The organism is Acidobacteriota bacterium (assembly GCA_040754075.1).
Lineage (GTDB): Bacteria > Acidobacteriota > Blastocatellia > UBA7656 > UBA7656 > JBFMDH01.
Genome location: JBFMDH010000008.1, coordinates 1 through 57,671 on the forward strand (window position 1 = coordinate 1; position 57,671 = coordinate 57,671).

Here is a 57,671-nt window from a genome sequence, read left to right on the forward strand (position 1 = left end):
TGGTCTTGCCCGGTCTGCTCCCGCCGTTTACGCAGACCAAAGCTTGGGCTTCAACCACACGCTTGATGGCTGACCCCTTGCTTCCGAAAATCAGCAAAGCGACGATGGTGAAAAAATTATTGACCGTCGAAGGGGAAAATTTTGTTGAAGGGACAAGTTTGTTGGTCAATGGCGTGAAGGTGAAAAGTTACCTTGATGAGATGACGCCGACGACGAAGTTAAAAGTCAACAAAGCGAACAAGCGATTACCGATAGATGAAATCGTTAAGTTGCAAGCGCGCAATCCTGATGGCCAAGTGTCAGGGGAATTCGCCTTTTTCACCGGTTTGACTTTCAGCACCCAGAACACGATTAATGGGCTTTCGGCTTATGTGCAAGCAGGAAGAAAATTTTTGCTTCGGTTTCAGGATGAAGGTATTTACTGGGGAATCTACTTGGGACCAGGATACCACTACCCTTTAGTCGAATTTTTGACCGAGGTAGATAATGTTATCCCCTCTTCTCAAGGGCTTTACCTTGCAAGGCAACCGGGATACGCGCCGTTCTGGATGGAAGCCTCTCCGGTTGGGCAAGCACATTACCTATACCTTGTAAATCTTAATGTTGTTGAATAGGCATTAGGTAGAAAAACGATTTCACACGATAAACTCAAATTTTCAAAAGCAACTTAGCTTCACTCCCAAGTCATTAAGCATACCTCAATTTAATTACGATTGAGCACGGCTGAATTTTGTACTAACCCAAGCTGTACCTTGCAGAGGTTGAACAATGAAAAAAAGATTATCTCCTGCTCTGATGTTGCTTCCGGTTTTGTTGTTAATCGTTTTCAGCAACTTACTACACCCAACTTCAAAAAGAACCTTGTCAGTACCAGGCAACGAAGCTTTCGATTCGGCTGAGGAAGCGACGCAATAACGAGGTCAAGTGTTAAGGCAAAATTAAATTCAATCACTTCCACATTGAACCGTTGAAATTTCAGGACAAGTGCAACCAGGCTGATTGAAGATAATTTTGCCTTAGCGGTTAATTATCGGTCTGAAAATTAAAGGTCAACGTACCGCTCACTTTAACCGGTTCGCCTCGAAGCGTCGCCGGATTGAAGCGCCATTGACGCGCTGCATCAACCGCCGCATCTCTTAACATTGGATGACCGGATGTGGCTCGCGCGCTGATGACCTCGCCCTGTTCATCAATGGTGACTTCAACCGAAACCGTGCCGGTTATTTTCGCAGACTTCGCGGTTTCCGGGTACACAGGATTGACGCGATGAATGACCGCGCCTTGCAAGACGCCGCCGGATTTGCGAACCCCATCGGGCGGCGCAGGCGGCAGCGGCGGCAGCGTTGGTTCGGGCGGCGCTTCGGTTGTTGGTGGCGCAGGGGGCGCGGGTTTAGCAAGCGGTGCAGGTGGCGGTGGTGGCGGAGGCGGAGGCGGTGGAACTTTGCCCCATACCTCACCATCACTAAATATCACGCCGACAACGCTCGCCGTAATATCCGTCGGCTCTGCTGTCAGATTGACGAACCGACCGGGACTAAAGGTGTAAGCGCCGTAAGGGTCAACCATCTGCTTGCGACTCTCGAAATACATTCGCTCTTCGTCGTCTTTGGTTTTGAGGACAACCGCGATGCCTCGGATGGCGCGATTGCTGTTGCTGAGTAACTTGAGACTGAATCGCACGGCATAGGTGGTATCGGATTGCACCCAGTTGCCATTCTGTTTGGTGTAGACTCCGAAATTACGAACTGCCTTGATGGATGCCTGCGTGATGGCAAGCGGCGTATCGTTTTTATTGGCAAATTGCAGATTCATTTCCGGCGCTTTATCGAGTTCAGCCATTAAATCTTTAACCCGTTGCGCATTGTCATTTTGTGATAAAGTCTCGATGCCACCTGCGATACCGCCTACGACAGCGCCGCTGACGCCGCCTTCAACGCCACCCGCAACGCCACCACTGATGCCGCCTTCAACCCCACCCGGAATGCCGCCGCTGACCCCATTTTTAATTTGCGATGCGGAATGATCGCGGCTGAAAACGCCTGCGGCGATGGAAAAAATCACCAGCGTAGTTGCCACCATGCCGACGATGGCGCGATGTGACAACGCCAATTTGGTTTTTACTTCGTGTGCCATAATTTTTTCTATTCTCCTTTTGAGGTCTGAACCCGAAGCTGCCGAAACCCCGGCAACTCGCAGCCCCAGACAAAATTGCAAAACTTTGAGTAAACTGGCGGCATAAATGCCATGTGCGCCGCCAAGTTCAATCACCGTTTCATCACAGGCGCTCTCACGTTCGGCAAGCAAACGCTTGTCGATGTACCAGACAAGTGGGTGGAACCAGAACAGACAACCGATAAACATTTGCAGGTTGCTCAATAGGTTGTCGTGACGCGATAAATGAACCAGTTCATGCATCATCACCGCATCCAACTCTTCCTGATTCAAGGTCTCCGATAAGGTTTCAGGTAAAACGATGGTTGGACGAAAGACGCCCCAGATGCCCGGCTCAAAAACCTTTGCTGAAATGATTAAGCGAATTTCGCGGTTAATCAGCAACCAGGATTTGACGCGCTTGAGCGAATCCCATTCCCGTCCCTCGGTTTGCGGATTTCCGACTTTTACAGCGCGCGAAAAATTTCTCCGTTGCCCGACCCAATACCCTGTCAAAGCGAGAAACCCCATCAACCAGAGGATTGAAAGGAGACAGTAAACCTCTCCATGACCCGTGGCGGCAGATGCGGAATCGACGACTTCATAAACACCATAGGTGACGGGCGCTGCCACCTGCGAAATTAAACTGGGTTCGGTTGATGGATTGGCGAAAAAATCGGGCAAGCCGAGGCGCTGTAGTAGCGAAAATAAAAATGCCGCAGGAAGCGCGAATTTTGCCAGACTCAAAATCAATATCGCGTAACGGGCGCGCGCCGGACTCCCTTTCAACAGGTAGATTGCCGCGCAAGCAAGTAGAGCGAAAAGCGTCGATTGCCATAAATGATTGGCAATTAGCGACCAAAATGAAACGGACGATTCGGCGAGCCATTGGTGAAAGGTCATCGCTCACAAACTCCTTTCGACAAGATTACGACCGGCGATGTTTGGAATCTTTAGGCGCTTTGGATTTTTCAACTGCTTCGCGAGGTTTCTCGGCAATGAGATTTTCAATTTCGCGAATATCTTCGAGGCTGAGTTTTCCTGCCTCTGCCAGGTGCGCCATCAAGGGGCGCGCTGACCCCCCGAAAAAATCAAGCAGGTCATTGACCAGTCTTTGATAAGCCGATTGTTTGGAAACCACCGGTTCAAAAATGTGGGCGTTGCCGATTTTCTTGACCCGACGCACCGCGCCTTTTTCTTCCAGGCGGTAGATAATCGTCTGCACCGTGGTATAGGCAGGACGCTTCTTGGGCGGCAATAACTCTTGAATTTCGCGAACCGAGCCGCTGCCGAGTTCCCAGAGCGCATCCATGATTTCAATCTCAAATTTCGATAGCTTAATGGGCTTTTCTCTTGCCAACGATGTTCTCCCTAAATGAATTTACTACGGCTGAGGTTGAATCTACTACAAATGTCGTAAATTGGTCAACGAAATTTTTAACAAGCGGGAATTTTGCTGATTGGTTGACAGCCGCCCTGTGGTTCCGTAACATCTTTACTTCGACAAACGGGGCTGTAGCTCAGTTGGCAGAGCGCGTGGCTCGCATTCACGAGGCCAGGGGTTCGAATCCCCTCAGCTCCATTGTAATTTTCAGTTTGCGAGAGGTCATCCGGTCTCTCGCTTTTTTATTTTTCCTGACCACTGGGAAGCGGATAGGTCACCTTATTAATTTTTCCCCATAAGTAATCATAAACGACTTCTTCCATTCGCTCTTTTAACTCGAAATTAAATGTTTTGGTCTGTCCGGCAAAATGTCGTTCAAAGCTTGAAAGTGAGAAGCGGTAAGCTCCAGAGCGGCTGATGCTTTGAATATCACCCCACTGCCAGTAGCGTGACTTTTCCGCCTTATCGGTTGATTGATAGACCACCTGATCCGAATAAATCTTCAAGAAACCTTCACAGCCGCCAAAGGTATGCAGGTGTTTTACAGCAAGTTCATACTTCGGCGGTTCAGCAGTTTCTGGAATGACACTGGTTGCAACAGGATAATCGGTCTTCTTTACAAAGAGTGTGCTGATTTCCGGTGTGATTTGTCCGTCAAGGAGTTTGAATTTGAAAATCCGATCACGTCCGAGCAGGCGTTTTTGGTCTTCATAACTGGTAATCTCCAATTTTGTGGGCGAGACCACTTTAATCTGACGAATCGCCTGGTATTGCCAGACGCGAGCGTCTTCTTTATGTGGCGTTTGGTATTCGATCTTATCCGCCGTGATCAGAAGTTTGCCCCGACAATCCCACAGGGTGTGTTCGTGCTCAACGGAAAACTCAAAACTTTGCGCCTGCGCGATCATTGGCACCGACAAGATGAATAAGATCATTGCAAACAAAACTCTTTTCATATTTCCTCCCGTGTGAGTAACCGGCCAGTTGTGATTTTCGGTTGCTCATTTTTCGGTGGCTCGTAATGCCGCCGAATAACTTTAAAAACCTCAAGCGCCACAAGCGGGATTGCGCCAATGGCTAATAAAACGAAGCATTCTGTCCATGACACCTCAGTGTTTTTGAAAAACCGGCAAAGGGTTTGGTTATGGTGCGTCGCGAGTTGAAAAGCAATCGCTAAACCAGCTACCCAGGCAAGTTTTAGATTCGAGAAGATGCCGACCATCCAGAGAGATTTCGTTTCGCTGCGGCAGCCAAAAGATCGTAGAATCTCAGCATAAACCAAGGTCGCAAAAGTGTGCGTTCTGGCCATCTCTAAATTCTCATAGGTTAATCCATATAGGTACACGGCAAACGTTACACCCGCCGTAAGCATTCCAGTGACGGTCATAGTTATAAAAAAGTTTCGATCCGTAAACGATTCGCTGCTCCGGCGAGGGGGGCGTTGCATGACTTCGGGGTCAATCGGGTCCATAGCCAGAGCCAGTGCAGGCAGCCCATCGGTCACCATATTGATCCATAAAAGGTGAATTGGCAGCAGGGGTATTGGCAAGCCTATTAACACGCTGACGGTCATTAAAAGCAGTTCGCCGAAGTTTCCAGCGAGCAAGTATTGAAGCGTCTTCTTAATATTATCGTAAACGCCTCGTCCCTCTTCGACAGCAGCGGCGATAGAGGCGAAGTTGTCATCGGTGATGATCATATCCGACGACTCTTTGGTCACCTCTGTACCGGTCTTGCCCATTGCAATACCGATGTCTGCCCCTTTGATTGCTGGCGCATCATTGACGCCGTCGCCGGTCATGGCAATGACTGCCCCTTGTGCCCGCCATGCCCGAACAATTTGCAGTTTGTGGGCGGCGCTCACACGGGCATAAACTAGGGTTTGAGAAACCCGCTCCTGTAATTCAATGTCTGATAGTTGATCGAGATCGCTGCCGTTGAGCGCCTGGTCATCATCCTTTGCAATACCCAATTCACGCGCCACTGCCAACGCCGTGCGGGGATGATCACCGGTAATCATTACGACGCGGATACCGGCGCTGCGGCAACGCTTCACGGCATCTTTAACTTCCGCGCGCGGTGGGTCATACATTCCTGCAAGCCCTACGAAGATGAGTTCGCGCTCGATGTCATCGGCTTCTGCTTGATAGATCTCGGCTGAATCAACAATCCGATAAGCCGCAGCCAGAACCCTGAGCGCGCCTTGAGCCATCGCAGCGATCTGAGCCATTACGAATTGACGGTCTATCTCGCTAATCGGTCGAAGACCGTCAGCGCCAAGAATATGTGTGCAGCGCTCCAATAAAATATCGGGCGCGCCTTTGACCATTGCCTGCATACTTCCATCTGCCATTCTGCGCACCACGGACATGCATTTCCGGTCGGCATCAAAAGGAAATTCCCGAACTTTCGGATGGCGATTTTGAATATCACTTTGAAGCACGCCAATCTTCATCCCGGTTGTCAAAAGGGCACCTTCCGTTGGATCACCAATGACGCTCCATCTCTCTCCCTCTTGTAAAAGATGGGCATCATTGCAACCTACCAAAATCATAAACAACTGATGAGCGATGTCGGATTGTTTCTCATTTAAACCAATGCCATCGGCTAAAACCTCGCCTGATGGCGTGTAGCCTTCTCCAGTTACGGAAAATCGTCGTTCGGCAACAAGCAATTCGCGCACGGTCATTTCGCCAACCGTGAGCGTACCGGTCTTATCCGTGCAGATGACATTCGTAGAACCCAGCGTTTCGACAGCGGGAAGTTTACGAATCAGGGCACGCCGTCGCGCCATTCGTTGAACTCCGAGCGCCAGCGCCACCGTGACGATAGCCGGCAATCCTTCGGGCACGGCAGCAACGGCGAGGCTTACTGAAGTAAGAAACAAGTCAAACAACGGTATGCCTCGCAAAAACCCTAAAATGAAAATTCCCCCAACGATAACCAGCGATGCCCATACCAGCATTCGCCCGACCCGTTCGAGCCGTTTCTTCAAGGGTGTACCTTCGTCAAGCGCAGCTTCTTCTAATAACCTGGCAATCCGGCCAAACTCGGTCTCCATTCCTGTAGCAATCACAATAGCTACCCCAGTGCCTGCGGCAATGCTGGTTCCCATATAAACCATGTTCATGCGGTTTCCGATGGGTAAATCTTTCTGATTGAGGGTGACAGCCCCTTTGTTGACGGTCTCCGATTCGCCGGTTAAAGCGGCTTCCATGCTTTTGAGCGATGCGGCATGCAGTAAACGACCATCCGCCGGAACCAAGTCACCGGCTTCGAGTTCGATGATGTCGCCGGGAACAATTTCAATGGCAGGAAGCACGACAACGCGCCCGTCGCGTCGAACTTTAGCGCGTGGCGCAGTCAGTTTTTTCAGGGCGACCAAGGCGCGTTCGGCGTTATATTCCTGATAGAAACCAATGAGCGCGTTGAGAATGACAATCGCTAGAATCGCCAGACAATCAATCCATTCACCGAGCAACCCTGAGATAACCCCCGCGCCGATTAATAGCCAGATGACCAGACTGTTGAACTGATTGACTAGGATGGCAAGCGGGTGAATCGCCGCCGCTTCACGCAAGGCATTTGCCCCATACTGATCAAACCGACGCGCCGCTTCCTCAGTTGAAAGACCTTCGACAGTTGCCTGCATCCCTTCAAGCGATTTTTCTGATGACAAGGTGTGCCAGGCAAACGATAATTCGTTGCTCAACCCAGTTTGCTCCAACTTATCCTTCACTTTTATCATTTGCAACTTCCTTCAGGGCAGCGTGAGGCAACACCTTGCGGATGACATGGACAGACATAACTGTCAGACTGGTAACGCCGCAATAAAAGTTCAATCAAATGATCCGGGTTGGCATCATAGATAACTTCCGCACCGGTCTTTTTGCCTAAAGCCGCTTCTAATGCCGGCAACGTACTGGTAATGCCCCCCGTGCCGCTCAGTACACCAATTAACTTGCCCTCTTCATAGGCTATTGAAAATTCCCCGAGCGTGCCTGACCTTCCTCCGACTACGAGCACGATGTCGCAACTGCGGATATTGATTAACTCGCGACCCATCAGACCCAACCCGGTAAAAATCAAAACATCATACTCTTGATACGGAGAGTCGAAGGTTTCAATATGTTCTTTAAGACTAACTGCGGGAGAAATGCCAACCACATGACCGCCGACTTCCTTTGCTCCAAGCACTGCTTCGTGCGGTAAACCGGGGCAGGCTCCGGTTAATAAACAGCAACCACTCTCTGCTATAGCGCGTCCAAGCTTTCGACACCGTTCCAAACAGGAGGGAGCGAAGTCACCACCCGCTGATCCCATTACACCAAATCTGATCTGCGCTCCGCTGAATCGATCACGCGCCATCAGGCTTCTGGTTTTACTTGCTTCTACTGTTTGAAATTGCATGATTGCCTCTTTTCTTAAACCGCCACTGCTCACTTCAATGCTTGAGACCGGGTGAGGTGGTTATAGAGCCAGGCGGTAGCACCCGCGACACTAGCGGTTCCAAGTGTCCAGCCCGCCAAGCCGCCGAAGAAGTTGCCCCAAGTTAGTGACCGTACAATGCCACTTAAATCTGCGTGAATAAGATGCCCGGCTATCGCGGTCGTCTCTTTCGGCGCGATGGCGACAAAGAAAGCACATACAACAAACAGAGTTGCCGCAATCAGTGCCGAGGCAATAGCAAAAGCGCGTATATCAAGTTTCATCATGATTCTCCTTTCATCGTTGTTTTACATCGAGTCTTGCTGGCTCACGTATGGAAGCGGTCAGCGTGCGCCGACTATGAAAAAAACACGCCTCACAACCTTCCACCAGTTATTGTTATTCCATTCCGGCTGAAGTCCGGAGTGATTTTCCTGCCTGTAACTGTGACCAGGCGCTCATCACCGCTGGAACATAGTTACGCGTTTCCAAGGGCAATAAACCACGCCGTGACATCTCATCAAAATCTCGTATGCCGGTTTTGTTGATGATGCGTTGCACGCGGTTTTCCCCGGCGTTGTATGCCGCAATCGCTAATTTCCAATCCCCGAATTGACGATAAAGGTCGCGCAGGTAACGCGCCGCGGCGCGAGTAGAATGCTCCACATGAGTGCGATGATCATTAGCGGGTTCAACCGTTAAGCCATAGCGCGCTGCGGTTGCGGGCATAAACTGCCACATTCCCCGTGCCCCTTTCGGAGACAGCGCCAGCGGATTAAATCGGCTTTCCACGAAAGCCACTGATAACAGCCCGACCGGCAGGCGCTCTTCCTCAAGAATTGGAGCGAGCGTTCTGTAGTATTGGTTGAGTCTACTTTTCGCCGTCGCTTTCAGCGCATAGAAGAAAGTCTTTTCAGGCTTTATCAATATCGGCGAAGGGTTGGCTTGCGGAGCAAGCGCCTTCAATTCATGATCAACACGCTTATGCAGTTCACCTAACAAGCCGCCACGTTCGCTTTGGTCTTCCATTGCGGCGATTTTCTGCGCCTCTTTCAATATTTCCGTGGCTCGTCCGATCTCGCCGACTTTTTTAGCCTGAGAACTCGCATCGATTAACCGCGAAGCCGCAATCACTTTTTCCGCAGCCTGATGGCGAGCGCTAACGCTCGATTCAATGCTCTTCATGGCTCGCAAAACCGGATCATCCGTAACCGCCGTCGATTGGCCGTTGGCGATTTCCGCTCCGGTCAAGATGAGGACAATCAAGATTGTCAGTGTAAAAGCTCGAACCCAGGTTTTGCGGTGATTCGCGTTCATAACCTCTCCTATTCTTGATAAGCCAGCGCCACCGACGTCGTTGAAGCCCTTTTGACTTCGGTATGCCATTTCCAGATTTCATAAATCGCCGGATAAACCACCAACTCCATAATGAATGAGGTAAACATTCCCGCGACCAAGGGTGCCGCGATACGCTTCATCACATCCGCGCCGGTGCCTACGGCGAGCATCACCGGCACCAAGCCGATGAAATCAACCATCACGGTCATGAATTTTGGTCGCAACCGTTTCACTGCGCCGTTCAGGATCGCTTCGTGCAACTGCTCCCTGTTCTTCATCAATCCTTTCGAGCGCATTTCGTCATAAGAGAGATCAAGATAGAGCAGCATGAAGACACCGGTTTCTGCATCAACACCTAGTAGCGCAATCAACCCAACCCATACAGCAATGCTCAGGTTGTAGCCGAGTAGGTAAAGCAACCAGATTGCGCCGATTGCCGAGAAGGGAACCGCGAGGAAGACAATGAAGGTTTTCACATAGGAGCGGGTGTTGAAATAAAGCAGCAGGAAGATGATGAAGATGGTAATTGGCACGACAACCATTAAGCGTTGTCTGACGCGCTCCATATTTTCATATTGACCGCTCCAGGTCAGCGTGTAACCCGGCGGCAGTTGCAACTTCTCGCGGAGCACTTGCTTGGCATTGGCGACATAACTGCCGACATCGGTTCCCGAAACATCAACATAAACATAGCCACTCAACCGACCGTTTTCGTCACGGATCATACCCGGACCCGATTGCACCTTGATGTCGGCGATTTGCGAGATGGGAATCTGCTGCCCGTCCATCGTCGGAACCAGCGTCCGGTTCAACCGTTCAATGGTGCTGCGATAGTCGCGCATATAGCGAACGTTGACCGGGTAGCGTTCGCGCCCTTCAACCGTCGTTGTGACATTCTCACCGCCGATGGCCGACATCACTACCATATTGGCTTGGTCAATGGTGAGACCGTAACGCGCAAGCTCTTCGCGCTTGAGGTCGAAATCAAGAAAGTAACCGCCCGCCGTGCGTTCAGCGAAGACGCTTGCCGTTCCGGGAACCTCTTTGAGCGCCATCTCGAGGTGTTGACCCAACTCTTGAATCCTGTTCAAATCAGCGCCGAGAATCTTGATGCCGACAGGGGTTCGGACGCCGGTTGTGAGCATATCCACACGGGCTTTTATCGGCATCGTCCAGGCATTCACGACGCCGGGAATTTGCATTGCTTCGTTGAGTCCGCCGGGGCCATGAATCAACTCTTCTGTGCTCTTATGGTCAGGCCAACCTTGCCGCAAAATCCCCTGCACCCAGTTGGGTGCCCAACTGGAATACCATCGCGGAGTCTTGGGCCATTCGGACTGTGGTTTCAAGACGATGACGGTTTCCATCATCGAAAAAGGTGCAGGATCGGTGGCGGTTTCTGCGCGACCGGCTTTGCCGAAGACGCGCTCGACCTCTGGGAATGATTTGATGATCTTGTCTTGCACTTGCAGCAGCCTCTGCGATTCTGTAACTGATATTCCGGGCATCGTCGTCGGCATATAGAGCAACGCGCCTTCATCAAGCGGCGGCATAAACTCCGAACCGAGGCGGTTGTAAACCGGTATAGTCAGCAGAACGAGCAGCAGCGCGGAAAAAATCGTCGCCCAGCGGTGCCGCAATACCCATTTCACAACCGGATTATAAATTCCCATTAGCAAGCGGCTGATCGGGTGCTTCTCTTCGCTATAAATCTTGCCAACGAGAAAGAAGTTGACCACTCCCGATAAAAAGCGCGGTCGGAAGGTGAACCGTTTGGCGCGCATCAGAAACACCACCAGCGCCGGCACGAAGGTGATAGACAAAAATGCCGCTGAGGTCATCGCCAGAGTTTTGGTATAAGCGAGCGGTTTAAAGAGACGACCTTCCTGGGCTTCGAGGGCGAAGATGGGCAGGAAAGCAATAGCGATGACCAGCAGCGAATAGAAACTCGGTGCGCCTACCTCTTTGGCTGCGGTTATCAGGATGGATTTGAAATCGGCATTGCGCCCTTCCGCTTCCCAATGTTCAAGCTTCTTATGTGTCTGTTCAACCACCACGATAGAAGCATCAACCATTGCGCCGATGGCGATAGCGATTCCGGCAAGCGACATGATGTTGGCAGTGATATTCATGCCAAACATCGGAATGAAAGAAGTGATGACGGCAACCACGATGGTGACAATCGGCACGAGGGCACTCGAAAAATGCCAGAGGAAAATCAGGATGATGACACTGACAACGATTAACTCCTCCGTAAGCGATTCCTTCAACGTTTCAATTGTCCGTTCGATCAACTCGCCGCGATCATAGGTTGTGACAATCTTCACGCCTTCCGGCAAGGTCGGTTCCAGTTCGGCGATTTTTGCCCGCACCCGCTCAATAACCTTGAGCGCATTTTCCCCTGATCGCATAATGACGATGGCGCCAACCGCTTCGCCCGTCCCATCCAGTTCACTGATGCCACGCCTTAAATCTGGACCCAAAACAACTCGTCCGAGGTTCTTGACCAGTATGGGTGTCCCCGTTTTCAGATTGTTAGCGACAACGATCTTTTCAATGTCCGTGACCGAGCGAATATAGCCGCGACCACGCACCATGTACTCGGCTCCCGAAAATTCAACCAACCTGCCGCCAACGTCGTTATTGCCGCCCTTGATCGCTTCGACGACTTTATCTATCGGAATTTTGTAAGCCAGCAGTGCATTTGGGTCGAGGTTTACCTGATACTGGCGGACAAAGCCGCCAATCGGCGCGACCTCTGCGACACCAGGGATGGATTGCAATTCGTACCGCAGATGCCAGTCCTGAAGCGAACGCAATTCGGCAAGATTGCGTTTTCCGCTTTGATCGACTAGCGCATATTGGTAAACCCAGCCGACTGCCGTTTCATCCTTGGCTAATTCGACATTTACCCCTTGAGGCAGACGCGGCAGGATGTTGCTCAAATACTCAAGCGTTCGCGAACGTGCCCAATAGATGTCTGTGCCTTCTTCAAAGATGATATAGACGTAAGAGTAGCCGAAATCGGAGAACCCGCGAATGTCTTTCACCTTGGGCACACCCAACATGGAAGAGATAATCGGGTAGGTGACCTGATCTTCCATAATGTCTGGGCTGCGATCCCATTTGGCATAGATAATGACCTGAGTATCGGAAAGGTCTGGGATAGCATCGAGCGTGATGTTTTTCATCGACCAGATGCCGCTCAGGGTTGCCATGCCAATAAACAGGAAGACAATGAATTTATTGTTGGCGCAAAAATCTATAATTCGATTAATCATCGCTGCTCCTTATTGGCTCATTTTTCGCCGTCATATTTCGGGACTAAATCCATGCCGCAGTCGGGCGCTTTACCGGGCTTAGCGGATTTGTAATCCGGGTGCATCGGGTCGTACCAGTAAAGGACTTTGCGCGCAGGTTTCGCTTGATGTTGCGAGTGAGCGTTGCTCTGCGCTTGCGGCGGGGCGGAACCGCCATTCGGCTGATGCTGCGAATGATCTTCAGGTTTCTGCACCTTCGGTTGGTGCTGCGAGTGATCTGCTTGCTTCTGCGTCTTCGGTTGATGTTGCGAGTGATTTTCAGGTTTTATTGGCGGCAAAGATTGCCCCCCTTGCTGATGCTGTGAGTGATCTGCTGCTGCAGGTTTTTGGGTGTCCGCTGGCGAGCCGCCATGATTCATTCCAGGCATTCCCATTCCTGCGGCAGCCGACTTCAATTTACTTTCGGAATCAATCAGGAAGTTAGCCGAGGTGACAATGCGCTCGCCCGCCTTCAGTCCACTCAATACGATGAAGTGTCCATCTACATTCTCACCCAATTGAACTTTGCGAGGTTCGAGGTAGCCGCCTTCGTATCCCACAAAAACCATCTGTTCAGAACCCGAATCCATGACGGCTTCCTGCGGCACGACAATTTGTTTGCCGTAATCAATCTGGATTTCAACATTGGCGTACATCTCCGGTTTTAAGAGCATTTGTGGGTTCGCTACATCAATGCGAATTTTCAAGGTTCGTGTTTCGTTATCCATTTGCGGATAGATGTATGCCACGTTGCCTTTAAAGGTTTGGTTAGGGAAATAAGAGAGCGTGAAAGTTGCGGTTTGACCGATGCGAATGTCTGGCGCTTCATTCTGATAAATTTCAGCAACCAGCCAGACGGTTGACAGATCGACAATGGAATAGAGTTCGACATCCGGCGTGACGCGCTGTTTTGCATAGGCGTTGCGCGCAAGCACAAAGCCATCTGCCGGAGCGTAGAGCGCCATCGCCTTGGTTGGCGTGCCGCGTTTCTCAAGCTCTTGAATCTGCTCTTCCGAGATGTCCCAAAGTTGCAGCCGTCGGCGGGTCGCTTCATAGAGAGAGTCCGAGCCGGAAACCGCTTCGGCAAACGGACTTTCACTCAGTTCGATGCGACCCTTCCGGGCAATCAGATATTCTTGCTGTGTGGAAACCAGTTCAGGACTGTAGATGCTGAGAAGCGGCTGTCCTTGTTTGACCTCTTTGCCGACAAAATCCACAAAAACATTCTCAATCCAGCCTTCGACTTTCGGGTGAACGCGGACAATCTTCGTCTCATCGTAGTCTACTTTGCCAACCGCCTTCAGCACTCTGGAGACCCTTTTGTAAGTTACTTCGCCATAGGTGACGCCGATTAACTGCTGCTTTTCTGGACTAATTCTAAATGTCCCATCGGGCAAACTGGATTCATCCATCCCGTCTTCATAAACCGGCACCAAATCCATTCCACAATCAGGGGCTTTGCCGGGTTTATCAGATGTGTAAGCCGGATGCATCGGGTCTTGCCAGTAGAGCACCTTACGCTCAGGTTTCGGGACACTCGCAGACCCCGCCGAGGCAGCAAAAAACTTTGACAGCCGGTCTCTCTGCAAATAACCAACTGTGACAAGAGCGAGTATCAAAAGGATGAAGATAACCCGCGAAACCGCTTTTCTCTTTGACGAAGGATGGCTTGGCTGGACGGCATCCGAGGTCTGCAATTCCGGAGTACCTTCCGGTTTGGGCGACTCTTCCGGCTTACTAATTTCTGGCTCCGGTTCGCCTATCAGCAAATCAGGCTTTTCGGAGATTGGTGATTTTCCATCTTCATTGTCAGTTGGCAATTCGACCGGCAAGGTGACCTGAGAATCCCTGATTTCGTCTGTTGTTTGAATTGAGGTTTTCATATCTTCTCCCTTCTTTTATTCGTCAGTCATACGTCCTTTCAAAGGATGTGCTTGACCCTCTCACCGGCTATTTGAATCTCACCGATGGATTTCATATTCGCTGCGTTTGTGCGTAGTGTGAGTTTGGTGTTACTCACCGCTTTATTGACTGGCTCAACCTTGCAGGTCTGGCGAGCGACCTCCTTACCAACAGGCGTATTGCCCATTCGATAGCCTGCGGACATTTCCATTTCATTAAATACAAGGACGTGCTCACTGCCTTGCTCGACATGTTGCACCTGGTACATTCCTGGCTTGAGGACTACATCACCAACAAAGGTCTTTTCTGTCAGATGAAATACTCCCTTTTTGCCGGTTGAGGTCTCTTTAGTGGCAGCCTTTTCATGGTGACTTTTGTGCTCGTCCTGATTTTCAGAAGCCTCATAGCCGCGAGCGAGAATTGGCAGGCTCAAAATGCCAATGAGCAATGCCAGTACAATTATCGAAGTAGTGGCTTTTGCGATTGAATTGATTGTGATTGGGTTATCTGTAGTTTTCATAAGGTCTCCTTTTCTAACTTTTTCATTTTGATAACCTTCCGAATAGCTGTTCGGTGAGGTATGGGTTATTGATCAAGAACCTCACGGTCTGAGCGTGCGCCCTACAAGAGGCTCTAATGCGGCAACCGCCTTTTCGGTGTTGCTGACTTGTTCGTAATAACTCAACTCATAATTGAGTAGCGTCGTCAGGTTATCGAGCAGAGTGAGAAAATCGACGCTGCCCACTTCGTATCCGGCGATGGCTGATTCCAGTGACAGTGAGGACTGCGGAATGACGGTGGTTCCGTAAAGACTCACAAGTTTTTCGGCTGTCTTTGCAGCGAGATATTTTTCCTGAACTTTGTACGCCAGCAAGGTAATCATGCTCTGTAATCGTTTCTCTTCAGTCGCTTTTGCTGAGGCGGCTTCAGTAACTGCCGGTCGCTGCCTCTGGCCTGGAAAGACCGGTAGTTTTACGCCGACCATTACACCGTACATATCGGGCATTGCCGGGCGATTCTGGTAATTGAAGGAGATGGTGACATCGGGGTAGAACTCTTTGTTGGCTAATTCAATGGCGAATTGTTCGCGACTGATCTTGCTTTTTTGCGCTCTAAGCAATGGGTAGTTGGCAAGCGCCAACTCCTTAACCTCGCCTAAGGTAAAAGGGACTGGTTGCGCTTTAATCTCCTCGGTTCTCCCGATAAATGATTGCACATCGTGATAGAGCAAACTGTTCATTCGCCCGGTGGCAATCTGGCGGCGCTGCTCTAAAATGGTTTGTTGCTCAATAAGTTTTGAAATCTCAACCTGAGCTTTTAAGACATCCTGCTGGATACCTTTTCCTACTGCATAGCGTGCCTCGGCAATTTTTGCGAATTTCCCAAGCAGAGCTTTATTTCCGGTTACGACCTCAATCGCTTTATCCAGATAAAACAACTCGAAATAGACATCTTTGATTTCGGCGACGACATTGAGTCGCGTCTGTTCATAAGACCACCATTCGGCTTCAGCATTCATTGAAGCCATCTTGCCTTTGAGTTCGCGTTTACCCCACAGTGGAAATTCTTGACTGAGGCTGATGGCGCGACCGCTCGACGGGTCATCTTTTTGAATGTCGAACGGCGGGATGGGCGTGATGTTGCCCATATAACCAAAACTCAACATCGGTTCAGGCAATGCCTTGGCTTGAGGAATCCGCGCCCGCATCATATCAATGCTGCGCTCCATTGACTTAATCTCAGGATTGTTAGACAACCCTTGCTCAATTAATTGGCGAAGTGAAATGCGTTCTGGTTGCTCCTGAATCTGAAGTGCCTTGGTATCCTTTCCGCTGACCGCTGGTGAGGCGTCTTTCGCGGATTCTTGTGCCAGGACGCTTACACTGGTTAAAGCAAGAGCGCAGACCCAGGCAGTCATCGCATGAAACAATTTCGATTTCATCGAAAAACCTCGTTGACTGGCGTCTTATCAAGACACATGGCGGCTCTAGTCGCCTGTCTCAATAAGAGAAACAATCGAAATTTATAAAAATAAACAGTGCTATAGAGATGACGCGGCTGGCTTTTTTAGATTAGGAAAATCGATAGAACGAGGTAGACCGGTCTGGTACGTGGGTAATAATTTGCTGCGATGGGTAGAGTCGAACCTTGATAGCTGGAACTGATTTCAGCAGGTGGAGTTGCAACATCATCCTCAGTTTGAAGAGGAACTCTCAGGCTTATGGGCTGTGTTTTGGGCTTCTCAACTTGGCAACAGACACGTGGGATTGAGAATGGTTCGTCAACCTGAATCAAACGAGATATTTTAGCAGTCTCATTGAGAGAAACGGCATTCGGTTGATGCGAAGACGTTTTTGAAATAGCTTTACAGTGAGCATTTTTCATTGCCCCCATTCGGTCATGGGCTTTACTGAAATCTGTCGATTTTTCAGGCGGACAGCAACGACAATTTCCTTTTTTGACTGTGGAATTCAAGAAACTGTCACAAAGATAAAAAGCCGACGCAGAAGTCTGTTGGATTAGAAGCGCAGTAATAACAAAGAGCAAGCGCAATGCTGTTCGCTTATTTCTCCCGTTAATTTTGAATTCTTTCTTTGCCATTAATCTTGCTACTTTCCTGATGCCAGCGTGCAATAGCTTTTGACTTACTATCTGCTCCAAAAGTGAACTAGCAATCTTTGTGCCACCTATAAATCTAATAAATTCGTATGGTTGCTTCTTAATGCGAAAGTTTTTGAGAAATAATTCCCAAAGATTGGCGAAAATTTCGCTTTGAGAAATATTCAGTTTGGACGGAAATCAATTTTAGAGCTAAAACCAAGCCTCTATGGGTTAAGCGCGACATTATTCTCAAGACAGCGGACTCTGCGATTGCTATTACCTACATTCACCGGAAAACCGCGCGCTTCTTTTTCAGCCACTGCTTGCTTTCGACCTCTCTGAAAGTCCATAGCGATTCCGCTTCTTATTGGCGTGATTCGTTTGCGGGGTTCAATACGGCGCGCACCATCTGCGCGAGTTCGGTTGAGGTAAACGGCTTATGCAGGAAAGCCACGCCTTCTTTCAGCACGCCGTGATGGACAATCGAATCCGCTGTATAACCAGAAAGAAATAACACCTTGATGTTCGGTCTCTCTAATTTCAGTTTTTCGGATAACTCTTTACCGCCCAATTGCGGCATGACTACATCGGTTAAAATCAAGTCTATGGTTTCGGGAGTTTGTCTTGCGGTAATCAAGGCGTCATCGCCGTTTGCGGCTTCGATTACTTTATAGCCGAGTCCCCGCAAAACCCGCGAAGTATACTCGCGCACTTGCAACTCGTCTTCGGCTAAGAGTATCGTCTCGGTGCCTAAAGGCAATATATCGGCAGCCACCGACCGTTCAGACGAGGAGTCGGTGGGTTCGACTTGCGGCAAATATACCTTGAAGGTTGTGCCACGCTCCGGTTCACTATAAACCCAAATGTGTCCGCCACTTTGTTTGACGATTCCATAGACCGTTGCCAACCCCAACCCGGTTCCTTTGCCTTTCTCTTTAGTGGTAAAAAACGGTTCAAAGACATGGGCAAGCGTTTTGGTATCCATGCCGCACCCGGAATCGCTGACCACTAACATGACATAATGTCCGGCGCGCACCTCGACATGTTGCGCGGCATAGTTCTCATCCAAATAAGTATTGGCGGTTTCAATCGAGAGGCTGCCGCCATTGGGCATCGCATCACGGGCATTAACCGCCAGATTCATCAAGACCTGTTCAATCTGTCCGGGGTCTGCTTTGACGGGGTTCAATCCCGGGTCTAAGGTCGTTCTGAATCGGATGTCTTCGCCAATCAGCCGACTGAGCATTTTGCTGGTGTTTGCCACGATGGTGTTGAGGTCTAACACTTTGGGTTGCAGCACCTGTTTTCGACTGAAGGCAAGCAATTGCGAAGTGAGAGCCGCCGCCCGTTTACCGGATTTGTAAATTTCATCAATCTCCTGATGCATGGAATTGGTCGGGTCAAGCCGCGCCTTGATGAGATGGCAATATCCCAGAATAACCGTCAGCAGATTGTTAAAGTCATGCGCAACCCCGCCCGCTAAACGTCCCACCGCTTCCATCTTCTGCGCTTGAAGCAACTGTTCCTCAGTTCGCCGCAAGATTTCATCTGCCTGTTTGCGCTCCGTCATATCGCGCAATACCAGCACCGCGCCATCCCGCTTCCCGGCTTGCCCACGGATGGGAGATTTGCTGTAGCTGATAAATTTTTCGGTGCCATCTTTGGAAACCAGAGTCCCTGTATATTCGGTCGGCAAATGAGCACTCTCTGCGTCGTTCAAATCTGACACCCGGGGTTCAACGGCTCCGTTGACATCCCCTTCAACCGTTTGAAAGACCTCAGCCAGCGGCATATCAGCGGCTTGCGCCAATGTCCAACCGGTAAGCGTTTCCGCCGATGGGTTCATGAAATTGATTCGTCCATTCAGGTCGGTGGCAATGACTGCATCGCCTATACTGGAAAGGGTCACTTGCAACCATTCCCGTTGCTTGCGTAAACGACGATCACTTTCCCGTCGCCCGTTGACCAGCACCACTAAAAGACCGAGTAACACCAGTACATTAAACTGCGCAAAAAAATATTTTGCCGTAAGCACTCTCTCCGGTTGTGTCCGCCAAGTTGATAGCACGGAAACCAACTCAAACAACACTAACAGCAGCAACCCCGGTCCTTTCCCGAAAAACCAACTGATCCCGATTAACGCGAGAATCACCATAAAACTCAAATCAATCCCGATGGAAAGACGACGAAGGAGAAACGCAAGGAGAAGAATCAACGCAAACGCGGCAAGTCCGCAGCCGTAGCGCACGATTAGTGATTTGGTGGTTTTTTGCATCGCCGGTTCCTCGCAGATTAGACCAAACAGATGGTTTGGTAGGTTAAGACTGAGGAACGAAATCAGAGAGATAAGCACAACACTTATCTTGAATTCTCTGTAAGTTACCTTTATCTGCCAGGTCGAGTATATTACAAAATATATTTAATGCGCGACTCTTTCGTTGCTTAAATTGTGCCCAGACCGTCAACGTCCGCCAGGGGTTGTCCCATTCGGTAATGGCGACCGCCCCATAGCCCCCGGTACATAAATCGGCGAGATTATAAAAAACACCCGACCATTTTTCAGAACCGGTAAATGCGCCACTGCGTCTTCGCCTCCAATCAATAATGATGCTTTCAGGCTACACAAGGCTTATGCCGGGAAGCCGGGTTTCGAGATGATTCCAGATGCCGGTTGGCAACTGATGGATAATTCCTTTAATGCGACTTGAAACCGTGATATAAATTCACCCGAAATCAAGAAGCACAGGGGCAAATGGTCAACGTTGACCACAGGCTTTATCAACTTTGGTCATCGTAAAATCAATTGCTCGTCTGTCGCTCCCCCATAGACTTTGAGCCGGAATGTTGTTGGGCTTAGAGTCTCGCAAACACCTCAGCAAGCGTTTCCGGGCGACTGACCTCAACCAGGATGGTGAGGTTTTGTAAGATGACCTGCGCCCGAAGTCATCTACGATATTCCGTGCTAGATTCTTGATGATTGGCGAATGCCGAACGCGGTGAGTCACTAAAATTAAATCTGCAATCACGTTAATCAATAAGCCTTGCTGAAACGAATTGGATGGTTATTTGATGCCTTTTAGGAAGGGCAATTCACCTTGGAGAGTGAAGAGGTTTCTATGAAAAAGAGGGTGCGAACAGTGGCGCTACGCTATGGCTTGCCGGTGCTTTCATTCCTGGCAATTCTTCTGATTGCAGTAGCCATCAGGCGCTATTTTTCCATAACCTTAGACCCCACAACTTTGCTTATCGTTTTGTTGATTGCCAGCGCCTGGTATGGTGGCAGGGGTCCTGGGTTGCTCGTTGCCCTGGAATACGAAATTGCCGTGCTATATTACACCTGGCATCAACAAACCGCGCCAAGATATTTTTTTCTCATGTTGAACCGCCTGATTCTCTTCATCAGTCTGGTGCTGTTTGTCAGTTCTCGCCGCAAGGCTCAACACCGGGTTGAGGCAGAGCGTGAGCGGCTTCGCGTGTCACTTGCAAGTATCGGGGATGCGGTGATCGCTACAGACATCAACGGACTGATTGATTTCATTAATCCGACGGCGGAAACCTTGACGGGCTGGACGAAAGACCAGGCGGTCGGCAAATCCATTACCACGGTCTTCAATATCGTAAATGAATTCACTCGCCAGTTGGTCGAGAATCCGGTTGCAAAGGTGTTGCGTGAAAAGACCATCGTCGGGCTTGCCAACCACACCATCTTAATCGCAAAAGGCGGCAGAGAAATTCCGATTGACGACAGCGGCGCGCCGATTCGCTTATCCGATGGCAAGGTTGTCGGGGTCATCCTGGTGTTTCGCGATGTGTCGGAGCGTAAACGCGCCGAACAAACCAAAGCGGCATTAGCCGCTATCGTTGAATCATCTGACGACGCCATCTTCAGCAAGGATTTGCAGGGAGTTATTCTCAGTTGGAATCAAGGTGCCGAACGCCTCTATGGCTACACCTCTGACGAAGTGATTGGCAAATCGGTGGCTTTATTGATGCCGCCCGACCGCAACGACGATTTCCCAAATATCCTGGCAGCCTTGCAGCGCGGCGAAATCATTTCGCATTACGAAACCGAGCGTAGGCGCAAAGATGGTACAGTATTCGAGATTTCTTTGACGGTATCCCCGATTCGCAACGCCATCGGTGAGATGATTGGCGCATCGACAATTGCCCACGACATCACTGAGCACAAGCGCCTGGAGAAAGAGGGAGAAGTGTTGTTGTTGCGTGAGCAAACGGCGCGTCAGGAAGCCGAACGCCGCTGGCACGACAGCATTACGCTGACCGAGATGAGCCGCGAATTGGTCGCCCACCTCGATACCGCTCAGGTAACCGCTACGCTTTGCCGGACAGTGCGTAAATTATTGGGTTGTGATGGAGCAGCTTTTATATTGTATGAAGGGGAGAGCGTTTTTTATGCCGACGAAGATGCCCGGATGCCGCTTTGGAAAGGACGTCGGTTTTCTTCCACAAACTGTATTTCGGGGTGGTCGATTATTCACCGAATGCCGGTAGCGATTGCAGACATTTATACCGATTCCCGAATCCCGATTGATGAGTATAAAAAAACATTCGTGAAAAGTTTGGCGATGATGCCGGTCGGTCCCAGAGAGCCGGTCGCGGCAATCGGCGCTTACTGGGCACATCAACACCAGGCGAGCGATTATGAACTTGATTTATTGCGCGCTGTGGCATCGGCAGCCGACCTCGCGCTGGCGAGAGCAAAAGCTTATGAAGAAATGAGCGCCGCCCGCGCCCGCGCAGAAGAAGCCAACCGCTTGAAAGATGAGTTTCTGGCGACCTTATCCCATGAACTCCGAACCCCGCTCAACGCCATGATGGGATGGTCGCGTCTCATCCAGGGCGCGAATATAGATGACAAAACCAGGAAGCGCGGGATAGAGATTATTGAGCGGAGCGCCGCCGCACAGGAGCAACTTATTGAAGATTTATTGGATGTCTCGCGCATTATTGCCGGGAAACTGACGCTCAATATGGAATCGCTGAAACTGGATACCTGCATTGAACCGGCAATTGATTCAGTGCGACCGGCAGCAACCGCTAAAGATATTCAACTGCATGTCAACCTTGACCATTCTGTGAACCTCATTCGAGGTGATGCTGCGCGCCTTCAGCAAGTGGTCTGGAATTTACTGACCAATGCCATAAAATTTACTCCACGCGGCGGCAAGGTCTATCTATCATTGGTTCGCAATGCTCAAGACGTGCAACTTAGGGTGCGCGACACCGGGCAGGGCATCAAGCCGGAATTTCTGCCTTATATTTTTGATCGTTTCCGCCAACAGGAGAGCATCTACACTCGCCAGCAAGGTGGTCTCGGTCTGGGGCTAGCTCTGGTCAAACACCTGGTTGAATTACATGGCGGAACCATTGAAGCGCATAGCACAGGGGAAAACCAGGGGGCGACCTTTATCATTACTCTACCTTTAGTTGAGGAGACGCAAAATATGCCAACCGTTGAAAACGACCATGCGTCAACATCATTGGATTCACATGCGCTTCCATCGGTACGGGTGCTGGTCGTTGAAGATGACCCGGACTCTTTAGAGTTGGTGCGTTTTGTGCTGGAAATGCAAGGAGCCGAAGTGAAGTGCGCCAGTCGCGTTTCGGAAGCCATCGGCTTATTAAACCAATGGACGCCGCAAGTGGTGGTCTCTGATATTGGTTTGCCGGATGAAGATGGCTATTCATTAATCCGTCAGCTAAAGCTAATCGAAGAGGAAAAGAAAAGCGCCATCCCGGCATTGGCACTCACCGGTTTCGCCGGTCGAACAGAAGGGTTGCGCGCAGTGGAAGCGGGCTTTCAATTCTTTCTCACTAAACCGATGGAAGCCGAAAAATTGATCGACGCCGTAGCGAAGTTGGTCAAGCCGGAACTGACAATGAAGGTCACGGAATGAACTGAAAAGTTAGTTGATAGAAAAACCAGTTTTCAATCTTTGCAAGCCGCGCTGGTCAACTTGCCGAACATTCATCCGCCAGGTGGTTTGAAAAGCGCAGCATCGCGCCAACCTGAAGGATAAATGATTGATTCAATCAAGGGATTCAATTGGCAAATCGCTTCCGGTTTTACCGCTTCGCCATCAATCAGCAAATTCACCGCATCCTGAGTGAAACTAACAACCGGCCAGGGAAAGATGCCAAACGCCTCTCGCACAACCGGAAGGCGTTGCGGGTCATAGCCCAACAACTGCGCGCCGACGAAATCCATCGCCGCGCCATTGCTGCTCGCAAAAATCATTGCAAGCGGTAACGATTTCGGCGCAAGCGGGCCATCACCTTGACCTGCAACAATCGCATCGGCAATGTGCAACACCTTGCGCATCGGTTCATCTGCAAGTCTGCCACTCACATCGCCGTATAACAGAATGCGATTGAGGTCTAGACAGGTTCGCCATATCGTATCATTGCCCGACCACGAACCTTCGACGCCGATTTTATCTCCGGTCAGTTGTAAAACCCGCGTCAAATTTTTTGCAACCCCATTCCAGATTTTCGTCGTCGCTTCCGACGCTGCCATATTTTGCCGGTCGAGCGTATATTCGAGCAGCCGCTTGGTCACGTCCGCGCCCGGATAACAATCGCCTGAATTTTGCGAACCGCCAACCCGATGATGGGGCAGATACTCTTTATTGCCATTGATGCCAATCAGATTTTTCAACGCACAGGTAATCCCGGCTTTTTTGTGGGTTTTCAATTTCGGAAGATTAATGACCACATCGGCTTCCATCACATCTCTGGCGACCAGATATTGATGACGCCCCGGCGCATGCGTCTTTGCCATCAATCGCGGGTCATAGCAGGTTACGCGAAAATGATTGTCGGGATTGCTCACCGGTTCAAGCAGACTTTCGCTGCCGAGGTCGAATAACACGAATTCATCCACAGCAATTTTATTTTCATCGGCAAAGCGCACACCATCCTGCATAACACAGGTGGTGCGCCGAAAATCCTTGATGCCTTTAAAGCGTGGCTCAACTTTTATCAACTCGTCAGCCCATTGGTTCAGCCCTGTGACCCGCAAAAGCTCAGCAAAATCGCACCGTTGAACCGGCGCATCACCGACGAGAATTTCTGCGGCTTGGGTTTGCCGGACGATTTCAACTACCACGCGAATGAGCGAGGGATGAGTAATCATCGGCTCCATGCCATCCGCGCCTTCGTTTTCGTGCAACACGAAATTGGGTTTGATTAACACCCGCGCGCCCTCTGGAATTACTTGCCCCAGTAAATTGCGCGAATCAGTTGACCATCCAAGCGCCTTGCAGATTTGGCTTAACGCGAGGTCTAAATCGTCATCCGTTTCACAGACGGTTTTATACGCCGCCGAAGGCAAGCGACTGAGGGCAATGCGCGGGTCAGTCAATGATGAGTTTGCACATTGATTCATGAGGCAATCTGCTCCAAAGGTTTAACGTGGCTGATGACCGGACGAAATTTATTGGCTTTGGTGCGTTCGATGTGATCGACCACGACAATATCAATCGGTAATCCTTCAAGATTTAAACCAAGCGTAGATTGAATACGGCTTGAAATAGCTTCATTAAATTCGCGTTTCGGAACGATGCTGAGGTGAATGGAATAGTCGGCTTGTTGCACCAGTTGATATTCCTGAACCGCCGCGTCTTTCATCATATGAGGAATTTGCGAACCGGAAATCCAACGCCCGCTGCGAAGCCAGATGCGGTCGGTCTCTCGCCCGATGATTTCATTTAAAGTGAAACTCGGATTTCCCGGCGCACTCGCAACCGGGAAGTGCCCCAGGTCGCCGATGCGATAGCGAATCATCGGCATACCGTCAGCGTGCAGTTTGGTAATCAGAATCGAACTCACCGTTTCAGTTGATTCCGGCTCAATTAACAGATTTGCCCAGTCAAGCGCGAAACTTGTGGATTGTTGAGGATTGAGCTGATATCCGATATAGCCTACATCGCGGCTGCCATAACGTTCGTGAACCGGGCGACGAAAGACGGATTCAATGATGGCGCGATGATGCGGCAATAATTTTTCCGCGCCGGTTACAAATCCGATTTCAGGATAGTTGGGCTTGAGGTGGTGTTCAGCAACCCACTCGGCTAGTGCGCCAAGCGGCGCTGCATAAGCGATGATCAGTTCCGGTTGCCAGCGTTGAAATTCAAGGTGATATTTTTCCAGGGTGTCTTGTGCCAAGCGAAAACAATCGAACCAGCGTTGATGATTGAGAAACGCAATGAACCGGTCACGCAGGCTATCGCGTTTTACAGGGTCGAGGTGATGTCCCCAGAGTAGCGCCGTGCGGGTTCCCGCCGGTGCGCCAATTTGTTCCTGAAAACGCTCGCCGGCGCTTTCTCGCCATCCTTGCTCTTCCGCTCCCAGCCATATCTCAACCGGCTTTCCGGTTGAACCGCCGGTGGAATCGTGCAGAAGTTTTTCTTTCGGTATGGCTTTCGACAAGATGGTTTTTCCGGCTTGAAAGAGGTCATCTTTCTCAAGCGCGGGAAGCCTTGCGAAATCTGCAAAACTGAAATCCGTGAACGGGTCGAATCCGATATGGTCGAAGCGTTCACGATAAAAATCGGTTTCCCGGTAAGCCCGGCGCAGCGAAAAATGCAAACGACGCAAAATCCATTCACGCTTTTGCTCGGTGCTCCAATGCGTTGTGGTTCGGCGAAACTCCATGCCTGCGTAAAAGGCAAGCATCACCGGACGCCTCGCAGACTTTCTGAAATTTCGCGCCCGTTGCAAGGGAAAATAGAGGCGTCGAGAGATAAACCGATGGGTTGACCTTGCCATACTTCTCATAAGCTTTAACTGCCTTGAATTTGCTCAATAGTTAGCCAATGGACTGGCTCCGGTAATTATTGATTGACCTGCAATGCGGCTTTCAATTGATTCATATCGCAACCAACATCTTTGCCATCGGTGCCGCGACCTTTAAGCGGACTTAACGGGACAAGCTCATAGTTGCCATTGGCTGCGTCAACGAAGCCGATTTCATCCATCGTTTGAAAAAAGAAATTCAACTCAGGATACAGCGATGAATTTCCACCAATAAACGCATTGCCTTTAAATTTCTTCCCCGGTAGATATTTATTCAAGGTGCTTTTGCCCGTGCCTGTGCCATCACCGATAATGCCATACTCATTATGTTGAAAGATGTTGTTCAAAAATTTAACCCCATCGCTTGGCTGCCCATAGGCGTTGATGGTATTGCCGCTTTGCAAAACCGTGTTGTGCATGACGGTAATGCTGACGACATCGGTGATGATGAGAAAGACGCCGTTGCCGCCGCCCCATTGTTTGCCATTTATATCTTCAAACAGGTTGTTCACAATCTTGATATTTCTGGCTTTTTCACTGGGCTTGAGATAATCCTGACCGAGAATGTTGATTGCGCCAGCCGTGTGACGAACAATGTTACTGGTAAACGTGACATCTTCAACGATAGACCAGGGAGCGGTGCCATCCTGATTGCGAACCGTGAACAAAATGGCAACCCCGCTTTGCGCATCAACCCAGTTATTCTCGAAAAGATTGCCCTCAATCAACACCCGCCGGGCATTCTTCAATTCAAATATATTTTTCACAGACCAGCGGGTTGCCTGAGTTGGCGGGGTTGCGCGTGTGCCTTCGATTGTGCCGGTATCGATAAACGGACAAATGCCATCGGTTGTCGAACAGGTCAAAGCATCCATTTCAAAATAGACCCAGTTTCTTTCCGTTACTGTCGGGTCATCGGTAGTTCGATAAATGCGATAAGCCGTCGCCCGCTCGACCGGTTGCCACGATAACTGAATCAAATTGTCACCGGTTTGCGGCGTCACGCTGATTTCATCTGAGGCAGCAGACGTAGCGGTTGCACTATAGCCTGCACGGGTGCGCGCCGTGACCCGGTAGTAATAAGTCGTATAGCCGTTCAAGGCTCCGCTTGAAGGCAGACTTTGCGCTGTAAGATGGACTGGTTTGGCGAGAATGCCTGCTTTCCAATGCAGTGGTTTCGCTAAATGATTGCGGCGAAATTCAATATCAGAGGGAACCAGGTTGACTATTTTCGGGTCTGCGCCACCGAATAAAACATTTTCACCTGCGCCTTCCAGATAGTTGTTGATAATCGTAAACGGGCCTGTGCCATTCCACGAAGCAATCGCCTGCGTGTCAAAGCCTATGCCGTGACAATCGGAAATATAGGAATTGATGATTGTCGTGGTGGCGCTGTTGAGCGCCACGCCGCGCGCTACATCGGCAAGCGCATTGCCATGAATATAACAACGGTCAAGCGTGAGGTGATGCGGCAGGGCATCAATTGTTGTCTCATCGCCGCCCCCGAATTTCACAATGCCATAATTGAGCATAACGTCCGGCGCAATCGTGAATTCAATGCCGATGAAACGGAAATGATGGGTGTCGTTTACGGTTCTCAGCGCCGCTTCGCTATTGGGGCTGACGAGTTTTGCGAGTTTATTGCTGAATGTCGGGTCAATACGCGAACCGGCAGGTGGCAACTGTTCGTCCGGCGCTGAAGTGCGAATGGTAATCACACTCCGATTGTTGCTTTCAACTTTCGGAAGAATGAAATTTCCGCTAAAGGTCGCACCGGCTTCGAGCAGAATGGTATCACCGGGACTTGCCTGATTTAATACGGATTGCAAATCTTCGCCCGCGCGAACCAGGTGAGTTGAATCAACTGGTGAAAATGAATGAGTGAACGAAGCCATTGCCGGCAGAGTTGCCAGTAAAATAAAAAGCGCGACCCATAAAGATTGGCTTACAGGTTTTTTTACCATGCTGATTCCTTCGATAAATTGGTTGATTGATTGCCAGAACTTCGGCGTAAACGCAATGCCTGGCGGCGTAACCATTCCCATTCGTCGGCAGTGAGGATGCCTGACAGGAGAAAAGCAGACAGATAGCTTACAGAAAAAATGATTGCCATTACAACCAATCTTAAAAATGGTCGGATATCGAGTAAAAAATATGGTAAGACAAACGTGATGATAGCGGCGGCAGCGGCGCTCAACGCGACCTTTTTTATATCTTTTAATAAATAGTTGTCGCTTCGTCGGACGCCGATGACCTTGCCCATTTTCACGGCTGTCCAGATGCGCTCAAGCACGCTGAAGAAAACCACCACCGAGATAATCGCGATTAATCCGAAATAACGGGTCGCTGCCCATAAAGCCAAAATCATGAAACCAATCAAAACCAGGCGGAGTTTCAACAGGTAATAGCGTTGTTCGGCATAGGCGCGAAGCACCGGGTCAAGCACCAGAATGCTCACCGGCAACATGGTTAAATTGATGGCAAAAATCGACCAGCTTGCCAGGTATTGGTCAGTGAAAAGAACGATAATGAAATCGCGTCCGGCAACCATTAAAAAGCCATAAAGCGGAAAATAGACCATCGCCAGTTTGCGCATCACCTGTGCCATCAGTTCAATGATTTGCTGTCTTGCATCTTGCTTTTGTAAAACACTGATGCGACCAATCATGACCGAGCAGACCGATTCGCTGAGAATGCCGACGAGCGGCAATTGAAAACAACCGATAGCATAAATCGCAAAGGTCGCGGCGTCGTAGGTGTAGGCTGCGAAGTAATTGTGCAAATCACTTTGCAGGGAATAGAGCAGCCCCGCGAAACCGAGCGGCAGGGCATAGGATAACTGCCGGCGCAAAACTTTGTGGTCAAACTTTTGCCAATAACCGGGGAATCGTCTGTGTAGATAAACTAACAGCATCAGCAACTGCAAAATGCCTTGAATGATGGCGGCAATCATTAAAGCTTTAACGGATGCGAATGCGACCGCTGCAATCACCAGCAGCGCGGTTCTCACAAATTGTGATGAAACAACGAAAGCGAAAGCGAGGCGCGGTTCCTGTTTGGCAACCGCAAGCATTTCGGGAAGCGGCGTCATCACCCAAAACACAATAATCATGCCAACCAGTGCGCCATAATCAAAAAATTCGGGGCTGTGCAAAATAACCGCAAGCATTGATGGAAATGCCATAAATGCCACCCCCATCATTAAGCCGATAACCGTGTAAAAAATTAAAATGTTGAAAACCACAGCACCCTGCTTTTCGGGTTCACGCGGCAGAAAATAATAGGCGCTCATACCGAAACCGAGCGGCAATAAAGTGATGGCGGTGCCGACCACCAGAAATACCTGTTTGTAGACACCGAATTCGTGTGGGCTGAGCCGCCGCACAAGCATCAAGGGCAAGATAAAATTCAAGATAAACGCGGCGATTTTGGCGACCATAAACCAGGTAGCGCGGGCGGTCAGCGAAGAATGGGATTGTTCAGTTTGTGATTCCATGCGTTGAACTACAGCTTATTGATGGGCGTTACTTTTGGCGGGTGGTTGTTTTACCCGCAGGTTTCCGTTTTTCCGCTATTGAAATTTGCCTGTAAGCGGTTGCGAAAAAGGTATGCCGATAATAATGAATGGGGCGCAAGGTTAAGCCAGAGCAAGACCAGTCGGAGTTTCCATCGCCGGTAATATTGATTGGCAAAACGTATGGCTTCGGCTGCGCCTTGAAAATCTTTTTTTAATAGCTGATGTTTGCCGCGTTCCAGTTCCATAGCGGCTGTGAGTTGCAATCGGGTAGCGTTCAACAGCAACTCTTCTCGCTCACTCAATGAACCGATTTGCTGAATATTTTCAAGCACCTGAAGTGCGCCCTCGAAGGCTTTAAGCGAATTGGCTGAAAGGCTGTCGCCATGTTTGCGATGGTTAATCAATTTCTTTTTTTGAAATCCCATGCGGGTGCCTCGTTGCGCCAGCCTCAACCAGAGGTCGTAATCTTCCGCAGGGATGATTTGGGTATGCGTTTCATCAAACAATCCCGCATCCATTATCGGTTGTTTTCGCGCCACCACCGTGGAAGTCAGCACCGTACAGCGCGCCGCCAACAGACTTTCAAAATTCACTTCACCCTGTGAAGGAACCAATTCCATAAAACTGTAGCCCGCTAACGGCGAATGTCCGAATAGATGCGCATCGCAATAAACAAAATCAAACTCTCCGGTCTCCATAAAATTCAATTGTTCCTGCAAATGTTCCGGCAGAAAAATATCATCGGAATCAAGAAGCGCAATGAACCTGCCTCGCGCCTTGCGTATGCCGGCATTGCGTGCCGATGCCGGGCCACCATTGGCTTTTTTGAGGTAAATGATTTTTCCGGCAAAAGGTCTCAGCACCTGTTCGAGGGCTTCGGTATCGGGTGAGCCATCGTTCACTACAATAATTTCAAATGACTTGAAAGTTTGATTGAGCACCGATTCAATGGTTTCGGTGATGTGCTGCGCGGCGTTGTATGCCGGAATAATGACGCTGATGAGCGGTGTGGCATCGGTTGATTTTGGCTTTTGCAAACGCTTTGAGTCAAGCATCCGTTACCCTCCGTGAATAAGCATTCGAGTTACAGTTTCGGCTCAATCATGCCGATGTCTTTGGCGAGTTGATTGAGGTCGCAGCCAATATCTTTGCCATCGGTTCCGGCATTTTTAAATTGACTGGTGGTAGGCAAATTAAAATTTTTTTCGGCTTTTTCGAGGTCGTCCAGGTTAGCCGGGAAAAAATTATCCGCCGGATAAAGCGATGCGCGCCCGCCCGCTAATACATTGCGTTTAAAGGTCGGCTTGGAAAAATATTTGGCAATCGTCGGATTGCCCGGACCTACGCCATCACCGATTACCCCATATTCATTGTGCGGCAGAAAATTGTTGGTGAAGACAAATCCTTCGTTGGCTCTGCCGTGACCGGTGATGATGTTGCCGCGATGCACGACGGTGTTGTGATCGACCGAGACCTGGCGGGTATCGCTGATTTGCAGAAAGACGCCGTTGCCGCCCCATTGTTTTCCGCCGACATCGTAAATCAGGTTGTTATAAATTTTGATGCGTTGAACCTGTTGACTCTCGTTATTGTTATCGCGACCGAGAATATTGATAGCGGCTGCTACGTGCCTCAATATGTTATTGGAAAATGTCACATCTTCAACGATAGACCAGGGAGCGGTGCCATCCTGATTGCGAACCGTGAACAAAATGGCAACCCCGCTTTGCGCATCAACCCAGTTATTCTCGAAAAGATTGCCCTCAATCAACACCCGCCGGGCATTCTTCAATTCAAATATATTTTTGATAGACCAAGGCTCACCTGCATAAATGGCTTCGTTCTTTTTCCACGCCAACGGTTTGAAACAGTGATTGCGGCGAAACTCAATATCGGAAGGCACGAGGTTAGCGATTTTCGGGTCAGCGCCGCCGAACATAACATTCTCGCCCGCCCCTTCCAGATAGTTGTTGACGATTTTAAATGGTCCCGGCCCATTCCAACCGCAAATTGCCTGTGAATCCGCGCCTTTTTCATGGCAATCCGAAATATGTGAATCAATGACGCTGGTGTGCGCACTGTTAAGCGCGATGCCGCGTCTCAGATTGGCGGTGGCGCTGCCGTGTAGGTAACAACGGTCGATGATTAAATCGTGCGCAACCTCTGCCATAGAGGTTTGCGCGCCTGAACCCAGTTGCAGCAAATCATAAGTCACAGGGGTGGTCGCGGTGACCGAAAATTCAATACCGATAAACCGATAGTGGTGCGCGCCCGCAGCGGTTTTGATAACCGGGTCAGCGTTGGTGGTGATGAGCTTAGGTAAAAAATTTACATACTTGGGTGTGATGCGGGTTCCCTGTGCGGGAAGTTGTGCATCGCTTGCCGTCGAGCGAATGATTATCCACTCGTTGCCCGATTTTTTCGGCAAGGTGAAATTTCCTAAATAGGTCGCTCCGGCTTCAAGCAGGATTACATCGCCGGGTTTTGCCTGATCGAGCGCGGTCTGAAAATTCCTTGCCCCGTCCGCGCCTGCCGCGACTTTGATTTTGCGACCTGCGGTTGTCGGTAAAGTCGTATCAAGAATCGTCGCCGGTAATTGCGGCGCTGTGGTTGAGACTGGCGAAGTTGATTGAGTGGGTTGGCGGCTTGCGGTAACAGTAGCCGGATTTGCCGAATCGCTATCGAACTCGCCGCTTTGGTTGGGGTTTGCGGCGCACGACACCAGGCAGATAAAAAGGTAAATGGCTAGTAATGGTTTTAATAAATTCACCACTGTTTCTCCGTCTCTCAATCGGTTTATTCATACCGCTCAGGCAATTTCATTGGGCACACAATAGAGATGTCCTTCACGCGCATATTCGGCATTCAATTGATTCACCCGTGAACCGGATTCGATGTGCAGCATCTGGTAGTTCAATTTTTCCAACAGCCCAACGACCTGTTGAATGTTCAGGGTTTTTTCCTGTAAATCCGCTCCATGAATTTCGATGAATAATCGCGGGCGAAATTGCAAAAGGGTGGCTTGCATGCCAAGCAATGCCGGGTATTCCATCCCTTCAATATCAAGCTTGATAAAATTTGGCGCGGGCAACCTGCTGCGTGCGATTTCATCATCAAGGGAATTGACTTCGATTTCACCAACGATGGCGCTCGCTTCACTGACAATTTGATTGGCGATGGAATGTGTCGCCGTTCCTCTTGCCGGTTCGTTTGCCGGAAAAGTGAATGTCAGTGTTTCTCGCTGACTGCCGATGCCGATATTCAATACGCGAACATTTGTAAATTGATTCAAACTGACATTGCGTTGAATGCGACGGAAACTTTGAGGATTCGGTTCAAAGGTAATGATCTGTCCGTTTTCGCCTGCGCGATGCGCGAAAAAAAGTGTGAATAATCCCTGGTCGCCGCCTATGTCATAGATGGTCAACTCGTGCCAATCAAGATTTGCCAGGAAGGTTTCTTCGGCATCCCATTCGTGTGATCGCGGGACAAAGGTGGGAAGCCAGCCCATTCCGCCCTGCCGTTTCAATCCGCGAGCCGGGCCGTGTTTGGTTTTATAAACCAATTGGTCAATCAACGGGTTACGATTGAGGCGGGCAACGATACTTCGACTAAGTGACACGATGATTACTCCATTTTCGTTAGGGATTGGGAATCTGTTTAAGAAAATTATGCAAGCCCCGGAAGGGCGCAACTCAATAGGCAAACGCGATACGATGAGTAAGTTTTTCACCAGCACATCCCTTGATAACTTTTGCGCGCGTCTTGAACTTCCAATAGCCTGACCAGATCGATAACCACCCGCCCGTTATTTAATTTGTCAGCGAGAATGCGAAATTCATCCTCTTTTTTGCCAATGATGATGACTTCCGATTGCTCGATGACTTCATTGAGGTTCGATTGCATCACCGACGAAATATGGGGAATTTCTCGTTCGATATATTGTTTGTTGGCTCCGAAAATGCGCGCCAACTCAACATCTCTGTCATAAATCGCGAGTTTCAGCCCTTTGCCAATCAAGCGTTCGATTAACGTGACCATCGGGCTTTCGCGCAGATCATCGGTTCCCGATTTAAAACTCAGACCCAGCACGCCGACATTTTTACGACCGGTTTGCAGCACCATATCAACGGCGCGCTCAATCTGTTGGCGATTGCTCGTCAAAATCGCATCCAGCATGGGCATCTCAACATCCAGTTCTTTGGCTTTGTGAGTGATGGCGTGAAGGTCTTTCGGTAAACACGAACCCCCAAAAGCAAATCCCGGTTTGAGGTAGTAAGGCGAAAGATTGAGTTTGGTATCCTGACAAAACACTTCCATCACCTGATGGCTGTCAACCCCAAGCCCTTTGCAGAGATTACCGATTTCGTTGGCGAAGGTGACTTTCAAGGCGTGAAAACAATTGCAGGCATACTTGACCATTTCAGCCTCTTTGATGCCGATGGTTAGAAGCGGCGCATCAATGCCCGCATAGAGCCTGCGCAAAATGCCTGCGGCATCATCATCGTCGGTGCCGATTAAAGTAAATGGGGGATTGTGGAAGTCGTGAATCGAAGTTCCTTCGCGTAAGAATTCCGGGTTGACGGCAACGCCGAAATCACGTCCGGCGCGTTTGCCTGAAAAGACTTCAAGCGTCGGAATCACAGTTTCGTGAATCGTACCCGGAAGCATCGTCGAGCGCAGAGCGATGGTATGATAACGAGATTTTGATTCCAGAGCAGTGCCGATTTGCTGACAGACACGCTTGATATAGGTGAGGTCAAGGCTGCCGTTGTGATTGGCAGGGGTTCCGACACAGACGAGCGAAATATCCGAATTTTGAATGGCGTCGGTTATATCCTTGGTGGCGCGCAAGCGATTTTCCCGAACATTTTTTTTAATCAAGGCTTCGATGCCCTGTTCAACAATCGGGCTTCTGCCTTCATTGATGATGTCAACTTTCAAGGGATTGGCATCCACACCGATAACTTCGTGACCTTTATCGGCAAAACAGGCTGCCGAGACACAACCAACATAACCCAACCCAAAAATACTTAAACGCATTTACTTCACAACTCCTTGCGTATAGGGGAGCATATTAAAATGAACTAGCTAAGCAGCAAGCGAACGTTTCTGCACGCCTTCGCACACTTGACCGAATGCCGCTGCCACGCGCTGCCAGCCGAATCGCTCGCAGACAATATTTCTGGCTTGTGTGCCGAGGCGTTCAGCTAACGCTGCATCTTTTAAAACCGTCACCACCGATTCAGCGAATTTCTGCGGTTCATCGGCGATGATAATTTCTTCGCGGTTGCGAACCGCCAAGCCTTCCGCGCCGATGGTCGTTGAGATGACCGGTTTTGCCATCGCCATCGCTTCATAAATTTTCAAACGTGTTCCGCCGCCCACGCGAATCGGCACCACATAAGCCGCCGCGTTGTTAATATACGGGCGCACATCATCAACCCGACCCGTGACTGTGACTTGCGAGTTAGTCTCGGCAATAGTTTTTAATCGCTTCGTCGGATTGCGCCCGACAACCGTTAAATGCACGTCGGGAATTTGTGCAGATATTTGCGGCAGAATATCGTTTACGAAATAGATAATGGCATCTTCGTTGGGCATCCAATCCATTGAACCGGTAAACACCAGTTCGTTGGCTTGCGGTTTTGCATCAAGCGGATTGAAATAGTCTGTATCGACGCCGGTTGGAATATCAAAAACTCGTTCAATGCCAAACTCTTTACGCATTAAATCGCGGTCAACATCGGAAACCGCAACCACGGCGTCGAATTGTTGACAGACCTGCTTTTCGTAACCGCGCATTTTGCGCCACTGATTGAAAAAGAAAGCCTTCTTGATTTTATTATTGGCGTTTTGATAATGCCGCGCCCAGATGACCGCTTCGACGTTGTGTTGAAACAGCACCGTCGGCACCTGAATTGATTCAGGCATATTGATGCTTGGGGTGAGGAAATCACAAACCACAACATCGAAATGATGGCGGTTTAATTCTTCTTCGACGACCTGGCGCATCAACTCTGAACGGTATTTTTGAATCGCATATGGTAAAGGCGAACCGAGATTCAATCCGAGTTCATAATAAAATGCCGGACTGAATTTCGGTTTCGCCGCGTGCGGAATGGCAGCAAGTCTGTGGCAATACTCACCTGCCAAATCAAATGCTTCGGGTGAATCGCTGACCGGGTCGCAAAGCGTCACATAGGTAATGAAATGCTGTCGCCTGAGATGTTTGAGCATTTGATAGGTGCGAATCTTTCCCCCTTTATCCACCGGGTGAAGCAATTCGGTTTTTAGCCATAATATTTTCATGCCGTCCTGCTCCCGTTTGAATCATTCATCAAAACGCAATTTTCGCTGTTTATTTCCCGCCAGGTTTTCTGTCCGAATAGGCGACAACACAGTGGAGTTTGCCAACCCGGGAGATTTTGAAGTCAACAAATCCCGCTGCTTTTAATAAACCCCCAATCGTCGATTTTGTGTAAAAGAACACCGGGCAATCGCGCATCGCCAGCCGCGCTTTACGAATCGGCGCGCGCCACGTCCATCGTCTCGGAAATGACAAAATGGCGCGGTCTGTGGTCAACTGACGCATTTTGATTAAGACCGGAAGCGGGTCGCTGATGTAATCGAAAAGTCCTATACCAATCGATACATCGAATTTGGATTCGGATTCATATTCAAGCAAATCCGAATGAATGAACTGGCAACGACTGGCGACCCCTTCGCGGCTGGCGCTTTGTCGGCAAATCGCCAGCATATTTTCAGCAATGTCGAGTCCGGTTACCGCAGCCGCGCCGCGACGGATGAAGTCGAGGCTATAGACGCCGCTGCCGCAGCCGACATCGAGAAACCTTCTTCCGCTAATCGGTTCCGCGTTTTCCATCGTGAACACAAAACGTTCATACATATCTTTGCGAAAGACGCGATCCAGATATTGCGCGAATTTCGATTTCTGATGCGAATAAATGCTGTGGAAATCGTTGACTTCACGATTCCAATAATTTCGCTGGATTATTAATTCATGGTGATGCGTAACCATCTCATTGCTCATAGTCCTAGTACCTCTCTGATCGTGGTGAATTTAAAATCGCTGAGCAGCGCATTAAGCCGCTTTTCGGTTTTGTGAAGATTGTGGTAGTGACGAAATTTCTTAACGAAGGGGATGCTCAACCTCGGTTGCTGGTCGTCAATTTCCCAGGGGTGCAGATAAAACACCGCGGGTCGCCCCTGTTCATTACATTTCGTCAAACAGTATTTGGTGTATGCGTAAGGAAACAATCGAAAGTAGCCGCCGCCGCTAAACGGAAAGCGTTTACCGAACATTTCCAGACAACTGAGCGGGAATTCCGAAAGCCGTTCGCTCACTTTGTGGGGGCCTAAAGGGGTTTCCGGTAGTCCATAGTCAGGATGAAAGCCCACAGGAAAAATCGACGAGTCGTAATGGAAATTGTATTTTTCGAGAATCCGAAATGCCCATTGTTTGGTCTTTTCAACGACGGTAAATGAAGGCGCGCGAAAGCCTCTCACCGGTTGTTGGACGCCGCAATCTTCGAGAGCCTGCAATGCCTGCACCAAATCATCTTCAAATTCGCGCGGCGTGACTTCGGTGAGTAACAAATGGTTGTGACCGTGAACCGCGATGTCGTGACCGCGCGCTTCGATGTCGCGAACCAGTTCCGGCAGTCGTTCGGCAATCCATCCGAGAACGAAAAAGGTGGCGCGAGTTTGATGTTTATCAAAGAGTTTCAGAATGCGTCGGGTGCTTTCATAAACTCTGAGTTCACAGGTGTCCCAATCTTTCGGTTTAATCAGATGGCTCAGGTTATGCACACAAAACCAATCTTCCAGATCAATAGACATTGCGTTTTTCATTGCAACACCGTTTACAGCCATTGGTCACCTCCAGAAAATTCAAACTTCATCTACCTATTCCCGGCGGGCTTGCGCTTTTTGCCTGGTTGAAAATTGAAACCGGCAGGTCATCGAGTTCAATGGATTGGTTCTGATATTCGCCGTCAAAAAATTGCCGTTGCCAGATTTCAAAATTGATGAGCATCCACAAGCGTTCGTCATGCCGCTCTCCGTCAAGATGTCGGTTCACCAGCGCCTTCACATAATCTCTATTGAAAATGCCGCGCGCGATTGCCCGCTCACCGGTCACATATTCATCCAGGATATGGGTGAACGAATGGCGTAACCAACTTCCAACAGGAACCGGAAAGCCCATTTTCCTGCGACTCAAAATCGCTTTGGGTAAACGCCCACGCATCGCTTCGCGCAAAATGTATTTTGTGGTGCGCCCACGCAGTTTCATATTGACCGGCAGCCGCGCCGCAAATTCGACAAGTTTGTGGTCGAGGAAGGGAACCCGACTTTCGATGGATGCCGCCATACTCATCTGATCCTGCTTCATCAAGAGTTCCTGCAAGTAAGTTTTCATATCGATTGCCAGCAATTTATCGAGCAGAGTTTCGGCGTCCGAGTGTTTGCCATAATCCAGCGAATCCCGGTAAGGGTTGTATTCGGTCATTCGTTCAATCGTTTGACTGGTAAACAACGATGATTGTTGATGGCGCGAAAACACCGAAAAATTATCGAAATAGATTTCTTCCAGGTCAGGCGCAAGACATAAAAACGTGCGTGTCAGTTTTTGTTTGACCGGCGACGTGTTGGGTAATTGTTTAATCGCTTGATGGATTTGTCGTTTGATTGATTGCGGCACGCGCTGATGATAATTGCGTCCCAGTTTCAGGTTATAAATGGTGTTGCGGTATTTGCCGTAACCGGCCAGGAGTTCATCGCTGCCTTCGCCGGTTAAAACCACTTTGACCTGTTCCGAGGCAAGTTTCGATACGAAATAGAGCGGCAAGCTCGATGGATGAGCAATCGGCTCATCTTCCTGATAAATCAGGGTTGGCAGGGCATCGAAAAATTGTTGCGGATGGACGATGATTTCGTGATGGTCGGTTTTAAAGGTTCGCGCAATCAAGCGCGCGTATTCGAGTTCATTGGCTTCACGTTCCGCAAAGGCGACCGAAAAAGTCTTGATCGGTTCCGTGACCGACCGGCTCATCACTTCGACGATGGCGCTTGAATCAATGCCGCCGGAAAGAAATGCGCCAAGCGGCACATCTGCCATTAACCGCAGGCGCACCGCTTCTTCAAACAATTCGTTGAATTGAGCGAGGTAGATTTTTTCGCTCAACCGTTCAGGGGTTTTCGCAAAACTGACATTCCAGTAAGGTTCAATATCGATGCCGCCGTTTTGCCAGCTTAAAGTGTGACCGGGAAGCAAGCGTTTAATTCCGCTAAACAGCGTTTCTTCGCCCGATGGCGAACGATTGGCGGCAAAATCCGCGAGCACTGCGTAGTTTAATGCCGGACGAGTGGCACGCGCTTCGAGCAAAGCCTTGATTTCCGAAGCGAAATACAAGGTTCCATCATTTCGTAAATGATAATAGAGCGGCTTGATGCCGAGGCGGTCGCGCGCAAGCAACAGGGTTTTCCGATTGCTGTCCCAGATGGCGAAAGCAAACATGCCGCGAAGTTCTTCAACCAGGTGTCTGCCACGCTCTTCGTAGAGGTGAACGAGGGTTTCGCTATCGCTGGAAGTGGCATAGTGATGTCCGCGTTTAATCAAGCCTTTGCGCACCTCCCGGTGATTATAGATTTCTCCGTTGTAAGACAAGAAAATCGTTCTGTCTTCATTGGTCATCGGTTGTTTGCCGCCGCTGAGGTCAACGATGGACAAACGGCGATGACCGAGTCCGATGTTGCCATCAAGATACAGTCCGGCTTCATCCGGGCCGCGATGCGTGAGGCTGTCACGCATGCGAACCAGAAGGTTTTCGTTTATTTGCCTGCCCGAATGTTCAGTCGCGACAATGCCACAAATTCCACACATAATTTAGCGCCTCATTTCTCGTTTACTTTTAACTGCCATTGACCTGTGTCTCTGGCAAACGTGAGGTTGTGAGGTTGGTGGTTTAAGTCAAACCAATTTCCATCAAGAGAAATCTTTTTCCACAAGCCCTTGGTTTCGAGAGTGAACCGGTTGGTTCCTTCGATGGCTATTTCAAGATGGTCGGATGCCACCTGAATGACGCAATGATTCACGACATCCGTGGAGTGCAATGAAAACTTATTGTGAACCTTTATAACCTTGCCTTTGACAAAACAGGTGCGTACCAGACGATTGCCGACAAAGCGCGCCCATGCCATTTGGGCGATGGCGCTCAGCCCTTTGCACTCGACCAGATTAATGGCGTTTCCGGCAATTACCACATCTTGTGAATCACCCAGCGTGACGATAAAGGCTCTGGCGTCTTTTACACCGATAGATTTTTGCGCCACCTGTGCGCCTTGATGGTTGGTGGTAAAGGGCAAAATGAAATTCATGACGGTTTGTTCTCCTGTCCCGTTAAACTCGATGGTAGCGATGGGAGCCGAGTCGCGTTCACCATAAACAGGTGACACATATCCTCGCAGGATTTCTGTGCGTAGAGGTTGTTCTGCAAACGTAAAAATTGCGAGTTGCTGATGATTTCGATGGATGACCCTGATTTGATTATCCATACTGATTGCCGCGCATTCCGGCGTGAAGTGAAAAAACAAGCTATAGTCGTGCCGGTCTTGAGCTGAAAATTCATCCTGAACCACCAGGTAGGTCGGTAATGCTGTGGCGTTGTGCTGATGCAAACAGAGAATGTTGCGCCTATGGATTACCGCATCCTGCAAACGCGCGTAACCATCGTGTGAGCCTGAAAAAAAACTGATACCTGCGTGGTGATTGAATGAATGTAATTTCGCGGTTGCGATATGATTCCAGGAAAAGATTCCCGCCGGTTGGGATTGTAATAAGCCATCAACGGTCGCGGTGTTATGCGCGGCGGTTTCGCGAAATTCATCGCGGGTTTTTATATCGCCGGTGTAGGTATAAGTTCCGGGGTCAACCAGCCAGTTCGTTCCTTGCGCGGTGAATTCAAAAGCCAGCGCGTCGGCATGCGCGTGACCGCAGTTATAAACGCCATGCGGTCCGCAATCAATCAACGCATAGGTTGAATCTTTCCACCAACCATCGCGCATCACATAATAACCACCTTCAGAAAACCCGCGCGCCGTTTCAGTGGGTCGTTCGATTTCAATCTCATCGAAATGCTCTAACCCTTCGGGGCCGAGTAACCACAGGGTTTCAATCGCCGCATCACCTGCAACATATTTCCAATCGCCGCGATTCAAAAGCGTCGCGCCGGTTGCCAGCGTATCGCGAAAATCATCTGCCGCGCGGTCGCCGAGTTTCAATAACCGACCGCCATCATCATCGCCAACGAGCGGCGTGGTACCATCGGGGCGAGTGAGCCACATCAGATGATCAAGCGCCAAAGCGAGCTTTTCTTCGACCTCATCAGGCAGGGGCCAGTAACACGAGCGCGAAAGCGTCAACAGGTGGATGAAAAAATCGACGGTGTAGCGATGATAATAGGTTGATTGTTCAAAATAGACACCATCCGTGCGAATGTGTGCGGGCAATTGTTCGAGCAATATTTTAAGACCTATTTGTCGCCAAGGTTTGGCGCGACTTAATTCCGGCAATGCCGCACCGATATATAAAAGTCCCAATGCTTCACCGGTGAGATGGGTGTTGGGACTGAAATAATGTGAGAGATAGGATTCGATGTGGCGACCGTGGGCGACCAGAAATTTCAACAGACGGGCAACAAATCTGGCGGTCAGATGATGCGATTCGGCAAACAGATGTAATGCCCATAACCAACTGATTGACCGAAATGCGAGTTCGAGACTGCTTGCCCAATTGATGCCGAGATTCGGCGGATTGGCATCCATCCAATGACTGGCTTGGGCGACGAATGCTTGGGCATAACGTTCATCATTGGTCAACCAGTAGGCTTGACCGAGGGTGACGAAATGCGCATGGCGATTCAATTCCCAGGTGATTTTTTTATCTCCGGCAATTTCTGGATTGAGATAATCAATCGTGCTCCAATGCGTCAGCGGTGTGCGTTTTCCCGATATGGGTTCGAGATGCCAGTCAATCGGGTCGCCGAAACTGAGGTCAGTAAAACCGAGTAAATCAAAACGCCCATTGATGGCGCGACCCGCTCGGTCAAGGATGAATAACCATTGATTGGGAAAGCGATGCAGCACAAGCGATGGAATATCGTCGCGATAGGCAAACGACGGCAAAAATACAGGGGTTTCGCGCTCGTACAGGTCAGGGGTGATTGAGGTGCGAATGCGTTCGAGAATCAATGCGCTGATGCCTTCACCGGTTCCGTGGTGATTGGGCGAATGAATTTCACGAAGCAGCGCCGCATCACTCATTTCGTTGGTGCCGATGCCAAGCAAACGCTCATTCAATTTGGCAATCTCCTGTTTGCCGCGAAGGCGAATTTCGCGGAAAGATTTGCCTTTGAGTTTTTTCAGTTGAGCAACCTTAACGTGCATGTCGAGTAGCACCTTTCCTGATTAATCGGAACCTCCGGTTTGCGCGACTATCGCGGGTTCGTTTTCGGCTGGTTGTCGTGTAACTGTCGAAGTCGGCGAATGCTCACAGGCTAGCTGTTCATAAAGCGCAATCCATCGCTCGCCGACCGTATTCCAGGTAAACGCCTGGCAATCCTTTAGCGCCTGCTTGATGAGACGGTCTGCGAGTCGAGGATTTCGATAGACGGCAAGAATGGCTTCAGCCAGTGCCCGCTCATCGCCGCTTGCGACCAGCAATCCATTCTGGCGATTTTTCACCATCAACGGGATGCCCCCGGCGTTGGTCGTAACCACTGCAAGTCCGCAGGCGAAGGCTTCAAGAATCGATAGCGGCATGTTGTCAACTACCGAGGCATTCAAATAGATGTCGGCGCGGTGATACAGTTCAGCCATCTCTTGAGGCGATACTGCCCCGACGAATTCAAGGTTTTTCAATTGCAATTTTTGAGCTAATTCGTGGAGCTGTTTTCGCTGGCTGCCATCGCCTGCGATGATGAGTTGCATTTCAGGAATCTGTTGTTGAACCAATGCAAAAGCCCGCAAAGCGCACCCGACGTTGTAATGGGTTTCAAAGTTGCGATTGGTGAAAATGATGGGGCGAAGCGGGCGATGTTGATGAAAACGAAATTGACCAAGGTCAACGGTATTGGGAATGGCTTCGGATGCAATGCCGAATTTTGCTAACACCCCAACCAGATAAGCCGATGGCACGATGATTTTATGCGCCAGTTTAAAAATCGGCATCGCCGTTTTCGCCCAGTTTTTAAGATGGCGTTCGGCTTCGCCGCTGTGATAATTCAAAATCACCGGTTTGCCAAATAGTCTGCCAACCATTACCGCAGGCGCAGGCGCAAGAAGGAACGAAAAATTGGAAGCCGAAAAGACATGCAGGACATCGAACTTGGGTATTCTGATAAGCAGCGAGAACAGGTAATAAGTGAACGTCACCAGCGTGCGAAGGTACTTGATGCGCTGCATCCAGCGAAGCCATTTCGGCAATCGCGGATTAATCGGAATCAATTCGGCATGGATGCGCTTGCTTTGTCTAAGCCCGTCGAGCAGACGACAGGCGGCAACCGCTTGCCCGCCGAGAATATCAAGCGATGCCACGACCACCCCGACACGAATACTTTTTTTGTCCGTCTTCATTATTGCGCTTTCGGTTTTCCGGCTGTCAGGAGTTCTTCGTAAAGGTGTTCAACGGCTTCAACCATGCGACTGATGCTGAATTGTGAAGTAACAAATTCGCGCCCATTTTCGGCAATCCGTTTGCTCAGGGTTTCGTTACTCAAAATAAATCGCAGGCGCTCAACCAACGAATTGACATCTGCCGGGGGAACCAGAAAACCGGTCTCTCCATCGCGAATCAATTCTCTGGTGCCGCCAACTGCGGTTGCGACCATCGGCACGCCTGCGCTCATCGCTTCCATTACGGTGTTCGGCAATCCTTCGCTGAGTGAGGTGAGAACCGCAACATCGAATGCCGAAACCAGATGTCTGGCATCGCTTCGATTGCCAAGCAGATGAAGGCGATTTTGAATACCGAGGTTTTCGGCTTGTTGGGCTAACTGGTTTTTCAGTTCGCCATCACCGACCAGAACGAAATGAGCCTGTTCGGCATTTGCCGCAACCTGTGCTGCCGCTTCCAGAAAATACTTGTGACCTTTAACCGGATAAAGCCTAGCCACCATGCCAAAAATTTTGCTTTGAGGATGGATGCCGAGTTCGCGACACAGCGCCTTGTGAGCTTGTTGACGTGCCAATTCGTTGTTCAACTGTTCGGCGTGTGAAGGGGTTTGATTTTTCCGATTGCTATTCGATGGCGTTGCCAGTTCGCAAAGCCCGTTGCGAATCACGATGATTTTGCTTTCGCAGGCTTGGTTGCGTTCAATAATCGAATCCCGAATTGCCTGTGAATTGACCACGATACGATTGGCAAACCGGTGAATGATTCGCGTTCCCCATTCATGAACTCGCCGGTCAGAAAGTTTCAGATGCCGCTGGCTGGCAATCACCGTGATGTTGGAAAGTCTTCCGGCAACCGTTCCAAAAAGCGAATCGTAGAAGCCGTGCGTGTGGATGATGTCGATTGCTTCTTTTTGAATGAGTGCGCGCAAACGTCGCAGTTGGTTGAAGGCATTGCGATTATAAAAGCTGTTGATGCGAAATTCGGAAATCTCGGAAAAAAGCGGGGCGATTTCCTGATAAAACGCCCCCTCTTTGCGAATCGCCGCCAATCGAACATCGAAGCGATTGCGATTGATGCGCTTCAACAGTTCGACGAATTGGCGTTCCGTGCCACCCGCCTCAAAACTGTTCACGAGATGAAGCACACGAGGTTTTCGTGTAGTTTCGCAAGTTTTTTCTTGTGTCCGGTAACTGGCATTTTGCATCGAACGGTCTCCGGTTTCTCCGAGTAAAGTGCCCATATATGAATCCTTGCTTACTTCCTAACTTTTGCTCTGTTCGGTTTGCGAGGTGACATCGCGCAAGGGTTCCCAGGTGACGTGCGACTTGCCACCGATAAATTTCATAAACGCAAAAAGTGAAGCGGTATTGGCGAGCACGAAATAGTAGGGAATCGCCAGTTGCCCAAGACGTATGCCGAGCAATTCAGCCGCCCAACCGACGAATGCCAACCCATAAAAAAGAATCTGAACGATGAACAGGGCATTGAAAAATTCATTGGCGCTGGCGAGATAGGCATTGGCATCAAACAACGCGATTAAGAGAAAGGGCACGACATAGCGCAGCGCTTTATGCGAAATCATTTGAAAGGCATACATTCCATGCCGGAACGGATTGAGAATTTGCCGGTAACGCCATAGCGCGCTCATGGTCTGTTCGATGATGCGTGTGCGCATGCGAAATTCCTGGTGCCCGCGTTTGTTGGTATCTTCGCTGGAAATCGCTTCGGGGTCATAAATGACGCGCAATCCCTGGAGATAAATTTCCGAAGCGATGACAAAATCGCTGCTCATATCTTCGTCGAGTTGCGCGTAAGCACTGCGCCGCACGGCGTACAAACATCCACACACGCCAAGCAGGGAACCCAGATGACTTTCACATTGTTTAAGAAAAAATTCGTAACCCCAGTATGAACGCGCGCCGAGTCCGACATCGCTTGGCGAACGGTCAACATAAATGACATTGCCGGTCGCGGCACCGACTTGCGGGTCTGCGAAACTGCGAACGATTTTCTTCAGCGCAGTTTTTTCGTAGTAAGTCGTGGCATCGGAAAAGACCAGTATTTCGCCGGTGGAGACGCCGACAGCATGATTTTGCGCAGAGGTTTTGCCGCGTCGATGCGGGCGGCGATGAAGAATGACGCCATAACTTGCAAACTCACGCACAATGTCATCCGTGCGGTCGGATGAACAATCGCTCGCAACAATGATTTCCAGTTTGTCTTTCGGATAATCAAGCGCCAGTGTCTCTGTGAGTTTGCGGGCAATATCTTTTTCTTCGTTGTAGGCGGCGATGATGAGTGAAAGTTTTGGAGTAATTTCAGCCGCGCGAACCGGCTTACCCAACCAGTGGCTCAAAAAGCAGAGCGCGACCGCGTAGCCCACGTATGTATAAACGATGAGCGTCAGCGACAGGATAAAAATGGTGAGAGCGATGATATTCATTTACAGCAAATTTCCCGGTTCAATCAGCGAAATTTTTCAATCCGATTTTGGATGCATCGCCGCGCGATGAAAAATTTCCGCAGGTTTTGCATCGGCTTTTTGGTGAGCCTTCCAAAGCACTCCCAATCGAACATTGCGATTCAGTGCTTGTCCTAAAGTCATCGCTTTTTCGCCTTCAGGTTCAACCGCTTCCTGCTCGCTGGCGTAAATCGTTCTGAGCGAAATGGCGTAGGCGACCAGGTAGTAGATGTGCCAGAGATACTGGACTGAGCCGAAAAAGCTACAAACCACATAAGCCACAAACGACGCTTGCAAGGCGACGCTGAAGTAATAAGCGTGTTGTTCGGGTGGCGCATCGCGTCCTTTAATGAGCGCGCCGCGAGGCGCTTTTCGGGTTTGTCGCTCAATGCGTTGCAGCGAACGAAAGGGCGAGAAGATTAAAATCAAATAGGCAATTAAACCGGCGACGCCGAGTTCTGCTGAAATCTCCAGATAAGAATTGTGTGCCACCTGTTCGCGTATCGAATAGACATGGAAATTTCCCATGCCGACGCCGATGATTAAATGATTGGCGGCAACCTCCACGCCGCGCGTTAATAATTCGCGTCTGGCTTGCGCAGACCCGGTCAGGTCTTCTTCAATTGAAAAAATCGTGGTGATGCGATTGGAATAACCCGATGGCATGACGACTAAAAAAAATCCGGTGGCAATGAGAAAAGCGAGAATCGTCAACCCGCGATTTCGCCGGCTGAGTTTCCACAATAACACCAACGACAGAGCCACCAGTCCGAGGAAACCACCACGCGAAAATGTCACAATCACGCCAATACTTAATAGTCCCGCGCAAATCAAGAAGAAAGGTTTTTTCCATCCGCGACTGCTTAGTGCCAGCGCCACCGCAAGCGGCAATAATAAATTCAAACTGAGCGCCAGATCGTTCGGGTTGCCGAACATCCCTGCAACCACGCCTGCAATGCGATTGGTCGCAATTTTCCCTTGCACCAGAAATTTTCCGTTGAGGTAACTGACAATCGCAAACAGGGCGAGTGCTGCCCCGCAGATAACCGCTAGATTGATGAGCGAACGCAAGCGATGATAAGCAGTCAAAAGATTGATCATTAAAAGAAAAATGATGATGACTTTTAAATAGACATCGAGCAGCACCTTGAAGCTATCTTGCGGAGCGACAGCGATGGGAATGAATAAGATGCCAAGCAGCGCAATAGCGAAAACCATGAGCAGTTCGAGCGGCAAGCAGGTGAGGCGTTCGCCCGCCGTCAATTTGGTCATCAAATAAGCGAGCAACGTACCGATGGCGACGATTTTGACCAGCGGGAAATTGCCGAAAACCTCTGGAAACATCTCCTGCGGTCGCGCATACAACAGAAAGGTAAACAGAAAGAGTCCGGCAAAGGCGATGTTCAATTTCGCGGACTTTTTAATTGTTGGGGTCGATTCCGAAACTGCATTTGGATGCGCGCGAAATAGCGTCCCGCCGGAAAAAGTTTTACTGGTTGCATTCATTGTCTTGCCCTCTACATTTCTGCTGTTTGAGCCGTTTGCCGCGCGGATTTCGGTTTAGCTAAACGACGCGCATTGCGTATACGGGATTTCACCTGTTCAAATCCGCTGGTGATTTGTATGAATCGTGTGAGGTCGCTTTCGGCTGCCAATCGTTTTAATTTGAGAGGCGCGCTCGAAACCTCATTCAACCCTTCATCGGTGGTTACCGCTTGGCGATAACCCGCCTTGGCAGTTTCCGCTAAAACCTGTTTGTCATAATTGCCGTTCGGGTAACAGAAAAGCTCGACGGTTCGATTCAACTTTTCTTCAAGCACGGTTTTGGATTGGCGCAATTCAAATTGAAGTTGTGGCTGATCGATATTCGTCAATATCGGATGAGTGACGGTGTGCGAGCCAATCTCCACCCCTGCGTTGTCCAATTCGCGAACTTTATCCCAACTGAGCGGTTGAAATTCAGCGGTTGGTTCAGAGGGGAGTGCGACGCCAAGCTTGATAATTAAATCGGCAAGTAATGAGTCTTTGAGGTTATTCGGTAACGTTTTTAAAAAAGCATTGAGACAGGTGGCGGCACGGATTTTTGCCGGGGTATCGCTGAGTTCGATTCTCAACTGTTGATGATTCAAAGCGAGTTCGACAAACCGACGAGTCGTACGTGGTAACAGAAATTTCAATATATCTGTCCAAAGCCATCTTTTGTGGTCAATGAAATCCGTAACCACGAAAAGCGTTGCCGGGACATTAAAACGTTGCAGCAAAGGAAGCGCAATGTCATACGCATCGCGATAACCGTCATCAATGGTGATGGCAGCAAGACCTGGGGGGAAAGGGTCACGCTGATTTAAGAATTCACCAATTTGGGAAAGCGCCACGACGCGATAATGCGCGGTCAGGTATTCGAGATGTTGGCGAAAGGCATTTGCTGAAATGGTGTCGTGAGTATCTCGCGCACTGAAGCGATGATACATCAAAATCAGCGCCCGATTGCGATTAAATAATCGAAAAGGCGTGAATGCGCCGGTCACACGCATCAGATGGCGAGCCGCAGTTTTCATTGGTTGCTCACCTCTGCGTTTTCCTGAATAGCCGAACTTTGCTGGCGCAACCGCGCGCGCAATCGGCGACGCAATTCGTCTTTCTCTTTTTTCACCGGCAAGCGATAGCGTTTACCGAGGGCGATATTTTGCGGGGTTAAAATGGCTTTGCCGTCAGCTAATAGTTGAACCGCGCGCGGCACCAATTCTGCTGCCCGGTCTGATAGTTTCTCGCGAAAGCTTTCGATGAACGGTTCATAGTTGAGACCGTAACGGTAATCGTAAATCAGTGGCAGGGTTTCCTGAATGATGATTTCGCCGGTATCGACTTTGGCGGCGACGAAATGAACGGTTAATCCGACTTCGGTTTCATCGTTGAATAACTCCCAGAAAACCGGCGGTCCGCCGCGATAGAAAGGCGCAAGCCCTTGATGAGTATTGATGCAGCCGAGTCTGGGAATCGAGAATACCGATTCTTTAAGAATATTGGTGCCCAGCACAACGCCCAGGTCAGCCTCTGTTTGACGCATCAGTTCAAGCGATTCCGGCAAATGGAAATTGCTGACGAAATGCGCCAAAAAACCGGAATCCGTAGCTAAATCTCGCAGGCGTTCATAGCTGCTACGGGAAGGCTTTAAGTTTTTCACAGCGGTTTTTCTGAGCGGCGGCAAAAATTTTTTAGAGTATTTTTTTATGGTTCCGAAAACCCCGTCGTAGCGAATCGAACGTTTGATTTTTTCTTTCAGCGTATAACTTTTAGAGGTTTCGGTTTCAACAAAGACCGCAACCACCTCTGCACATTCGAGTGCGAGCAAGCGTTCGATGATGACGATGGCTTTTAAACTGCCGTGGGTTAAAACCATCAGGCGCATTTTTTCAGCTCTCATCTCTACCTCTTATCGGGGTGATTTTTTCGCCGGATTGCGGTTCATCAGGTGCGCGATGAGCCACTGCCATCGGATATAAAGCGCGTTTGATTTTTTCAAGGTCGTGATGTTGCAGGTGAGCGCGCAACGCCATGTGACAAATTTCAATGACCGCTGGCGGTAAATCTTCTGCCTTTAATATTGATAAATCCGCCATATCAATCGCATAGGCATTGACAATCAGGTCATGAAATTCCGGTCGGTTTAACAGACCAAAAACTTTTTGCGGAGAAACACAAAGACCGATGCTCAATCGCAGTGCGCTTTCTAAAGTGAGATTGGTCACTAACGAGCTTTGCACCTTTGAAAGCAATCCCTGGTCAAATCCGGTGAGGCGGCAGAAATCGGATTGACTGACGCCGAGTTCAGTCAATCGCTCGCGGACAAATATAGAAAGGGGCGTTTGTTCCAACTGTGATCTTTTTTTCATTCCATTTCTCGCTCGATAAATGCTATCCATAATTTTTTAACCATCGGGCACTTGGCGGTAGCCTTGGCGATGAGGATTATCGACCCAATAGAAATGCCAGAAAATTTCCGAAGCCAAGCAGAGAAGTCACCTGCCCGATTTTCTTTCGTTTGTTGCCGTGGACAATGATGGTGTCACCGGCTTGCAAGCGAAGGTTTTCTTCGGGGTTGGCTTTGCCTTCAAGAATGCGTTTGACATCGATTTTTAAAGTTTGCGGACGGTCATACCCGCTTTGTCGTAAGAGTGTGACATTCGATTTATTGCCGAGGTCGGAAACCCCGCCGGTTGCCGATAGCGCGTCGAGAACCGTCATGGGACGGGTCATCACGACAATGCCGGGATGGGTGACATCGCCAAGCACGCCGATCTTTGCGCTGTTGGCTTCCAGCAATGACACACTCAATTTGGGATTGATGATGTACTGACTTAAGTCGACCGCGAGTTTTTCGGAGAGTTGGTCAACCGTTAAGCCCGCGACTTCAACATCACCGAGTAAGGGATGGTAGATGCGACCGACCGGTGAAATTTTGATTTTTTCCAGCGAATAATCCGGTTGATTGAGCACCCGAATGGCGAGTTCATCATCCGGTCCCAGTTTGTAGGTTTCGTAAAAATCTTTGTATACCTTTTTGAAAAAGGGATCGGTCAGATCATCGGGGTTAATCGTAGCAGTGACTTTCTCATCCGCTTTCTGTGCCCGGACATCGGGCGTCGCAATCACTCCGACGACCAGGAGAAAACTTATTAGCGAAAGGTAAAAGCGCAATCTGGTAAAGATTTTTTGGTTCATCATTCCTCCGTTGGGTTTGGCGCGGAATCCTTCAAACAAGGCGTCGTTTAACGTGCGCCCCGTCCAAAAATCACAATCCTGATGGTTTCAAAAACAATGATTAAATCGAGCACCGGCGATTGGTTTTTGATGTAATAGAGGTCGTATTGAAATTTTTCTATCGCGTCTTTAACCGAAGCGCCATAGGGGTAGCGAATTTGCGCCCAGCCGGTCAGTCCCGGTTTAATCAGGTGGCGTTGCGAATAGAAAGGAATTTCCTGAGCCAGCATTTCAACAAATTGCGGGCGTTCGGGACGGGGGCCAATCAAACTCATATCGCCTCGCAAGACATTGAAAAACTGCGGTATCTCATCAATGCGCAGTTTGCGAATAATGCGCCCGACACGGGTCACACGGCTGTCGGATTCGCGCGCCCAAACCGGGCCATTTTTTTCCGCATCGGTGGTCATCGAACGGAATTTCACAATGGTGAAAACCTGGTCGCCTTTGCCGACGCGCTCCTGCGTATAGAAAATTGGCCCCCGTGAATTGAGCTTGATTAAAATGGCGGTAATCAACATCACCGGCAGCGACAAAACAACTCCGACGGCGGCGGCAATAATATCCAACAGTCGCCGTCCGTGTTTATACATTCGCGCCAACCGTGAATGGTTGGAAAAAATCAACCAGCTCGGGCGTAACAATTCGGTCGGTATTTTGCCGGTCAGGCGTTCGTAAAAAGTGGTGGACTCTTCGATGGCGATGCCGTCGCGCAGTCGCAGTTCGAGAAGCGAAAGATAAGGTAGGCGTTTGCGCCGGTCATTCAACGAAACGACGATGCGGTCAACGTGATAATGCTCGACAATGGTTGCTAAATCTGAGGTCAAGCCGATGACTCTGGGGTTGATCAAACTTTTGCCGATTAAACCGGGGTCATCGCCGACAAAGCCGACAATTTGATAGCCTCCCTCCTGGCGTTCCAGCACTTCGCGGGCGACATTGATGGCGCTCTCTTCGGTTCCCAAAATCAACACCTGTTCCGACAATCGCGGATGACCGATTAACCACATCACGAAGATGCGCCAGCAAATCATCATGGTGAGCATCAATATCAGGCTCACCAGAAAAACCCCGCGTCCCAGCATCAATTGCGGGAGGGCGTAAAAAATTACCGCCAAAACGATAGCCGCCAGACCGATGGCTTGCAGGATGCGCAGATAAAGGGTTGTGCGATTACGAATCATTCGGAAATCGTAAAGGTCAGAAATATAAAAAGCGCCTTGAACGACCAGCATCAATAACAGAATTTTCAGCCAGCCGTTACCCTGGATTAACACCTCAATCGCATCTTCATTGAATCTGATGAAAATTGCCGCTATGCCACACAAACAGGTTAACCAGCTTTCAAAAATCAACAGGGCAAAACTTCTTGAACCGTTTTTAGACATCATGAGGAACTACTGCCTTCTTTGCGGTAAACCTTTCTCAGTTCGACAGAGCGGAATATTGATTTACAACTCTTCAGCCCACGATTGTGTGCGATTGAGCACCACCCCAAAGATGTGCTCAGGCGTCAGCGCGCGAACCGCTTTACCCAGTTGCAGAGAACTGGTTTTGCCTGCGCGAATGACATAGACAATGACATCGGTCATTCGCACCAGGAGGTTTGCGTCATTGACCCGCAACAGGGGCGAAGAGTCGAACAACATAAAATCGAATTCGGGTTCGAGCATTTCCAGAACTTCGCGAAATCTGGGCGAGGTGAAAAGTTCCGTCGGGTTTTCTACCTGTTCGCGGGTTGGCAGGATTTGAAAGCCAAACGGTTGAACCTGTATCGTCGCCTGACCGGGTGAGAGGTTTTGCTGAATGACATTGGTCAGCCCTTCCTGGGCTTCGATTCCCAGGCATCGCAAAACCGAAGGGCGTTGTAAATCGGCATCAATGACCAGAACCTTTTGCCGGGCGCGTGCCAGTACGCAAGCCAGATTGAGCGCCACGCAGGTTCGACCTTCGGCGCGATGGGTTGACGCGATGAGAATTTTTTTCAAGGGGCGTTCTTCTTTTTCCGCAATCAGCGAGATTGCCAGTTTGTTGTATTGCTCGGAAGCCATCAGGCTGGAATCAAAAAACGCAGCCAGATGCGGGTCAATGCGGGTCGAATCAATTTTGACTTGGGTTGCCGGTTCAATCATCGAACGCCGCGAAAAAGTCGCTATGGCTTCTTCGTGCAGGCGTTGGCTGACTTCGCTTGCCGGTTTGGCATTGAGCGAGTAATCAATAAAATCGAATTGATTGGCGGTTTCTCGCGCTTCGGCTTTTGCGGCAATGTGCGGGTTTTGAAAAGGTACGGCGCTCAGGTTGTGTTTTGTTTCTTCTCTTTCTGCGCGTTCAATTGCTTCATAAACTTTTCCCATAATTTTACCTCTTGTGGTTAATCGAAAATGCATTCAATTCACTCAGCAAAAAATTCCCAATTTACTGGCTAACGACTGGCGAGCAGTTGAAACACCCGTAAATTGTTCAGGATGAAAACCAGCACAGGAATAATGACTGCTGCCAAAAGCAACATGCCGACCACGCGCATTGCCAGTAAGCGTTTGGCGCGTCCGCGTTCGGAAGAGGTCAGGGTTTCCGGTATGAGCACAATCACCGGTGCGCCGAGATAATATTCGACATCGCGGTCGTCATGAATGGAAAACAAGCGCGGGAATTCAAATGCGACAACGGCGGCAAGTCCAAGCGCCAGCGCCAACACCAAAGCCAGCCCTAAAAGTTTCAAACGGTCAGGTCCTGTGGGAATTTCCGGCACCGTCGGCATATCAACAATTTGAAAGAGACCGGGGTCAAGCCCCGCCGCCGTCACTCGCACATTCTGTAAACGTTCCTGACGACGCAACAAGGAATCGTAACGATTTTTCAATCGCTCATAACTATTACCGGCGACCACCGGTTCACTTGAATCTGTGGCGGCGGGTGTTGTGATGATCGGCGCACTGGTTTTAATCGAAGCGGCGCTTGGCGAACTCGCAATCGCCTGTTGTTTTCTTTCAAGGGCGCGATTGGTAATCGCCAGTTCAGTTTCCAGGCGCGCCAGTTCGCGTTGCAGGGTGCGCAATTCACGCGCTTCGGGTGAACTCGCCGAACCACTGTTTTGAATATCGCTGCTCAGTTGGGCGAGTTGACGGTTAATTTCTTCGAGTTGGGCGCGCGCCTGTATGACTTTGGGATTTTTGTCGGTGTATTGTTGAGTGTAATCTTTGATCTGCGCTTCGAGTTCGGCTTTGCGAACCAGTAACACCCCGTAAGAACTGCTTGAACGGGCTTCGCTGGGCGCAGATTTGACAAGCTTCTGTTGTTCGGCAATCTGCTGTTTTTGTTGGGCGATTTCGCGTTCGAGAGCGAACTGTTTGTCGGTTAGGGTTTCAATAGAAGATTGAGCCGCAGCGCGTTCGGCGCGCAGGGCGTTTATATCAATTTTGGGACGCCCCCCGCCTGAGCCTCGGAAAACCGCGCGCCGTTGGCTTAATAGTGACAGGCTATTTTCAACTTCATTCAATTCCGCATTCAAGGATTCGGATTCATCGGCAAACTGTTTTTCGAGCGCTTCATTCATACTGCCGAAAACCGCAACCAGTTCGGTTGCGACATCTTTGGCAACCTGCGGATTGGTGTTTCGATAAGTGAGCGCCAATCGCTCGGGAAAATCACCGCGCATAAAGGTTTCGACTTTGGTGTCTTTGCGCAGCCGGTTGATTGCCGCATCAAGCGCATAGTTGGTTATGGCATTGGGCTGTAAATGGCGCACCGCGATATTTTCTAAAATCTGACGGCTGAGCAAACGCTCTCTTACAGCGGCGACCCGGTCGGCGATGGCTTGCCGGTCGTCGGATTTTCCGGTTACGACAATCGCCGCTTTCGATTCATAGGTATCGGGTAAACGGCTGATGATGATGTAGGCGGCAATCAGGGTTGCGCCGGCAACCGCCAAAAACAGGAGCTTACGCCGCCATAACATTTGTGCATATTCAGAAAAACTTCTAGGTCTTATGCTTGCCATTGAATACCTCGCATTGATTGAAATCTAAGGATTAAGGTTTTGGGTTTTCGGGCATCGGTAAATGAATGGGTTCGGTGGCATCGGCTGTTATCTGACCGCTAGTATCTACAGGGAGATGCAGCCTCTTGGAACGCATCATTTTTATACCCGTAACGATTGAAAGCAGACCGACGCCGAGCAGAAAAAGCAATAAGGGTTCAAAATGCGTACCGGGTGAATAAAGGAAACCAATCAATGCATCAACGCGATTTTGATAGCCTTGCTTGAAGCGATTGATTTGCTCGACGTTTTGCATTGCAATTTCGCTTTTTTGAGTTTGAAAAGGTCTGACTTGTACGGAGTAGATAATGGCTGCCGAAGAAAGGATGAATAAAAGCAGAAGGGCTAAGAGGGTATGGATTTTTTTATACTTCATAAGCCTTTTAAGAAACCGGTTGCGGTTAATAAGTTGACCGCACATCCAGGCGATAAACCCGAACATCCATTGTTGCTGAGGTTAATTCAGTTGTCAGTCGCTCAATTTGCAGGGGAGTCTTAAAGGTCAGTGAAATAACCGGAGAATAACCATCAGCTTGATTACTTGATTTTCAACTCGTGTTGTCGAGGTTTGTTTTCGACATCTATTCAATATGCTTAACCTTGAGGTTCTTGCAAAAAATCGCTTGTGTTGGAATTCAGTAAGGTTGGTTGGAAACTTCCTGCAACCCCCAAAAATCAAAGGTTGCAGGTGGGTTTTGAGGCTTGGCGATAATCATTAAAAGATTGTTAAAAATTTTCTCAACAATGCGAGGCTCCAAATTACAAATGAGAATAAAAAAGCCTTGTAGGATTTCATTGACCATCCTACAAGGCTTTTTTGTCTACCGGAAAAATGATTTCCCCGGTTTTGGATTTTTCTCACTGAGGCTGATTATTTCGGCAGAATGTGCGTATCGTTTTTAAGTGTGCCCGGAGAAACAAAAAGATAATTCACCGGCGATAAAACAATCTGGTCGAGCGAAAAGCCATCTTCACGCGGTTGAATTCGCAAGGTGTGTGTGCCGGTTGATTGGAAATAAATGACCGGACCCAACACGCCAATCCCCCATCCGTTATCCTGCCAGCCCCAACCCGATAAACCGATGTTGAGATAATCTTCTAAATTGATCACTGTGGCATCATTCGTGCCGATGCGATAAATCGGTGAGCCGGATAGCGTGACGCTTCCTGAAAATTGCACATAAAACGAATCGTTGTATGGTGAATTGTTGATGGCTTTGCCGCGCGTCCACAGTCGATAAGGAACCCCAGCCTGAGCATTAAAGGTCATTTCAAAATAGTGCTTGGGTTTGGTCATCGGGGTATTCAATTTTGCAATGCCGAGGTCAGGGTTTTGCAAACGTCTGCCGCCGGCTGCCGTCGAATCGCTGATGACTTGCCAGGAACCAACTTTCACCAGGGATTCCGCAGCATACAGCACCACATCGGTTGGCGCAGGAGGCGGATTGGTTACCGAAATGGTTATCGATGCCGAAGCCCTTGCGCCGAGGTTATCGGTTACGGTGAGCCATGCTCTGTAGGTGCCTTCGGTTAAATAGGTATGTGAGGGTGACAGGGTAGTTGCCGATTGCCCATCGCCAAAGCTCCAAATGTAAGCCACGATTTGCCCATCTGCATCCGTGGCATTGCCGGAAAAATTGAGCGCCAGGGGCGCGAACCCGGAAAGCGTAGACGCTGAAACGCTGACGGTTGGCGGTAGATTAACTGGGGGTGCCGTTTCACCAATCGCCGTATCGACAGCATTGAGGTCTGCGCCAATATCTTTGCCGTCAGTTCCGCCATTCAGGTATGGACTGGTAGATGCGAGTCGGAAATTTTCTCCGGCAAAGTCTACAAAACCGACGGCGTCCATCGTTGCCGGGAAAAAATTATTGGCTGGATAAAGTGACGGGTAACCGGCGACCAGAATATTTTTTGCGAATGTCGAAGCGGGGAAATAGGCATTGAGGGTTGAAAGCCCGGGTCCGTAACCTGAACCGATGATGCCATATTCGTTATGCGGTGTGAGGTTATTGGTATAGACAAACCCCGAATGTGATTGTCCATCGGCGCTGATGATGTTGCGGGTTTGAAAAGCGGTGTTATGGTCGATGGTCACATCGGCGGTTCCATCCAGTAAATAAAATAGCACGCCATTGCCGCCCCAACGCGCTCCACCTACGTCCACGAAGAGGTTGTTTTTAATTTTAATGCGACGCAATTGTTGTGAAGGATTTATATAATCATAACCGAGCATATTCACACCGGCGGCTGTGTGTCGCACGATGTTATTGGTAAAGGTGACATCCTGCACAACCGTCCACGGCGCTCTGCCATCCTGATTGCGCGGAGTAAATAAAATCGCGGTGCCGTTTTGTGATTCCACCCAGTTGTTTTCAAAAACGTTGCCATCAATAAGCACCCGTTGGGCATTTTTGAGTTCAAAAATATTTTTCACCGACCAGCGAATGCCCGCAAAGCTTGCGTCATAAGGATTCCAGGAGAGCGGTTTCGTCAGGGTGTTTCGCTTAAATTCAATATCGGAAATCACCAGCCCGGAAATGGCTGGATCAGCGCCACCGAATAAAACATTTTCGCCTGCGCCTTCAAGGTAATTATTCACCACTTTCAGAGGACCCGGGCTGTTCCACGCGGCAACCGCCTGGGTATCAAAACCGATTGCATGAATGTTGGAAATATAGGAATCAACAATTGCGCCGTTTACACAATTAAGCGCCACCCCGCGCGAAATATCGCCGGTGTTATTTCCATGAAAGTAACAGCGGTCGAGAACCAAATCGTGCGGCACTTGCTCTAGCGTTGTTTGCTCGCTGGAGCCGAAACACACCAATCCATAATTTATATTTACAGTTGCCGCTAAACCGAATTCAATGCCAACAAAACGAAAATGATGAGCGCCAGATGCGGTAGCAATAACCGGCGCAGCATTGGGGCTGATGAGCTTGGGCAACAACCCCGCAGCCGTTGGACTGAGGCGCGTGCCCGGCGCAGGCAGTCCGACTTCGGCAGAAGAACGAATGATAATCCAATCGGAACCGCTTTTATTTGGAAGGGTAAAATTGCCGACAAAAGTTGCGCCTGCTTCCAGTACGATACGGTCTCCGGGGGATGCCGAATTGAGCGCGGATTGAAAATTTCCGCCTGCGGAAACATAAATTGTTTGCCCGGCTGACTGGGGCATCGTGGTATCAAGATAAATTCTGGGAAGTTCCGGGTCGCTCAGGGATTGGGCATGGCTTTTGAAAAATGTGAGACTTAAAAAAAATAAAAGAATAAGGGC

At 49.6% G+C, this 57,671-nt stretch carries 41 protein-coding genes and 1 tRNA gene (1 of these 42 running past the window's edge); 3 read left to right on the forward strand and 39 right to left on the reverse strand.

The window, feature by feature from the left end; translation table 11 throughout:
- Positions 1-614: hypothetical protein (locus tag AB1757_10640; GenBank protein MEW6127482.1), on the forward strand; the 614-nt coding region annotated here is incomplete at its 5' end.
- Between the two features lie 409 nt (positions 615-1,023).
- Here AB1757_10640 and AB1757_10645 read toward each other — a convergent pair.
- The gene (locus AB1757_10645) at positions 1,024-3,054 is read right to left on the reverse strand and encodes a M56 family metallopeptidase (GenBank protein MEW6127483.1); all 2,031 of its coding nucleotides are present in this window, start codon (positions 3,052-3,054) and stop codon (positions 1,024-1,026) included.
- Positions 3,055-3,079: 25 nt separating this feature from the next.
- Positions 3,080-3,511, reverse strand: coding sequence for a BlaI/MecI/CopY family transcriptional regulator (locus tag AB1757_10650; protein ID MEW6127484.1), 432 nt, complete (start codon positions 3,509-3,511; stop codon positions 3,080-3,082).
- 149 nt (positions 3,512-3,660) lie between these two features.
- Here AB1757_10650 and AB1757_10655 point away from each other — a divergent pair.
- Positions 3,661-3,733 (forward strand) — tRNA-Ala (locus AB1757_10655).
- 44 nt (positions 3,734-3,777) lie between these two features.
- Here AB1757_10655 and AB1757_10660 read toward each other — a convergent pair.
- From AB1757_10660 to AB1757_10710, 11 genes are all read right to left on the reverse strand, one after another.
- Positions 3,778-4,491: a hypothetical protein gene (locus AB1757_10660; GenBank protein ID MEW6127485.1), complete on the reverse strand. Its 714-nt coding sequence runs from the start codon at positions 4,489-4,491 to the stop codon at positions 3,778-3,780.
- Positions 4,488-7,247, reverse strand: coding sequence for a cation-translocating P-type ATPase (locus tag AB1757_10665; GenBank protein ID MEW6127486.1), 2,760 nt, complete (start codon positions 7,245-7,247; stop codon positions 4,488-4,490). The genes AB1757_10660 and AB1757_10665 overlap by 4 nt, the downstream gene beginning before the upstream one ends.
- Before the next feature lie 32 nt (positions 7,248-7,279).
- Positions 7,280-7,945 carry a hypothetical protein gene (locus tag AB1757_10670; GenBank protein MEW6127487.1) on the reverse strand — a complete coding sequence of 222 codons (666 nt, stop codon included), beginning with the start codon at positions 7,943-7,945 and terminating at the stop codon, positions 7,280-7,282.
- Positions 7,946-7,974: 29 nt separating this feature from the next.
- Complete coding sequence (locus AB1757_10675; protein ID MEW6127488.1) at positions 7,975-8,250, reverse strand: DUF5676 family membrane protein; 276 nt, start codon at positions 8,248-8,250, stop codon at positions 7,975-7,977.
- 112 nt (positions 8,251-8,362) lie between these two features.
- The gene (locus AB1757_10680) at positions 8,363-9,280 is read right to left on the reverse strand and encodes a lytic transglycosylase domain-containing protein (GenBank protein ID MEW6127489.1); all 918 of its coding nucleotides are present in this window, start codon (positions 9,278-9,280) and stop codon (positions 8,363-8,365) included.
- Between the two features lie 8 nt (positions 9,281-9,288).
- The gene (locus AB1757_10685) at positions 9,289-12,582 is read right to left on the reverse strand and encodes an efflux RND transporter permease subunit (GenBank protein MEW6127490.1); all 3,294 of its coding nucleotides are present in this window, start codon (positions 12,580-12,582) and stop codon (positions 9,289-9,291) included.
- 17 nt (positions 12,583-12,599) lie between these two features.
- Entirely contained in the window at positions 12,600-14,483 is a 1,884-nt protein-coding gene (locus AB1757_10690; protein MEW6127491.1) for an efflux RND transporter periplasmic adaptor subunit, read from the reverse strand.
- Between the two features lie 38 nt (positions 14,484-14,521).
- Entirely contained in the window at positions 14,522-15,022 is a 501-nt protein-coding gene (locus AB1757_10695; GenBank protein ID MEW6127492.1) for a hypothetical protein, read from the reverse strand.
- An 81-nt stretch (positions 15,023-15,103) separates the two neighbouring features.
- Positions 15,104-16,444 (reverse strand): TolC family protein, encoded by a 1,341-nt coding sequence (locus tag AB1757_10700; GenBank protein ID MEW6127493.1) that lies wholly within the window; start codon positions 16,442-16,444, stop codon positions 15,104-15,106.
- Positions 16,445-16,569: 125 nt separating this feature from the next.
- The gene (locus AB1757_10705; GenBank protein MEW6127494.1) at positions 16,570-17,103 is read right to left on the reverse strand and encodes a hypothetical protein; all 534 of its coding nucleotides are present in this window, start codon (positions 17,101-17,103) and stop codon (positions 16,570-16,572) included.
- Positions 17,104-17,467: 364 nt separating this feature from the next.
- Positions 17,468-19,378 carry an ATP-binding protein gene (locus tag AB1757_10710; protein MEW6127495.1) on the reverse strand — a complete coding sequence of 637 codons (1,911 nt, stop codon included), beginning with the start codon at positions 19,376-19,378 and terminating at the stop codon, positions 17,468-17,470.
- An 841-nt stretch (positions 19,379-20,219) separates the two neighbouring features.
- Between AB1757_10710 and AB1757_10715 the strand changes: the two genes are divergently transcribed.
- Entirely contained in the window at positions 20,220-23,021 is a 2,802-nt protein-coding gene (locus AB1757_10715) for a PAS domain S-box protein (protein MEW6127496.1), read from the forward strand.
- Positions 23,022-23,092: 71 nt separating this feature from the next.
- Here AB1757_10715 and AB1757_10720 read toward each other — a convergent pair whose 3' ends face one another.
- From AB1757_10720 to AB1757_10845, 26 genes are all read right to left on the reverse strand, one after another.
- On the reverse strand, positions 23,093-24,511 hold the full coding sequence (locus AB1757_10720; protein MEW6127497.1) for a DUF362 domain-containing protein: 1,419 nt from the start codon (positions 24,509-24,511) through the stop codon (positions 23,093-23,095).
- The gene (locus tag AB1757_10725) at positions 24,508-25,893 is read right to left on the reverse strand and encodes a hypothetical protein (GenBank protein ID MEW6127498.1); all 1,386 of its coding nucleotides are present in this window, start codon (positions 25,891-25,893) and stop codon (positions 24,508-24,510) included. The genes AB1757_10720 and AB1757_10725 overlap by 4 nt, the downstream gene beginning before the upstream one ends.
- A 65-nt stretch (positions 25,894-25,958) precedes the next feature.
- The gene (locus AB1757_10730; protein MEW6127499.1) at positions 25,959-27,884 is read right to left on the reverse strand and encodes a hypothetical protein; all 1,926 of its coding nucleotides are present in this window, start codon (positions 27,882-27,884) and stop codon (positions 25,959-25,961) included.
- The gene (locus AB1757_10735) at positions 27,878-29,416 is read right to left on the reverse strand and encodes an oligosaccharide flippase family protein (protein ID MEW6127500.1); all 1,539 of its coding nucleotides are present in this window, start codon (positions 29,414-29,416) and stop codon (positions 27,878-27,880) included. The genes AB1757_10730 and AB1757_10735 overlap by 7 nt, the downstream gene beginning before the upstream one ends.
- Before the next feature lie 50 nt (positions 29,417-29,466).
- Positions 29,467-30,492 (reverse strand): glycosyltransferase family 2 protein, encoded by a 1,026-nt coding sequence (locus tag AB1757_10740; GenBank protein ID MEW6127501.1) that lies wholly within the window; start codon positions 30,490-30,492, stop codon positions 29,467-29,469.
- A gap of 29 nt (positions 30,493-30,521) precedes the next feature.
- On the reverse strand, positions 30,522-32,207 hold the full coding sequence (locus AB1757_10745) for a hypothetical protein (GenBank protein ID MEW6127502.1): 1,686 nt from the start codon (positions 32,205-32,207) through the stop codon (positions 30,522-30,524).
- A 39-nt stretch (positions 32,208-32,246) separates the two neighbouring features.
- Positions 32,247-33,059 (reverse strand): FkbM family methyltransferase, encoded by an 813-nt coding sequence (locus AB1757_10750; protein MEW6127503.1) that lies wholly within the window; start codon positions 33,057-33,059, stop codon positions 32,247-32,249.
- Positions 33,060-33,166: 107 nt separating this feature from the next.
- Positions 33,167-34,480 (reverse strand): UDP-glucose/GDP-mannose dehydrogenase family protein, encoded by a 1,314-nt coding sequence (locus AB1757_10755; protein ID MEW6127504.1) that lies wholly within the window; start codon positions 34,478-34,480, stop codon positions 33,167-33,169.
- A gap of 48 nt (positions 34,481-34,528) precedes the next feature.
- Complete coding sequence (locus tag AB1757_10760; GenBank protein ID MEW6127505.1) at positions 34,529-35,749, reverse strand: glycosyltransferase; 1,221 nt, start codon at positions 35,747-35,749, stop codon at positions 34,529-34,531.
- 49 nt (positions 35,750-35,798) lie between these two features.
- The gene (locus tag AB1757_10765; protein ID MEW6127506.1) at positions 35,799-36,491 is read right to left on the reverse strand and encodes a methyltransferase domain-containing protein; all 693 of its coding nucleotides are present in this window, start codon (positions 36,489-36,491) and stop codon (positions 35,799-35,801) included.
- Entirely contained in the window at positions 36,488-37,300 is an 813-nt protein-coding gene (locus AB1757_10770) for an XrtA system polysaccharide deacetylase (protein ID MEW6127507.1), read from the reverse strand. Before AB1757_10770 ends, AB1757_10765 begins: the two co-directional genes overlap by 4 nt.
- 58 nt (positions 37,301-37,358) lie before the next feature.
- The gene (asnB, locus tag AB1757_10775; GenBank protein MEW6127508.1) at positions 37,359-39,344 is read right to left on the reverse strand and encodes an asparagine synthase (glutamine-hydrolyzing); all 1,986 of its coding nucleotides are present in this window, start codon (positions 39,342-39,344) and stop codon (positions 37,359-37,361) included.
- Between the two features lie 11 nt (positions 39,345-39,355).
- Positions 39,356-41,905, reverse strand: coding sequence for an alginate lyase family protein (locus tag AB1757_10780; GenBank protein ID MEW6127509.1), 2,550 nt, complete (start codon positions 41,903-41,905; stop codon positions 39,356-39,358).
- Between the two features lie 21 nt (positions 41,906-41,926).
- Positions 41,927-43,093 carry a glycosyltransferase family 4 protein gene (locus AB1757_10785; GenBank protein ID MEW6127510.1) on the reverse strand — a complete coding sequence of 389 codons (1,167 nt, stop codon included), beginning with the start codon at positions 43,091-43,093 and terminating at the stop codon, positions 41,927-41,929.
- On the reverse strand, positions 43,093-44,373 hold the full coding sequence (locus AB1757_10790) for a glycosyltransferase (GenBank protein ID MEW6127511.1): 1,281 nt from the start codon (positions 44,371-44,373) through the stop codon (positions 43,093-43,095). Before AB1757_10790 ends, AB1757_10785 begins: the two co-directional genes overlap by 1 nt.
- Positions 44,374-44,394: 21 nt before the next feature.
- On the reverse strand, positions 44,395-45,576 hold the full coding sequence (locus AB1757_10795) for a glycosyltransferase family 2 protein (GenBank protein ID MEW6127512.1): 1,182 nt from the start codon (positions 45,574-45,576) through the stop codon (positions 44,395-44,397).
- Positions 45,577-45,612: 36 nt separating this feature from the next.
- Positions 45,613-47,100, reverse strand: a complete 1,488-nt coding sequence (locus AB1757_10800; protein MEW6127513.1) for an O-antigen ligase family protein — start codon at positions 47,098-47,100, stop codon at positions 45,613-45,615.
- 11 nt (positions 47,101-47,111) lie between these two features.
- Complete coding sequence (locus AB1757_10805) at positions 47,112-48,152, reverse strand: polysaccharide deacetylase family protein (protein ID MEW6127514.1); 1,041 nt, start codon at positions 48,150-48,152, stop codon at positions 47,112-47,114.
- On the reverse strand, positions 48,149-49,018 hold the full coding sequence (locus AB1757_10810; protein MEW6127515.1) for a formyltransferase family protein: 870 nt from the start codon (positions 49,016-49,018) through the stop codon (positions 48,149-48,151). The genes AB1757_10805 and AB1757_10810 overlap by 4 nt, the downstream gene beginning before the upstream one ends.
- Positions 49,008-49,487 carry a hypothetical protein gene (locus tag AB1757_10815; GenBank protein ID MEW6127516.1) on the reverse strand — a complete coding sequence of 160 codons (480 nt, stop codon included), beginning with the start codon at positions 49,485-49,487 and terminating at the stop codon, positions 49,008-49,010. Before AB1757_10815 ends, AB1757_10810 begins: the two co-directional genes overlap by 11 nt.
- Positions 49,488-49,563: 76 nt before the next feature.
- The gene (locus tag AB1757_10820) at positions 49,564-50,319 is read right to left on the reverse strand and encodes a polysaccharide biosynthesis/export family protein (GenBank protein ID MEW6127517.1); all 756 of its coding nucleotides are present in this window, start codon (positions 50,317-50,319) and stop codon (positions 49,564-49,566) included.
- A 44-nt stretch (positions 50,320-50,363) separates the two neighbouring features.
- Positions 50,364-51,746, reverse strand: a complete 1,383-nt coding sequence (locus AB1757_10825) for a TIGR03013 family XrtA/PEP-CTERM system glycosyltransferase (GenBank protein ID MEW6127518.1) — start codon at positions 51,744-51,746, stop codon at positions 50,364-50,366.
- A gap of 60 nt (positions 51,747-51,806) precedes the next feature.
- A complete protein-coding gene (locus tag AB1757_10830; GenBank protein MEW6127519.1) occupies positions 51,807-52,709 on the reverse strand; it encodes a CpsD/CapB family tyrosine-protein kinase in 903 nt (300 codons plus the stop codon).
- Positions 52,710-52,777: 68 nt separating this feature from the next.
- Complete coding sequence (locus AB1757_10835; GenBank protein MEW6127520.1) at positions 52,778-54,352, reverse strand: Wzz/FepE/Etk N-terminal domain-containing protein; 1,575 nt, start codon at positions 54,350-54,352, stop codon at positions 52,778-52,780.
- Positions 54,353-54,383: 31 nt separating this feature from the next.
- A complete protein-coding gene (locus tag AB1757_10840; GenBank protein MEW6127521.1) occupies positions 54,384-54,647 on the reverse strand; it encodes a hypothetical protein in 264 nt (87 codons plus the stop codon).
- A 615-nt stretch (positions 54,648-55,262) separates the two neighbouring features.
- On the reverse strand, positions 55,263-57,671 hold the 3' portion of the coding sequence (locus AB1757_10845; protein ID MEW6127522.1) for a PKD domain-containing protein. 6 nt of this gene lie beyond the right edge of the window; the window shows 2,409 of its 2,415 coding nt (coding positions 7-2,415); its start codon lies off the right edge, out of view; its stop codon occupies positions 55,263-55,265.

Bases quoted from the DNA above. Each gene is read 5' to 3' on its own strand.
- AB1757_10645 (MEW6127483.1), bottom strand. From the start codon at position 3,054: ATGACCTTTCACCAATGGCTCGCCGAATCGTCCGTTTCATTTTGGTCG.
- AB1757_10660 (MEW6127485.1), bottom strand. From the start codon at position 4,491: ATGAAAAGAGTTTTGTTTGCAATGATCTTATTCATCTTGTCGGTGCCA.
- AB1757_10670 (MEW6127487.1), bottom strand. From the start codon at position 7,945: ATGCAATTTCAAACAGTAGAAGCAAGTAAAACCAGAAGCCTGATGGCG.
- AB1757_10675 (MEW6127488.1), bottom strand. From the start codon at position 8,250: ATGATGAAACTTGATATACGCGCTTTTGCTATTGCCTCGGCACTGATT.
- AB1757_10680 (MEW6127489.1), bottom strand. From the start codon at position 9,280: ATGAACGCGAATCACCGCAAAACCTGGGTTCGAGCTTTTACACTGACA.
- AB1757_10685 (MEW6127490.1), bottom strand. From the start codon at position 12,582: ATGATTAATCGAATTATAGATTTTTGCGCCAACAATAAATTCATTGTC.
- AB1757_10690 (MEW6127491.1), bottom strand. From the start codon at position 14,483: ATGAAAACCTCAATTCAAACAACAGACGAAATCAGGGATTCTCAGGTC.
- AB1757_10695 (MEW6127492.1), bottom strand. From the start codon at position 15,022: ATGAAAACTACAGATAACCCAATCACAATCAATTCAATCGCAAAAGCC.
- AB1757_10700 (MEW6127493.1), bottom strand. From the start codon at position 16,444: ATGAAATCGAAATTGTTTCATGCGATGACTGCCTGGGTCTGCGCTCTT.
- AB1757_10705 (MEW6127494.1), bottom strand. From the start codon at position 17,103: ATGGCAAAGAAAGAATTCAAAATTAACGGGAGAAATAAGCGAACAGCA.
- AB1757_10710 (MEW6127495.1), bottom strand. From the start codon at position 19,378: ATGCAAAAAACCACCAAATCACTAATCGTGCGCTACGGCTGCGGACTT.
- AB1757_10715 (MEW6127496.1), top strand. From the start codon at position 20,220: ATGAAAAAGAGGGTGCGAACAGTGGCGCTACGCTATGGCTTGCCGGTG.
- AB1757_10720 (MEW6127497.1), bottom strand. From the start codon at position 24,511: ATGAATCAATGTGCAAACTCATCATTGACTGACCCGCGCATTGCCCTC.
- AB1757_10725 (MEW6127498.1), bottom strand. From the start codon at position 25,893: ATGGCAAGGTCAACCCATCGGTTTATCTCTCGACGCCTCTATTTTCCC.
- AB1757_10730 (MEW6127499.1), bottom strand. From the start codon at position 27,884: ATGGTAAAAAAACCTGTAAGCCAATCTTTATGGGTCGCGCTTTTTATT.
- AB1757_10735 (MEW6127500.1), bottom strand. From the start codon at position 29,416: ATGGAATCACAAACTGAACAATCCCATTCTTCGCTGACCGCCCGCGCT.
- AB1757_10740 (MEW6127501.1), bottom strand. From the start codon at position 30,492: ATGCTTGACTCAAAGCGTTTGCAAAAGCCAAAATCAACCGATGCCACA.
- AB1757_10755 (MEW6127504.1), bottom strand. From the start codon at position 34,480: ATGCGTTTAAGTATTTTTGGGTTGGGTTATGTTGGTTGTGTCTCGGCA.
- AB1757_10760 (MEW6127505.1), bottom strand. From the start codon at position 35,749: ATGAAAATATTATGGCTAAAAACCGAATTGCTTCACCCGGTGGATAAA.
- AB1757_10765 (MEW6127506.1), bottom strand. From the start codon at position 36,491: ATGAGCAATGAGATGGTTACGCATCACCATGAATTAATAATCCAGCGA.
- AB1757_10770 (MEW6127507.1), bottom strand. From the start codon at position 37,300: ATGTCTATTGATCTGGAAGATTGGTTTTGTGTGCATAACCTGAGCCAT.
- asnB (MEW6127508.1), bottom strand. From the start codon at position 39,344: ATGTGTGGAATTTGTGGCATTGTCGCGACTGAACATTCGGGCAGGCAA.
- AB1757_10780 (MEW6127509.1), bottom strand. From the start codon at position 41,905: ATGCACGTTAAGGTTGCTCAACTGAAAAAACTCAAAGGCAAATCTTTC.
- AB1757_10785 (MEW6127510.1), bottom strand. From the start codon at position 43,093: ATGAAGACGGACAAAAAAAGTATTCGTGTCGGGGTGGTCGTGGCATCG.
- AB1757_10790 (MEW6127511.1), bottom strand. From the start codon at position 44,373: ATGGGCACTTTACTCGGAGAAACCGGAGACCGTTCGATGCAAAATGCC.
- AB1757_10795 (MEW6127512.1), bottom strand. From the start codon at position 45,576: ATGAATATCATCGCTCTCACCATTTTTATCCTGTCGCTGACGCTCATC.
- AB1757_10800 (MEW6127513.1), bottom strand. From the start codon at position 47,100: ATGAATGCAACCAGTAAAACTTTTTCCGGCGGGACGCTATTTCGCGCG.
- AB1757_10805 (MEW6127514.1), bottom strand. From the start codon at position 48,152: ATGAAAACTGCGGCTCGCCATCTGATGCGTGTGACCGGCGCATTCACG.
- AB1757_10810 (MEW6127515.1), bottom strand. From the start codon at position 49,018: ATGAGAGCTGAAAAAATGCGCCTGATGGTTTTAACCCACGGCAGTTTA.
- AB1757_10815 (MEW6127516.1), bottom strand. From the start codon at position 49,487: ATGAAAAAAAGATCACAGTTGGAACAAACGCCCCTTTCTATATTTGTC.
- AB1757_10820 (MEW6127517.1), bottom strand. From the start codon at position 50,319: ATGATGAACCAAAAAATCTTTACCAGATTGCGCTTTTACCTTTCGCTA.
- AB1757_10825 (MEW6127518.1), bottom strand. From the start codon at position 51,746: ATGATGTCTAAAAACGGTTCAAGAAGTTTTGCCCTGTTGATTTTTGAA.
- AB1757_10830 (MEW6127519.1), bottom strand. From the start codon at position 52,709: ATGGGAAAAGTTTATGAAGCAATTGAACGCGCAGAAAGAGAAGAAACA.
- AB1757_10835 (MEW6127520.1), bottom strand. From the start codon at position 54,352: ATGGCAAGCATAAGACCTAGAAGTTTTTCTGAATATGCACAAATGTTA.
- AB1757_10840 (MEW6127521.1), bottom strand. From the start codon at position 54,647: ATGCAAAACGTCGAGCAAATCAATCGCTTCAAGCAAGGCTATCAAAAT.